Below are 56298 nucleotides of genomic sequence, written 5' to 3'. Positions count from 1 at the left end.
ATGCGCGCAAGATGTTCGCGAAGATGGCCGAGGCCGGGAAGGACGTGCGCTACTACGAGAACATCGAGGGCGGCCACGGCGGCGCGGCGAACAATGCGCAGGCCGCGCGCATGCAGGCGCTGTCCTTCACCTTCCTGTGGGAGACGCTCGCCCGCAGGTGAGCGGCCGCGCCGTGCCCATGAGGCCGCCTGCGGGCGGCCTCATGCGTTTGGGCCCGCCGGCCTTCCAGTGCTACCGCGACGCGACCCCTGCCGTCCGGCCCTTCCCTGCGTCGTCCTAACGCTCCACGATGCACCCTTGCGCCTCGGGCCCGGACCCCCACGATGCTGACTCGATCCCTCCTCCTCGCCGCGATCCTCATGACCTCGACCACACACGCCGCCGACCTCCCGCCGCCGCCCGACGCTGCCAGGAAACCGCACGCCGTGCGCGCCCCGCACGGCGCCGAGCGCCAGGACGAGTACTACTGGCTGCGCGACGACAAGCGCGAGAACCCGGAGATGCTCGCCTACCTGAAGGCCGAGAATGCCTATGCCGACGCGGTGATGGCGCGGCTGAAGCCCGTCGAGGACCGCCTGTACGACGAGATCGTCGGCCGGATCAAGCAGGACGACAGCTCGGTGCCGTACCGCGAGAAGGGCTGGTGGTACTACTCGCGCTTCGAGAGCGGCAAGGACTATCCGATCCACGCACGCCGCCGCGACGCATCGGGCCTGAGCGCCGAATCGATCCAGAAGGCGAACGACGCCGGCGACTTCGCCGGAGAGCAGGTGCTGCTCGACGTCAACCAGCTCGCGGCCGGCCGCGACTACTACAACGTCGGCACCTACGAGGTCAGCCAGGACGGGCGCATGCTCGCCTACGCCGACGACACCATCGGCCGCCGCCAGTACGTCATCCGCTTCAAGAACCTCGACACCGGCGAGGTCTACCCGGACGAGATCAAGGGCGTGTCGCCGAACCTCGTCTGGGCCGACGACGGCAAGACGGTCTTCTACGTCGAGAACGATCCCGAGACGCTGCTCACCGTGCGCGTGAAGAAGCACGTGCTCGGCACGCCGGTCGCGAGCGATCCGGTCGTCTACGAGGAGAAGGACGACTCGTTCTACATGGGCGTCGACCGCACGCGCGACGACCGCTTCATCGTGATCCACGTCAGCAGCACCGTCTCCGACGAGATGCGCTACGCGCCGGCCGCGAACCCGCAGGCGTTCACCGTGCTCGCCCCGCGCGCGCGCGACGTCGAGTACAGCGCCGATCACTTCGACGGCCGCTGGGTGATCCGCACGAACGCCGACGGCGCGAAGAACTTCAAGCTGGCCACCGCGCCGACGCAGTCGACCTCGCGCAAGGACTGGAAGGACTGGATCGCCGCGCGCGAGGACGTCTACATCGACGGCTTCGAGCTGTTCGACGGGTTCACCGCGATCGCCGAGCGCTCCGAGGGCCTGGAGCGCCTGCGACTGCTGAAGGGTGAGGGCGCGCAGGAGTTCGTCAAGGCCGACGAGCCGGCGTACTCGATGGGCCTGTCGGTGAATGCCGAGCCCGATACCGAGTGGCTGCGCTACAGCTACACCTCGCTCACCACGCCGTCGACGACCTACGAGCTCAACGTGAAGACGGGCGAGCGCCGCCTGCTCAAGCAGCAGCCGGTGATCGGCTACGACGCCTCGAAATACGTCACCGAGCGCGTCTGGGTGCCCGCGCGCGACGGCACGAAGATCCCGGTCTCGCTCGTCTACAAGAAGGGTTTCAGGAAGGACGGCACCGGCGCGCTGCTGCAGTACGGCTACGGCAGCTACGGCGCGACGATGGACCCGAACTTCAACCTGCCGGTGGTGAGCCTGCTCGACCGCGGCATGGTCTATGCGATCGCGCACATCCGGGGCGGCGAGGAGATGGGCCGCGCCTGGTACGAGCAGGGCAAGCTGTTCAATAAGAAGAACACCTTCACCGACTTCATCGACGTCACCGATCACCTGGTGAAAGAGGGTTACGCGGCGAAGGATCGCGTCGCAGCCTACGGCGGCAGCGCCGGCGGCCTGCTGATGGGCGCGATCTCGAACATGGCGCCGGAGAAGTACCGCCTGATCCTCTCGCAGGTGCCGTTCGTGGACGTGGTGACGACGATGCTCGATCCGAGCATCCCGCTCACCACCAACGAGTACGACGAGTGGGGCAATCCGGAGAAGAAGGAGTTCTACGACTACATGCTGTCGTACTCGCCCTACGACCAGCTGTCGAAGCAGGCATATCCGGCGATGTTCGTCGGCACCGGCCTGTGGGACTCGCAGGTGCAGTACTGGGAGCCGGCGAAGTACGTCGCCCGCCTGCGCGACCTCAACACGTCGAAGGCCCCGGTGCTGTTCCGCACCAACATGGACGCCGGCCACGGCGGCAAGTCGGGCCGCTTCCGCCGGTATCGCGAGCTCGCCGAGATGTACGCCTTCGCGCTCGATCAGCTCGGCGTGGCCGAGCCGGCGGCGAAGTAACGGCGGGCGATGGGCGCGACGCCGCCGGGGCGGCCTCCGGGCCGCTTCCGCTGGGCCTGGTGGCTGCTGGCCTACGTCGCGCTCGCGCTCGGGCTGGTCGGCATCGTCCTGCCGGGCCTGCCGACCGTCCCGTTCGTGCTGCTCTCGGCGTATGCGGCCGCGCGCGGCTCCAGCCGCCTGCACGCGCGGCTGCTGGCCGACCCGCGCTTCGGCCCGATGATCCGCGACTGGCAGGCGCAGGGCGCGGTCAGCCGCCGCGCCAAGCGCCTGGCCACGCTCATGATGTCGCTCGCGGCGGTGGTGATGTTCGCGACCGCGCCACGGCTCTGGATGGCGGCGACCGGCACCGCCTGCATGGTGCTCGTCGCGCTCTGGCTGTGGACGCGACCGGAGCCCTGCTGACGCGGCGCAGGCTACACTCGCGGCATGAAGCCCACGAACCTGCTCGCCCTCGCGGCGCTCGTCCTCGGCCTCGCCGGCTGCGGCAACAAGGGTCCGCTCGTGCTGCCGACGGCGCCCGCCGCCGACGCGCCGGCGCCGTCCCCGGACGCCGTCCCCGCCGAAGCGCCGCCGACGCCGGAAGCCCTCAACGAGTCCACGCGTCCCGCGCCCGTCGAGGGCGAGGCGACCGAGGGCGGCGAGGCCGCCACGCCGCCCGCGCCGCCCGAACCGGTTCCCTGAGCCCACTGATGCGCTTTTCCAAGATGCACGGCGCGGGCAACGACTTCGTCGTGCTCGACCTGCGCGACGGTGCGGTGCCCCCGACCCCGACGCAGTGCCGCCGCCTCGCGGACCGCCATTTCGGCGTGGGCTGCGACCAGATCCTCACGATCGAGGCCGCACGCGATGCCGGCGCCATCGCCGCGTACCGCATCTGGAACGCGGACGGCTCGGTCGCGAAGCAGTGCGGCAACGGCGCGCGGTGCGTCGCCGCATGGGTGCGCCGCGATGGCGAGGCGCGCGGCACGCCGCTGCCCGCACGCTTCGACGTCGACAGCCCGACCGGCCGCCATGCGGTCGAATGCTTCGACGGCGGACAGGTGCGGCTCGACATGGGCCGCCCGGCCTTCGCGCCCGTCGCGATCCCGCTCGAGGGCTTCGACGAGGCCGCGGAGTACCGGGTCGAGGTCGCCGGCCGCGAGCTTCGCTTCGGCGCGGTGTCGATGGGCAATCCGCATGCGGTGGTCGAGGTCGACGACCTCGACATGTATCCGGTCGCGACCGTCGGTGCCGCCCTGCAGCGGCATCCCGCGTTTCCCGATTCCGTCAACGTCGGCTTCGCGCGCGTGCTCGACCGCGGGCGCATCCGCTTGCGCGTGTTCGAGCGCGGCGTCGGCGAGACCCATGCCTGCGGCAGTGGCGCCTGCGCCGCGGCCGCCCATTTCATGCGGCGCGGGCGCGTCGATCGCGAGGTGACCGTCTCGCTGCTCGGCGGCGACCTGCGCATCGACTGGCCGAGCGACGAGGCGAGCCTCGGCATGCTCGGGCCCACCACATTCGTTTTCGAAGGGGACTGGCTCGATGACCGACGCGACTGACGCCCTTGGCGCGCACCAGGTCGCCGCCTGGCTGCGCAACCATCCGGCGTTCCTCAAGCAGTTCCCGGACCTCGCCGCCACGCTGGTGGTGCCCCGCGAGGCCGGCCCCGCCGCCTCGCTCGCGAGCTACCAGGTGGAAGTGCTGCGCGAGAAGAACCGCGAGCTCACGCGTCGCCTGCAGGAGCTGTTCGGCAATGCGCAGGAGAACGAGCGGCTGTCGGTGCGCATCCACCAGCTCACCCTCGCGCTGATGCGGCAGACCGACGCGGCGGGCACGCTGGCGGCGATGGCGGCGTCGCTGGAAGAGGACTTCCAGGGCGATCTCGTGCGCATCGTGCTGCTGCGCCCCGTGGCAGGCATGGGCGAGCACGACTGGCTGCAGGTGATTCCGGAAGGCGATGCGCGGCTCGAGCCGTTCCGTGACTTCCTCGCCGGCGACGAACCGCTCTGCGGCCGCCTGCAGCCCGCCAAGCAGGCGCTGCTCTACGGCGATCGCGCGGACGAGGTGCAGTCCACCGCCCTGTTCACCGCGCCCGGTGCCGCACTGATCGCGGTTGGCAGCCGGCATCCCAACCGCTTCTATCCGGGCATGGGCACGCTGTTCCTGCGCATGATGGGCGAGGCCTTCGCCGCCGCGCTGGCGAGGTATGCCGGCTGATACGCCCGTGCCGGCGCTGCCGCCGGCCGTCGACGCCTACCTCGCGCATCTCGCGGGCGAGCGCCAGGTGTCGCCGCATACGCTCGATGCGTATCGCCGCGACCTCGCCGCGCTCGCGGGCTGGGCCGATGCGCGTGCGGTCGTGATCGACGCGGTCGACGGCGAGGCACTGCGCGGCTTCGTCGCCGACGAGCATCGTCGCGGTTGCGCGCCGAAGACCCTGCAGCGGCGGCTGTCGGCCTGCCGCAGCTTCTACGGCTGGCTGCTGCGCCACGGCCGTATCGCGGCCAATCCCGCGGCGGGCGTCCGCGCGCCCAAGGCGCCGCGCAAGCTCCCGCAGGTGCTAGATCCGGACGAGGCGAAGCAGCTCGTCGAAACCGCCTCCGACGCGCCGCTGGGCCTGCGCGACCGCGCGCTGCTGGAGCTGTTCTATTCCTCGGGCCTGCGCCTGTCGGAGCTGTGCGGACTGCGCTGGGCGCAGCTCGACCTCGACGACGGCCTGGTGACGGTGCACGGCAAGGGCCGTCGCGAGCGGGTGGTGCCCGTCGGCACGCATGCCCGCGCCGCGCTCGCCGCCTGGCGCGCATCCACGGGTGCCAAGGTCGACGACCCGGTGTTTCCAGGCCGCGGCGGCGCACCGATCACCCCGCGCGCCGTGCAGCTGCGCGTGCGCCAGCTCGCGGCGCGGCAGGGTCTGTTCAAGCCCGTGCATCCGCACATGCTGCGGCACTCGTTCGCGAGCCACATCCTCGAATCCTCGGGCGACCTGCGCGGCGTGCAGGAACTGCTCGGCCATGCCGACCTCGCCACCACGCAGATCTACACGCACCTCGACTACCAGCACCTGGCGAAGGTCTACGACGCCGCGCATCCTCGCGCTCGACGCAAGCCGGCGGGTCGCGACGACGACGAACCCGCGTGAGCGCGCCGCGGTCGGACGCGTTGCTCTGTATTACCGCCCGCCGTCGCACGACTTGAACGCAGGTCCCGCGACCCTCACCTCCTTCGGACGCGCACCCGTGCCGCGCCCCCGGAGCCCCGATGGACCCCAGTCGTAATCCCCACGTCTTCCACGCGACCACGATCCTCTCGGTCCGTCGCGAGGGCCGCGTCGCCGTCGGTGGCGACGGCCAGGTCACGCTCGGCCACACCGTCATGAAGGCGAATGCGCGCAAGGTGCGCCGCCTCGGGCGGGAGGGCCAGGTGCTCGCGGGCTTCGCCGGCGCCGCGGCCGATGCGTTCACCCTGTTCGAGCTGTTCGAGTCGAAGCTCGAGAAGCACGGCCAGCTCACCCGTGCGGCGGTCGAGATGGCCAAGGACTGGCGCACCGAGCGCCGCCTCGGGAAGCTCGAAGCGCTGCTGTGCGTGGCCGATCGCGAGACCTCGCTGATCGTCTCCGGCACCGGCGACGTGATCGAGCCGGAGGACGGCATCGTCGCGATCGGCTCGGGCGGTGCCTACGCGCTGTCGGCGGCGCGTGCATTGATGGCGCATACCGCGCTGGACGCCCGCACCGTCGTCACCGAAGCGCTCAACATCGCCGGCGACGTCTGCATCTACACCAATCGCAACCTGGTGGTCGAAGAGCTGTCGTGATGCAGCGGCGGTGGCAGCGACGCGCTGCATGCGTCGCGCCGCCGCGCCGCATCGCGCGCCCCGATCCCGCCCACGAGCCCGGAACCATGCCGATCAAGCCCGACAACAGCAGTGCCACCATGACCCCGCGCGAGATCGTGCAGGAGCTCGACCGCCACATCGTCGGCCAGCAGGAAGCCAAGCGCGCGGTCGCCATCGCGCTGCGCAACCGCTGGCGGCGCATGCAGCTCGAGCCCGAGCTGCGCAACGAGGTGATGCCGAAGAACATCCTCATGATCGGGCCGACCGGCGTCGGCAAGACCGAGATCGCGCGGCGCCTGGCCACGCTCGCGAACGCGCCGTTCGTGAAGGTGGAGGCGACGCGCTTCACCGAGGTGGGGTACGTCGGCAAGGACGTCGAGCAGATCGTGCGCGATCTCGCCGACACCGCCGTCAAGATGTACCGCGAGCAGGCCAAGACGAAGGTGCGCACGCAGGCCGAGGAGCGCGCTGAGGAACGCATCCTCGACGCGCTGCTGCCGCGCCGCGAGAAGGGCCCGGTGTTCGGCTTCGAGGACACCCAGCCGCATGACGACGAGGCCGAGGAGGAGAAGAAGTACCAAGCCACGCGCGGCAAGCTGCGCAAGCAGCTGCGCAGCGGCAGCCTGGACGAGCGCGAGATCGAGATCGAGAGCGCGGTGAACGTCGGCGTCGACATCATGGCGCCGCCCGGCATGGAGGAAATGGGCCAGCAGCTGCGCCAGATGTTCTCGCAGGTCGCCGGCGCGAAGACGCACCGTCGCAGCATGACGATCCGCGCCGCGCGCTCGATGCTGATCGAGGAGGAGGCCGGTCGCCTCGTGAACGAGGACGACGTCCGCGAGGCCGCGATCGAGGCGTGCGAGCAGCACGGCATCGTCTTCATCGACGAGATCGACAAGGTCGCCAAGCGCGGCGAGTCCAATGCGACCGGCGGCGACGTCTCGCGCGAGGGCGTGCAGCGCGACCTGCTGCCCCTCGTCGAAGGCTCGACGGTGAGCACCAAGTACGGCTCGATCAAGACCGACCACATCCTGTTCATCGCCTCGGGCGCCTTCCACTTCGCCAAGCCGAGCGACCTGATCCCGGAACTGCAGGGCCGCTTCCCGATCCGCGTGGAGCTGTCGTCGCTGTCGAAGGACGACTTCGTTCGGATCCTCACCGAGCCGCGTGCCTCGCTCACCACGCAGTACGTCGAGCTGATGCGCACCGAGGGCCTGGAGCTCGCGTTCGCGCCGGATGCGGTGGAGCGCCTCGCGGAGCTGGCCGCGCAGATCAACGAGCGGCAGGAGAACATCGGCGCGCGGCGCCTGCACACGGTACTCGAGCGCCTGCTCGATGCGCTCAGCTACGAGGCGCCGGACCGTGGAGGCCAGGCGGTGACGATCGACCGCGACTACGTCGATGCGCACCTGGGTGCGCTGGTGAAGGATCCCGACCTGTCGCGCTACATCCTCTGACGATCTGCCGCGCCACGGGCCTCGTGATGCGGCACCCACTCACGCGTGCACGTCATCGCTGAACCGGACAGGCCCCTGTCGCCGATGTGAACGTTCATGTTCCTGCAGGTATTCGCGGCGACATGGGCGCGTCTTTCGATACGACGTGCACATCGGGCTTCCTAGATTCGACCCCAATGCGGCGGGTCGGATCGGTGCTCCGTGCCGAGGCCCCTGCGAGGAGATATCGATGGCGATCGTGATGATCCAGGGGCCGCAGCACGAGGGCGCCAACCGCATGCCGGACGGGCGCGTGCAGGAGATGCTCGCGCGCCGCGCACGGCAGGCCGGGCAGGTGCTCGAGCACTACCGCTGCGGCAGCGAGGCGCAGCTCGTCGAGCGACTCGCGCGCATCGACCGCGGGCAGGCGGACATCATCCTGCTCGACCCGGGCCGGCGCGCCGGCGACCGCCTGGAGTCGACGCTCGGCGCGCTCGACGTGCCCTACATCGAGGTGCATGCCGATTCGCACGACGCTCCCGAACCGGTTCTGCCCGACGGGGCCGGCCCACGCGTGGCGCTGGTGAACGGCTATGCCGCGCACAGCTACACGCTCGCGATGTCGCTCGCGCTCGAGCAGCTGGGCTGTGCCGAATCCGAGAACGACGTGGACGTGGGGACCTGAAGCCGCGCGCGACCGCCGGGTGCGATAATCGCCGCATGAGCGATCACGACCGGCACCCGGGCACCACCCACTTCGGCTACCGCGACGTCCCCGTCGGCGAGAAGCAGCGCCTCGTCGGCGAGGTGTTCTCGTCCGTCGCCGACAAGTACGACGTGATGAACGACCTCATGTCGTTCGGCATCCACCGGCTGTGGAAGCGTTACTTCGTCGCGACCGCGCAGGTGCGCCCGGGACACCGCGTGCTCGATCTCGCCGGTGGCACCGGCGACATCGCCCTGCTGCTGCGCGAGCGGGTGGGCGAGGCGGGCAGCGTGGTCGTCGGCGACATCAATGGCGACATGCTCCGCGTGGGGCGCGACCGCACCACCGATCGGGGCCGCGTGCGCGGCCTGTCGTGGGTGCAGTGCAATGCCCAGGCGCTGCCGTTTCCGGATGGCGCGTTCGACCTGGTCACGATCGCGTTCGGCCTTCGCAACGTGACCGACAAGGACGCCGCGCTGCGCGAGATGCATCGCGTGCTGCGCCCCGGCGGGCAGGCGCGCGTACTCGAGTTCTCGAAGGTCACGCAGGACTGGTTCCGTCCGCTCTACGACTTCCACTCGTTCAACGTGCTGCCCAAGCTCGGCGCGATGATCGCGGGCGACGAGGCGAGCTACCGGTATCTGGCCGAGAGCATCCGCAAGCACCCGCCGCAGGACGAGCTGCGCGGCATGATGGAGGCCGCCGGCTTCGCGCGTGCCGGGTATCGCAACCTGTCGGGCGGCATCGTCGCCGTGCACACCGGCTACCGCGCCTGAGCGACCTGCCGGGACCGCCACGCCGCGCACGGCGACGGTACCGGCCGCCGCAGTAAACTCGGGGGATCGTCCGACGGATCCCCTCCATGCGCGCCACGCTCCTGCCGTCCCTGCTCGCCCTCGGCCTCGCCGCCGCCCTCGCCACCGGTTGCCAGCGCGACGCCGCCCCTGCGGCCGGTGCGACGCCCGCCGCCGCGAACACGCCGCCCGTCGAGCAGGCCGCCGAGCGCCCCGACGAGCATTCCTATGCCGAGCCGACCAAGGTCCGCACCAAGGACCTCGCGCTCGAGCTCGCGGTCGACTTCGAGAAGAAGCAGCTCGCCGGCAGCGCGACCTACACGCTCGACTGGCTCGACCCCAAGTACGGCAAGTTCGTGCTCGACACGCGCGACCTCACCATCGAGAAGGTGGTCGGCGAGCGCGCCGACGGGCGTTGGGTCGACCTCGTCCACACGCTCGATCCCGGCGACAAGATCCTCGGCAGCCGCCTGACGATCGCCGCGCCCGAGCGCAACAAGCGCATCCGCATCACCTATCGCACCGCACCGACGGCCTCGGGCCTGCAGTGGCTCGAGCCGACGATGACGGCGGGCGGCAAGCCCTTCATGTTCAGCCAGTCGCAGCAGATCCACGCACGCTCGTGGGTGCCGATCCAGGACACGCCGATCGTGCGCTTCACCTACACGGCGCACGTGACCGCACCGAAGGACACGATGGTGCTGATGAGCGCGGACAACGATCCGAAGGCCGTGCGCGACGGCGACTACAGCTTCACCATGCCGCAGCCGATCCCGTCCTACCTGCTGGCGATCGCCGCGGGCGACATGGTCTTCCAGCCGATCACCGACCGCGCGGGCGTCTGGGCCGAGCCGTCGATGGCGCCCAAGGCCGCCGCCGAGTTCGCCGACACCGGCCGCATGATGCAGACCGCCGAGCGCCTGTACGGCCCGTATCGCTGGGGCCGCTACGACATCCTCGTGCTGCCGCCGTCGTTCCCGTACGGCGGCATGGAGAATCCGCGCCTCACGTTCGCCACGCCGACGGTGATCACCGGCGACAAGTCGCTCGTGGCGCTGATCGCGCATGAGCTCGCGCACAGCTGGTCGGGCAACCTCGTCACGTTCGCGACGTCGAAGGACGCCTGGCTCAACGAGGGGTTCACCTCGTACGTGGAGAACCGCATCATCGAGGAGCTGTTCGGCAAGGAACGCGCCGACATGGAGAACGTGATCGAGCGCAACGGCCTGCGCGAGGAGTTCACGGCCGAGAACGTGGCGCTGCAGTCGCTCGCGGTGAAGCCGGGCGTGCTGAAGGACCCGGACGAGAACCTGACGGGCACCGTCTACACCAAGGGCGCGTGGATGCTGCAGTTCCTCGAGCAGCGCTTCGGCCGTGCCGAGTTCGACGCTTTCCTGCGCAGCTACTTCGACACTTTCGCGTTCCAGTCGATCACCACGCAGCAGTTCGTCGACTTCGCGAAGAAGAACCTGCTCGACAAGTACCCGGGCAAGGTCACGCAGGCCGAGTTCGATGCCTGGCTGTACGCGCCGGGCGTGCCCGAGTTCGCACCCAAGACGGTGTCGGCGCGCTTCGACGCCGTCGACGCCGCGCGCAAGGCCTGGCTCGACGGCGGCGCGCTGCCGGACAAGGCGGCGACCGCGAAGTGGACCACGCAGGAGTGGGTGCACTTCATCGAGGGCATGCCCGAGACGCTCGAGCCGGCGCGCCTCGCGGCGCTGGATGCGGCGTTCAAGTTCACCGGCACGCCCAACGGCGAGATCGCGCAACGCTGGTACCCGCTCACCGTGCGCAGCGGCTACACCGCCGCACGCCCGGCGATGGGCGAGTTCCTGCAGCGCATCGGCCGTCGCAAGCTGATCATGCCGACGTACACCGAGCTGGCGAAGACGCCCGACGGCCTGAAGTTCGCGCAGGAGGTCTTCGCGAAGGCGCGGCCGGGCTACCACCCGATCACCACCGGCTCGGTCGAGCAGACGCTGTCGGCCGCGGGCCCCGCGCAGTAACCGAACGGCGCCCGCTCCGGCCGGAGCGGGCGCGCCGCGGAATCGGCCGTCGCGTGGGCTCGACGGCGGCTTCCTCGAGTTCGCGATGCACGTCGAGCCGCGCGGCACATGGCGCCATTGCTCGCAAGCTGCGGGAGTGGCGCGACCGACGCGTATTCGGGTCCTGTGCAGGCGCCATCGCCGACGATTCACGCCCGTCCGCGTCGCCGGCGTGACACCTGGTCGAGACCCTGATGACCCGCCTGATCGCCATCGCGCTCCTGTTCGCCCCGGTGCTCGCCGCCGCCGCACCGCCGCCCGCCGTGGAGCGCGAGATCGAGGGTCTGTTCACCGCGCTCGAGCGCTCGGGCTGCCGCTTCAGCCGCAACGGCACGTGGTACGAGGCGCCCCGTGCGCGCGAGCACCTGCGCCGCAAGTACGCCTACCTGCGCGACCGCGACGCGGTGCGCAGCACCGAGCAGTTCATCGAGCTCGCCGCGACGAAGAGCAGCATGACCGGCCGCCCCTACCAGGTGCGTTGCGGCACCGCACCGGCGCAGCCGAGCCGCGCCTGGTTCGAGCGCGAGCTGGCACGGCTGCGCGCGGGACGCTGACACCCGCCCTGCATCCGGCGTTCGCGCCGGGGGCTGCTAAGGTGGTGCTCCGACCCGCCGTCGCGATGCCTATGACCGCCCGCGTCCTGCTCGTGCCGTTTCTCGCCCTGGCCCTTGCCGCCTGCGGGCCGCGCCCCGATCCGAAGGCCGCCGAAGCCGCGAAGGCGTCGAGCGCGGCGGCCGAAGCGACGCAGATGGAGCGCGATTTCGAGACGCACTTCGCCGCCGGCCGCTGGGACCTCGCACGTGCGCAGGGTGACGTGCTCATCGCACGGCATCCGCAGAGCGAGGCCGCGCGCCGGATCGCCGACCGCCATGCCGAAGCGAAGGCCAAGGCCGAGGCGGCCCGTGAGGATGCGCGCCTGGCCGGCCTCTGGGACTACCAGCGCGTGCCCGCCGGAAAGGGCGAGCAGGTGACCGCCGCGATCTATGCGCGCGAGCCGATCGACGCGGGCCTCGCCAAGAGCCAGGTGCGCCTGATCTTCCGCGACCACCCCGAATGGGGCCGCAGCAGCTATCTCGTGATCGATTCCGGCGACTTCGACTGCTACGGCGGCTGCAGCCTGAAGATGCGCGTCGACGGCAAGGCGCGCTCGATGGCCGGCAGCCGGCCGAGGACCGACGAGGCGATCGCGATGTTCGTCGAGGACGAGCGCGCGCTGTGGCGCACCGTGCGCGGCGCGAAGGAGCTGGTGATCGCATTGCCGATCAAGGGGCGCGGTACGCGCGAGGCGGTCTTCGAGGTCGCCGGCCTCGACGCCGGGCGCATGCCGGGCTGGTGACCAAGGAGGCGGGACGCCCATGTACCTGAGCCGATTCTTCGCCGACGATGCCTCGATGCACGGCTGCCTGCGCTGCCGGGACACCGATGCCCCGTTCCCCATCGACCTGCGCATGGCGTTCCAGCCGATCGTCGACGTGGCGCACCGCGACGTCTTCGCCTACGAGGCGCTGGTGCGCGGGCCGCAGGGCGAGGGCGCCGGCTGGGTGCTCGGGCAGGTGCATCCCGACCAGCTCTACCGCTTCGACCAGACCTGCCGCGTACTCGCGATCGCGACCGCCGCCGAACTCGGCATGCGCACGCGGCTGTCGATCAACTTCATTCCGAACGCCGTCTACGAGCCGGCCAACTGCATCCGCCTGACGCTCGCCGCGGCGGATCGCGTGGGCTTCGATGCGGCACGCCTGATGTTCGAGCTCACCGAGGGCGAGCGCATCACCAATCCGAAGCACGCGCTCGGCGTGCTCGGCTACTACGCGCAGCGCGGCTTCACCACCGCGATCGACGACTTCGGCGCCGGCTTCTCGGGCCTCGCGCTGCTCGCGCAGTTCCAGCCGCACATCATCAAGCTCGACCTCGAGCTGGTGCGTGACATCGATTCGACGCCGGCGAAGCAGGCCATCGTCGAGGGCGTGGCGGCGATGGCCGCGCGCATGGGCACGCGACTGCTCGCGGAAGGCGTTGAGACGCGCGGCGAGCTCGACTGGCTGCGCGGCGTCGGCATCGAACTCTTCCAGGGCTACCTGTTCGCGCGTCCGCGGCTGGGCGAGCTGGTCGAGCCCGACTGGTCGGTGCTCGAGCGGGGCGGCGCATCCACGCCGCCCACGCATGCGCGGACTCAGCCCAACGCGTGACCGAACTGCTCGCGGTATTCCGCGGCGAATTCCTCGTAGGTGAAGCGCTGGTTCTGCGTGCCGGCGTGGCCGACCTTCAGCGCGCCCATCAGGGAGGCCATGCGGCCACACGTGGGCAGATCAAAGCCGCGCATCAGGCCGAGGATCAGGCCCGCGCGATAGGCATCGCCGCAGCCGGTCGGATCGACGACGTCGCGCTCGCGTGCCGGCGGGACCTCGTGCATGTCGCCATCGCAGAAGATCTGCGAGCCGCGCGGGCCGCGCGTGGTGATGTAGGCGCGCACCTTGGAGGCGATGGTCTGCTCGTCCCAACCCGTGCGCTCCTGCAGCAGGTTCGACTCGTAGTCGTTCACCACCACGTAGTCGGCCAGCTCGATGAAGTGGCGGAATTCGTCGCCATTGAACAGCGGCATCGCCTGGCCGGGGTCGAAGATGAAGGGGATCCCGCAGTCGTGGAATTCCTGCGCGTTCTGCAGCATGCCGTCGCGGCCGTCGGGGGCGACGATGCCGAAAGTGACGCCGTCGACGTCGCGCACGTGGTTGTCGTGCGAGCGGCTCATCGCGCCCGGATGGAAGGCGGTGAGCTGGTTGTTGTCCAGATCCGTGGTGATGAACGCCTGCGGCGTGAACATGTCCTCGATCACGCGGACCTGGTCGAGGCGGATGCCGCACTTCTCGAAGTGGTCGCGATAGGGGCCGAAGTCCTGCCCGACGGTGGCCATCGGGATCGGATCGCCGCCGATCAGCTTGAGGTTGTAGGCGATGTTGCCGGCGCAGCCGCCGAACTCGCGGCGCATCCGCGGGACCAGGAACGACACATTCAGGATGTGCACCTTGTCCGGCAGGATGTGGTTCTTGAACTGGTCCGGGAACACCATGATGGTGTCGTAGGCCAGCGACCCGCAGATCAGGGCAGACATTCGGAAGGATTCCCCAGGCACCGCGCCCAGCGCGGCGCGGCGCGTAGGGTAGCGGCTGGCCCATCCGTCGGCCAGCGGCGGATCACGCCCAATGTCGCCTGAACCGCGAGTCCGGCCGCTGTGTGACCCGAGGCGGCAGAAAGCGCCGTGAAGAGCCCGTGATTCCTTGCTCCCGAGGGGGGCGGGCGCTACGCTGGCGGCCCTCGCGCGGTCCTGCCCGCGCCGCGCTCGGCGTCACCCTTTCAGGGCCATTCCCCCGATGTTGAAGAAGTTTCGCGGCATTTTCTCGAATGACCTGTCCATCGACCTGGGCACGGCCAATACCCTGATCTATGTCCGCGGCCAGGGCATCGTCCTGAACGAGCCGTCGGTCGTGGCGGTCCGTCAGGACCGCATGGTGGGCAGCAACCGCACCGTGGCCGCCGTCGGTGCCGAGGCCAAGCAGATGCTCGGCCGCACCCCGGGGCACATCACCACGATCCGCCCGATGAAGGACGGCGTGATCGCCGACTTCACCTACACGGAGGAGATGCTCAAGCACTTCATCCGCAAGGTGCACAAGAGCCGCTTCCTGCGCCCGAGCCCGCGCGTGCTGGTCTGCGTGCCCTGCGGCTCGACCCAGGTCGAGCGCCGCGCGATCAAGGAATCCGCGGAAGAGGCGGGCGCGCGCGACGTCTACCTCATCGAGGAGCCCATGGCGGCCGCGATCGGCGCCGGCATGCCGGTCACCGAGGCGCGTGGCTCGATGGTCGTCGACATCGGCGGCGGCACCACCGAGGTCGCGGTCATCGCGCTCAACGGCGTCGTCTACTCGCAGTCGGTGCGCATCGGCGGCGACCGCTTCGACGAGTCGATCATCAACTACGTGCGCCGCCACTACGGCACGCTGATCGGCGAGGCCACGGCCGAGCGCATCAAGCTCACGATCGGCTGCGCGTATCCGCAGAGCGAGGTCCGCACGATGGAGGTCTCCGGTCGCAACCTCGCCGAGGGCGTGCCGAAGATGATCTCGATCAGCTCGAACGAGGTGCTCGACGCGCTGCGCGAGCCGCTCGCCGGCATCGTCGCGGCCATCCGCCTCGCGCTCGAACAGACCCCGCCGGAGCTCTGCGCGGACGTCGCCGAGCGCGGCATCGTGCTCACCGGCGGCGGCGCGCTGCTGCGCGACCTTGACCGCCTGATCAGCGAGGAGACCGGCCTGCACGTGCAGGTCGCCGACGATCCGCTGACCTGCGTCGCCCGCGGCGGTGGCCGCGCGCTCGAGCTGGTCGACATGCACGGCAACGAGTTCTTCGCCCCCGAGTAAAGCGGTCCGAGGGGCGGGTGCGTCGCGCGCCCGCCGCTCCGGCCGACCGGCGCCGACCGCGTCGGGACGATGCCGCCCGACGCGACGCACGCCTCGAATCCCGTCCCGACCCGCCTCCGTGCCGCCCTACGCCGGTCCACCGACTCCCCGCCTCGGCGACGCCGCCGGCAGCCTCAAGCTGCTGGCCTACCTCGCCGCGTCGATCGCGCTCGTCGTGCTCGACCATCGCGGCGGCTACGTGCACCTGGCGCGCCAGCACCTCACCGCCGTCACCGAGCCGCTGCGCGCCGTCGCGGGGGTGCCGGGTCAGCTGGCGAGCAGCACGGTGGAGAACGTCGGCACGGTGAGCCAGCTCGCCGAACGCAATGTCGAGCTCCGCCGCGAGCTGCTGCTCGCGCAGGCGCGCATCGCGCGGCTGTCGACGGTGATCGCCGACAACTCGCGCCTGCGCGCACTGCTCGACGCCGCACAGCGCGGCGGGCTCGACGCGCAGCTCGCGCCGATCCTCGACGTGGACCTCGACCCCACGCGCCAGCGCATCGTGCTCGATGCGGGCCACCGGCAGGCCGTGCGCGTGGGGCAGAGCGTGATCGACGCGCAGGGGCTCATCGGCCAGGTCACGCGCGTGGGGCCGCTGCAGTCCGACGTGCTGCTGATCACCGATCCCGACCACGCGGTGCCGGTCGCGATCGCGCGCAACGGCGTACGCCTCGTCGCCTACGGCACGGGACGTAACGACCTGCTGAGCCTGGCGAGCGTGCCGCTGTCGAGCGACGTCAAGGTCGGCGACATGGTGGTGACGTCGGGCCTGGGCGGGCGTTTCCCGGCCGGGTTCCCGGTCGGGCGCATCGTCGCCCTGCGGCCGGACGAGAGCCGCGCCTTCCTGACCGGTGACGTGCGCCCGGCGGCGCAGCTCGATCGTGGCCGCGAGGTGCTGCTGCTGCGCTCGGCGCCGCTGCGCGTACTGCCCCCGCCGGTGGTGGGGACGACGCCGATCGCCGGGGCGTCGCCCACCGTAGGCGCCGGCGCCGACCCTGCGGTGCAGGGCGCGACATCCCCCGCGAGCGGGACGACGACCGCGCCCGATGCGACGCCGCTGCGCACGTCGCCATCGACGTCGAGCGCGCCGGCGTCCGCCACCGGTGGCAGCGATGCGGCGCACGCCGCGCCGGCGCCGAGCGCAGGGCGCCCGGCCGGCACCGCGCCGCCCGCAGCACCGCCCGCAGCACCGGAGGGCCGTCGCTGATGCGCACCCATCCGCGCTGGATCGTCTACGCGAGCCTGCTGGTCGCATTGCTGCTCGGGCTGCTCCCGCTCGGCGACCTGCTGCAACCGGTGCGGCCCTACTGGATCGCGCTGGTGCTCACGTACTGGCTGATCGAGGACCCCGAGCGCGTGGGGCTCGGCGCGGCGTTCTCGCTCGGGATCATCGCCGACCTCGCGTATGGCGGCCTGCTCGGCGAGCAGGCACTGCGCCTGGTCGTGCTCGCCTTCATCGTGCAGCGCTTCCGTGCGCGGCTGCGCTTCTTCCCGCTCTACCAGCAGGCGCTCGCGCTCGGCGCGCTGCTGGTCAACGACCGCATCGTGAGCGCCGGCCTGCATGTCGCGCTCGGCGAACCGGTGCTGCCGTGGTCGTTCTGGGTCGCGCCCGTGGTGGGCATGCTGCTGTGGCCGCCCGCCTTCGTCCTGCTCGACGGCATCCGCCTCGGCTCGTGGCGGCGCCGATGAGCATCCTGCGGAGCCGCTGAGATGGTGTCCTCGCGCCGCCAGCGCATGCTCAAGAACGCCGGGGCCGAGGCCGCGCGCTTCCGCCAGCGCTCGGCCATCGCGTTCGCCTGCGTGGTGCTCGCCCTCGTGGGCCTGGCGATCTGGTACTTCCGGCTGCAGGTGATCCAGCACGAGGAGTTCGCCACGCGCTCGGAGGCGAACCGGATCAAGCTGCAGCCGGTGGTGCCCGGCCGCGGGCTGATCCTCGACCGCAAGGGCCGCATCCTCGCCGACAACGTGCCCGCGTTCCGTCTCGACGTGACGCCGAGCGAGGCGGGCGACCCCGCCACGTGGCTGCCGGCGCTGGCCGGCGTGGTGCAGCTCGCGCCGGAAGACGTCGCGCGCTTCCATGATGCGCGCCGCGCCTCGCGCGGTTTCAAGCCGATCACGCTGAAGATGCGGGTGAGCGAGGAGGAGGCCGCGCGCTTCGCGGTCGACCGCTGGCGCTTTCCGGGCGTGGAGCTCGTCTCCTACCTCAACAGGCGCTATCCCTACGGTGAGCTGACCGCGCACATCGTCGGCTACGTCGGCCGCATCGACGAAGCCGACAAGAAGAAGCTCGGCGAAGGCTTCGATGCGCTCACGCACACCGGCAAGACCGGTCTGGAGCGCGCCTACGACGAGCTGCTGCGCGGCGAGGTGGGCTACGAGAAGGTGGAGACCAACGTCGAAGGCCGCGCGCTCGGCATCGTCGGCCGCGTCCCGGCCAAGCCGGGCACCGACCTGCGCCTGTCGATCGACATCGACCTGCAGCAGGCGATGGTCACCGCCTTCGGCGACCGCGACGGCGCGGGCATCGCGATCGATCCGCAGACCGGCGAGGTGCTCGCGATGGTGAGCCTGCCGAGCTACGACGCGAACCTGTTCGTCAACGGCATCTCGAGCAAGCACTACAAGGCGCTGACGAAGAATCCGTCGCGCCCGCTGTTCAACCGCCCCGTGCTCGGCGGCGGCCCGCCGGGCTCGACGATCAAGCCGCTCGTGGCGCTGGCGGGCGTCGACGCGGGCCTGCACACGCCGGACTCGGCGGTGTACTCGACGGGCGAGTTCCACATCCCCGGGCAGCGACGCGGCTATCGCGACGCGCATGGCGGCGCGGGTCGCACGGACCTGCGCAAGTCGATCTCGCAGTCGGTGAACTACTACTACTACAAGCTCGCCTACGACATGGGCATCGACCGTTTCGCCGGCTACATGCAGCGCTACGGCTTCGGCGCGAAGACCGGCATCGACCTGCTCGGCGAGAACGCGGGCGTGGTGCCGCATCCGGCTTGGAAGGCCGAGCGCAGCAAGGATCCGTGGTACGCGGGCGAGACGGTCATCGCCGGCATCGGACAAGGTTATTGGATCGCGACCGTGCTGCAGCTCGTGCGCGGCACCGGCGCAATCGCGAACGGCGGCGAGCTGCATCCGTTGCGGATGGTCGCGGCCCGGCGCGACGGCTACAACACCGGCTGGAAACCGATGCCGCGCCCGCGCGGCCCGCGCATCACCAACAACCCCGACCACCTGCGCGCGGTGCAGGAGGGCATGGTCGCGACGATCCACGGCGGCGGCACCGCGACCATGATGGCGCGCGGCGCCACGTACATGATGGCCGGCAAGACCGGCACCGCGCAGAAGATCGGCCGCGAGCGCGCGCGCAGCACCGATCCGCGGTCACTGCCCTACCACCTGCGCCACCAGGCCCTGTTCGTCGGCTATGCGCCCGCCGACAACCCGCGCATCGCGATCGCGGTGTCGGTCGAGCATGGCGGCTACGGCGGCAGCACCGCCGCGCCGATCGCGCGCAAGGTCTTCGATGCCTGGCTGCTCGGCAAGATGCCCGAGCCGGAAGAGGGCGTCGTGCGTTCGCCGCAGGGCGGCGCATCGCTGGAGTGGCCGCTGCCGGGCATGGACGAGGACGGCAAGCCGCTGACGACGGCTGCGACCGCGGTCGCGTCGACGACCGCTGCATCGTCGACGCCGGCATGCACGGGCACGCCTGCGGCGCCGGGCTGCGCTGCAGCACGGGCGGCGACGTCCGGTGCGTCCGCGACCCCGGCCACGACGGGAACGGGCGCTGCAGTGCCGGGTCGCACGCCGCGTCCCGCGCCGACGGCGCCCGTCCCGGCCGCGGCTGCGCCGGCAGCGCCCGCACCCGCGCAGCCGCTCCCGCCGACGTCCACCGAACCTGCAGGCACCCGTCGATGAAGGTCCTGCTGCGCTGGCTGCTCGACCTCGTGCTGCGCCTCACGCGCACGCTCGACCTGCCGCTGCTGGGCGCACTGCTCGCGCTCATGGTGATCGGCGTCGCGGTGCTCTACAGCGCTTCCGACAAGTCGATGTCGATGGCCATCGCGCAGGGCGCGCGCTACGGCGTGGGGCTGGCGGCGATGTGGGCACTCTCGCGCATGCCGCCCGCGCAGCTGCGCAACTGGACGCCGCTCGTCTACGGCGTCTCGCTGGTGCCGCTGGTGGCCGTGCTGTTCGTCGGCGACGGCAAGCACGGCAACCACTGGATCGATCTCGGCGTCTTCTATTTCCAGCCGGCCGAGCTGCTCAAGCTCTCGCTGCCCATGATGGTGGCCTGGTACCTCAACCGTCGACCGTTGCCGCCGCGCCTGCCGGTGGTGCTCACCGCGGCGCTGATCATCGGCGCGCCGACGCTGCTGATCCTCAAGCAGCCCGACTTCGGTACCGGCATGCTGGTCGCGCTCTCGGGTGCGTTCGCGCTGTATCTCGCGGGCCTGTCGTGGTGGTACTTCATCGCCGCGGCGGGCGGCGTGGCGGCGATCGCGCCGGTCGCCTGGTTCTTCCTGCTGCGGCAGTACCAGAAGGACCGCATCCTCACGTTCCTCAATCCCGAATCCGATCCGCTCGGCACGGGCTGGAACATCATCCAGTCGAAGATCGCGATCGGCGCCGGTGGCTTTTCCGGCAAGGGCTGGCTCCAGGGTTCCCAGTCGCACCTCAACTACCTGCCCGAGCACACCACCGACTTCATCTTCGCCGTGCTCAGCGAGGAATTCGGCTGGATCGGCGTGCTGGTCGTGCTCGCGCTGTACCTGTTCGTGATCGGGCGCTGCCTGTGGATCGCGAGCGAGGCGCGCGACGGCTATTCGCGCCTGCTCGCCGGCGCGCTCGGCCTCGCGTTCTGCGTCTACGTGGTGGTAAACGGCGGCATGATCGCGGGCCTGCTGCCGGTGGTCGGCGTGCCGATGCCGCTGCTCAGCTTCGGCGGCACCTCGGCGGTCTCGCTGCTCGCGGGCCTGGGCGTGGTGATGGCGGTGCAGGCGCACCGGCCCGTGCACGGTCGCTGAGGACTACTGCCCCGCGGGCGGCTGCCAGAGCTCGACCTTGTTGCCCTCGGGATCGACCACCCAGCCGAAACGACCGAACTCCGAGTCCTCGACCTTCGCGTCGACCGCGCAGCCTTCCTCGCGCAGCACGGCGAGCAGCGCGTCGAGGTCCTCGACGCGGTAGTTCACCATGAACGATGCGCGGCCGGGCTCGAAGTAGGTCGTGTCGTCCGCGAACGGGCTCCAGATCGTGGTGCCCGACGGATTCTCCGGCGTGCCCCAGCGGAAGGCCGCGCCGCCCCAGTCCGCGACGTCGAGCCCCAGGTGCCGGCGGTACCAGTCGCCGAGGGCCTTGGGATCCTTCGCCTTGAAGAAGATGCCGCCGATGCCGGTCACACGCCGCATGTCGATTCCGTCGCTGGGGGAATGGCGCAGTGTGGCGCCGCGATCCGGTCGCGACGCCCCGCCCGTCGGCGGTCCGTGACCGGCGACCGTGACGCAGGCGCCCGGGCCCGGCAGGATGGACGCCTGACACCGGACGACCCCATGCGACGCATCCTCCGCACTGTGCTCGGTTACCTCGCCGCGACCTACCTCACGCTCGTGCTCTGCCTTGCGGTCTACGGCGTCGCCGTGCCGCGACCGGGCGACCGCGCCGCGCTCGCGGCACGTGGTCTCCACGGGACTCCGGTACTGGTGGGCATGCGCAGCGTGATGCGCGAGACGCCGCAGGGGCTGCAGGTCGACGACGCCTGCTACTACCTCGTGCCCGCGGACTCGCTGCGCCATGCGCGGCTGTGGCGTGTCGACCGTCCGGAAGCCGGGCCACTGCACGTCGAGGCGAGCGCCACCGCATTCTGGGGCGTGCTGAGCGCGTTCCTGGCCAGCGCACTGGCGACGTGGCGCTACTGGTTCCGTCGGCGCGCGCCGCGCGAACGCACGGCGGCGGAACCGCTGCGCGCCCGCTGACGCCGCTCAGCGCTTCTTGCCGGTCGCCGCCACGATCGCCGCGACGCGCGCCGCGCGCAGGGCCTCGCCGACGGCAGGCCCTTCGAGCCCCGGCGGCAGCGTATCCACGCGCACGGCACGGGCCGCATCGAGCGCGCGCAGCAGCCCGTCGCGCGGCGGGTAGGGCCGATCCTCGAGGCCGAGCCGCCCGCGCTTGTCGGCCTCGCAGACCAGCGCGATCTGCGCGATGCGCTCGGGGCGGCGGAAGCCGTCGCACCGCTGAAGCAGGTCGTGCACGGTGGACGCGCGCAGCTCCTCGAAGCGATGCACGTTGAGGTGCTCGCGGCAGACGGCCTGCGCGAGCTGGCGATGCGCGGTCGGCACCTTGAGGCGTTCGCAGAGCTCGCGCAGCGGCGCGAGCCCGGTCTGCTCGTGGCCGAGGTGCTTGGGCAGGACGTGCGCGGGCGTGTGCGCCTTGCCGAGGTCGTGGGTGAGCGCGGCGAAGCCGATCACGTCGTCGCCCGGTGCGAGCGCGGCCGCCATGTCGCAGACCATCTCCACGTGCACGCCGGTGTCGACTTCCGGATGGTATTCGGCGCGCTGCGGCACGCCGTAGAGCGCGTCGACTTCCGGCAGCACGACGGCGAGCGCGCCGCAGTCGTGCAGCGTGCGCAGGAACGCCGAGGGCCTGGCGCTCGCGATCGCGCGCCGCAGCTCCTGCCACACGCGCTCAGCGGTGAGGTCGGCGAGTTCGCCCGATGCCGCCATCTGGCGCATCAGGTCCATCGTCCCGGGCGCGACGGTGAAGCCCATCGGCGCCAGCCGCGCCATGAAGCGCGCCGCGCGCAGCACGCGCAGCGGATCCTCGACGAAGGCCGGGCCCACGTGGCGCAGCACGCGCGCCTCGAGGTCGCGCACGCCGCCGAGCGGATCGACGATATCGCCGAAGCCGCCGTCGCCGCGCACCTCGCGCGCGATCGCATTGATCGTGAAGTCGCGACGTCCGAGGTCCTCCTCGAGTGTCACCGACGGATCGGCGTCGACCACGAACCCGCGGTACCCCCGGCCCGACTTGCGCTCCGTGCGTGCGAGCGCGTACTCCTCGCCGCTCAAAGGATGCAGGAACACCGGGAAATCGCGGCCCACCGGCTTGTAGCCGGCCTCGAGCATCTGCTGCGGCGTGGCGCCGACGACGACGAAGTCGCGATCGCCCGGCGGCAGGCCCAGCAGCGGATCGCGCACCGCGCCGCCGACGAGGTAGACGCGCATGCTCAGCGCACGTGCTGCGCGATCACCGAGACGATGTCGCGCGCGCCGCTGCCGCGGCCGAGCGGGAACGTGAGCGGCGTCGGGCGGCCCGAAACCCAGATCGTCAGTTCGGCATCGAGGTCGAAGTGGCCGGCGGTCTCGAGCGAATACATGCTGATCGCGCGGTAGGGCACGCTGAGGTAGTCCACCTTCTTGCCGGTCGTGCCCTGCTTGTCGACGATCAGCATGCGCCGGTCGGTGAAGACGATCAGGTCGCGCACGAAGCCGAAGGCGCGGCGCAGCGGCTCGTCCGGCGCGAGCAGGGGAGCAAGCTCCTCCTGCACCTTGGAGACGTCCTTTTCGCCGGCGTGGCCGAGTAGCGTGTCGAGCAGTCCCATGGCGATCCTCCGTGTGGCGGGCGCCGGTACTTGAGCATGCTTCAGCGCCGGCGGGAAGAGCGCTTGGGCTTCTCGGCGGGCATCGGCGGGGGCGCGGGCGGGGTGATCGCGAGCGGGCAGCGGAACGCCTTGCGCGGACCGGTGGTCAGGCCGACCATGCGGTCGCTCAGGCGCAGCGCGTCGCCATTGAGGCGCCAGTCGTAGAGCACGCTGAAGGCGAGCACGCGGGCGACGTAGTCGCGCGTCTCCTTGTAGGTGATCGTCTCGATGAAGAAGTCGGGGTCGAAATGCCCGCGCGCGCTCTTCCAGCGATTGAGCGGCGCCGGGCCCGCGTTGTAGCCGGCGATCGTGTAGTAGCTGCGGCCTTCGCCGAAGGAGTCGTAGAGCTGGCGCAGGTAGGCCGTGCCGAGCGCGATGTTGGTGTCGGGATCGAGCAGGCTCGACTCGCCGTTCCACGGCAGGCCGATGCGGTTGGCCACCGACTGGCCGGTCGACGGCAGCACCTGCATCAGGCCGACGGCATTCGCGCCGGAGCGCGCCTTCGGATTGAAGATGCTCTCGGCGCGGATCTCGGCGGCGACGAACGCCGGGTCGAGCCGGTTGCGCGCGGCCTCGCGGCGGATCGTGCCTTCGTGATCGAGCGGGAAGCGCAGTGTGTAGAGGCGCAGCTCCTCGGGATCGTCCTTGCCGAGCGAGAACACGGCGCGATCCAGCCAACCGTTTTCCTGCGCGATCTTCACCGCGATCGCGCGCTGGTCCTTCTGCAGGCGCTTGAAGGCCTCGTTCCATTCTGCGGTCGCCCAACCGACGCGGTCGAGTCGCCACAGCGCCATCGAGCGGACGATCGCGGGATCGTTCTCGACCGGCGCGCGCGCGGTCGCCGAATCACCGGGAATCCACGGACACAGCGCGTAGGGCGCGTCGATCCGGTCGGCGGCCAGGAAGCCGTGGAATTCGGGCTTCGCCGCCGCCTGTGTATATGCGCGCCGCGCTGCGGCCGCATCGCCGAGCTTTTCGGCCAGGCGTCCTTCGAAGTAGACGTACTTCGAATCCTCGCGCTGCTTGCCGCTCATCCGCCGGATGCCGGCCAGGGCGCCGGCCCAGTCCGAGCGGGCCAGCGCCGTGCGCACGCGCCATTCGTGCAGGCGGTCGTCGAACGCGCTCTCGGGCACTGCGCTGATGTGCTGCCAGGCGTCGGGATCGAACTGGCCCGCGCTCTGCAGAGCGGCCTGGTAGAGCACACGGCCGCGGTCGGCCTCGGTGAAGCCGAGCGCCGGGCCGTACTTCGCGAGCTGCGCCTGCGCCTGCGACGGCAGCGACTTCGCGAAACGCGCCAGGCCGTAGGACGCGATGCGGCGGCTGCGCTCGGTTCGGGGCCAGCCGAGCGCGCGCTCGTGCACGGCATCGACGAAGGCGGCGTAGTCGTTCGCCAACGCCGCCTCGTCGGCCGGCAAGCCGCGTGCAGCGGCGCGCATGACCGCGGGCTGCCAGGCCTCGGCCGCCTTCTCGATGCGCTCCCAGCGCAGCGCGGGGGGCAGCCCGCCGCGGGCATCGAGCGCGGCGAAGGCGGCGTCGCAGGTGCCCGGCAGCGAGTTCGCCGATTCGCGCCACAGCGCCTGGGCCTCGCTCGTCCATGCGGCATCCGTGCGGCCGAGCGCGGCGCGGGCCTGCAGGTGCGCGCAGCGCAGGGCGACCTCGTCGGTGCCGGGCTGCCATGCGGCGTCGAAGGCGGACCAGTCCTGCCGACGGGCCGCCTCGGCGAGCCACTGCGCCCGGAAGGTGCTGGCGACCGCCTGGCGGTCGTAGCGGCGCAGGAAGGCCTCCGCGCGCGCGCGGTCGAGCGCTGACAGGTCACGGCGCAGGTCGGCGTACTCGATCCAGCCGTAGAGCGGATGCCCGGCGAGGTCGGCATAGGCCGCGGCATCGAAGCCACCGCGCTCGGCGGCGGCGAGGGCCTCGCGCACGCGCTCGAGCCGCAGGTCCGCGCGCGGCGCGGCGCGCGCGACGGTCACGGCCGCGGGCACGCTGGCGCGGGGCGGCGGCGCCACGGTCTGCGCGCAGGCGGTCTGGGAGGACGCCGCGGCGAGGGCGACGAGCAGGGGCAGGAGGCGGCGTCGGAGCATCGCGCGACTATAGCCAGCACGTCTGAACGTCCCGTGGTGATGCGCGCTGGCCCCGAGGCTGCCGTACGGGCAGGCTGGGCGCCCTCAACGGAGCCCACCATGCCGATCGAATGGCTCGCCTTTCCCGTCCTCGGACTCGTCGCCGGGGTGCTCGCCGGCCTGCTCGGCGTCGGCGGTGGGCTGGTGCTGGTCGCCGCGCTCGCCTGGCTGCTGCCCCTGGTCGGCGTCCCCGAAGCGGCGGCGATGCATGCGGCACTTGCCAGCTCGCTCGCGAGCATCGTGCTGACAGCGGCGGCCTCGGCCCGCGCGCACGCGCGGCGCGGCAGCGTGCTGTGGCCGAGCGTCGCGTGGATGGTGCCGGGGCTGCTGCTCGGCGGCTGGCTCGGCAGCGGTGCCGCGGTGCGCATCGACGGCGACGTGCTGCGCACGCTCGTGGCCGGCTACTGCCTGCTCGCGGCCGCGCAGCTCATGCTGTCGCGGCCCCGCGAGCGCGACGGCGGCGGGGTCCCGCGGGGACCGCTGATGACGGCCGCCGGCACCGCCATCGGGGCGGTCTCGGCGATCGTCGGCATCGGTGGCGGCAGCATGACCGTCCCGCTGCTTGTCGCGCGCGGCGTCGCGCCGGTGCGTGCGGTCGGCACGTCCTCGGCCTGCGGCATCGCGATCGGCCTCGGCAGTGCGCTCGACTACGCCCTGCAGGCGCCGGCTGGCGGCCTGCCCGCGCATGCGATCGGCTATGTCTACCTGCCGGCGGCGATCGGGGTCGCCCTGGCGTCCGTGCTTGCGGCGCCGTGGGGCACGCGGCTGGCGCACCGGCTGTCCGGGCCGCACCTCAAGCGGGTGTTCGCGGGGTTCCTGGTCGCCGTCGCCGCGTCGCTGCTGGCGGCGGGCTGAGGGCGTCACTTATCGGCCGGGACACCGAAACCTGTCGTTCGGCGCTTGTGGTGGATTCATGAAACATTTACAACCACTCGACGCCGTGGTCACAGGGGACGCGGCGCGCCTGCTTTGAATTCTTACGGAGAGAGAGTCGATGAAAGCGTTGCGCCGTCAGTCCCTGGCGAAAGCCATCCAGTTGTCCCTGCTCATCGCCGCGCCCGGCCTTGCTGCAGCCCAAGACCAGGCCACGGCCACGGGCAGCGACGCCCGCGCCCTCGACAGCGTCACCGTCACCGGCTCGCGCATCAAGCGCGCGGCCGTCGAAGGGCAGGTGCCGGTCCAGACGATCACCCGCGAGGACATCGAGCGCACCGGCCAGACCTCGGTCGGCGACGTGATCCAGCAGATCACCGCCGCGGGCTCGGGCTTCAACCGCACCCGCAACGCCTCCGGCAACGACGGCTTCCCGCCGGACGGCGGCGGCACCGGCGCCGGCGCGACCACCGTGAACCTCCGCCACCTGGGCACCAAGCGCACGCTCGTGCTGGTCGATGGCCAGCGCTGGGTGAACGAGTCCTCCGCCTCGGGCGTGGGCTCGGCGGTCGACCTCAACACGATTCCGCTCGCGGTCGTCGAGCGCATCGAGGTGCTGGAGGACGGCGCCTCCTCGCTGTACGGCTCCGACGCGATCGCCGGCGTGGTCAACATCATCACGCGGCGCAACTTCGACGGCGCACAGGTCTCGGTCAACTACGGCCAGTACACGCCGGGCGACGGCGAGACCAAGGGCGTCGACATCGCCTGGGGTGGCTCCGGCGACCGTTTCAACTGGTTCGTCGGCGCCAGCTATCAGGACCAGGACGCGATCGCGTCGATCGACCGCGAGCGCACGCGCGAGCCCGTGTTCGGCACCGGCCTCGCGCTGGGCAGCTCGCGCGTGCCGGGCGGGCGCTTCGTCTTCCGTGATCCGCGCTTCCCCGATCCGGCGGATCCCACGCGCGGCACGCCCTACGATCTCACGTCGGACCCGACCCTCAACAACCCGGCATTCACGCCCGGCCTTCCGGGCTGCACCGGCGCCAACGCGGGGCAGGACCGCCCCGACGGCTTCCGTTGCTGGTCCGGCGCACGCGATGCTTTCAACTACGCGCCCTTCAACCTGCTGCTCACGCCGAACGAGCGCGCCGGCATCTTCGGCCAGTTCCGCATGGACATCACGCCGGGCCTGACCTGGTATGCACGTGCACTCGTGAACCGCCGCGAGTCGGTCAACCAGGCCGCACCGGAGCCGATCGACCTCGGGCCGGGTGCCGGCACGGACTTCGCATCGAACATCGTCATCCCGGCGAACCATCCGTTCAACCCGTTCGGCATCACGCTCGACGGCCGCCCGGGCGGCAATGTGTCCACGATCCGTCGTCGTCCGATCGAGGGCGGCCCGCGCCGCTTCGAGCAGCAGGTCGACACGATGTACTTCGGCACGGGCCTGGAGAGCTCGTTCGAGATCGGCGAGCGCAGCTGGTTCTGGGACGTGAACATCGCGCATGGCCGCAACGAGGCCGAGCAGCAGAACTTCGGCAGCTACAACGCGCGCAACATCGCGATCGCGCTCGGCGATCCCGCGGTCTGCGCAGCGACGCCGGGCTGCACGCCGCTCGACATCTTCGGTTTCAACACCATCACCCCGGCGATGCTCGCCTACATCTCGCCGGTCTTCCGCGACCGCAGCGAGAACCGCCTGAGCGTGGCCTCGGCCAACCTCACCGGCGACCTGTTCGACCTGCCGGCCGGCCCGCTCTCGTTCGCGACCGGCTACGAGTACCGCAAGTACGAAGGCTCGTACGACCCCGATCCGCAGACGGTGCGCGGCGAGTACAACGGCGTGCCGTCGCTGCCGACGTCGGGCGAGTACGACGTCAACGAGGTCTTCCTCGAGCTCAACATCCCGCTGCTCGCCGACTCGAGCTGGGGCAAGAAGCTCGACCTGAACCTCGCCGGCCGTTACTCGGACTACTCGACGTTCGGTGGCGAGTTCGTGCCGAAGATCGGCCTGCGCTGGCAGGTCGTCGACGACCTGATGTTCCGCATGACCTACGCGGAAGGCTTTCGCGCGCCGACCATCGGCGAGCTGTACGGGCAGGGCACGCGCTTCGACGCGAACATCGTCGACCCGTGCCTGGGCGCGAACTTCGCCGCAAACGCGGCGAACTGCACGACGCTCGGCGTCGCTCCTGGCCTCACGCAGTTCGATCCGCAGATCGGCGTGGAGACCGGCGGCACGCCGACGCTCGAGCCCGAGCGGTCGCGCAGCTTCTCGGCAGGCTTCGTGTTCTCGCCAGCATTCCTCGAGAACACCTCGTTCTCGCGCCGCATCGACATCGAGGGCACGTTCTACCGCCACTCGATCGAAGGCGCGATCCAGGCGCCGGATCCGCAGACGCAGCTCGACCTCTGCGTGCAGACGCTTGATCCGCGCTACTGCACCGGCATCGTGCGCAATGCGACGACCGACCAGATCCAGGACTTCGACAACTACCTCGGCAACTTCGACTCGATCAAGACCGACGGCTTCGACCTCGACCTGTTCTGGCAGCTGCCGAAGTTCTCGTGGGGCGATGTGAGCGTGACGTGGCAGAACACGTTCGTCGGCCGCTACGAGGCCCGCGGAGCTGATGGCTCGGTGCAGCCGCTGGAACCGGGTCGCCTGGTGTCCGACCCGGTCACGCGTGCGATCCCGCGCTGGACGTCGAACGCGACGCTCGCCTGGCAGCGCAACAACTGGACGGCGTCGTGGACGGCGCGCCACATCAGCGAACTGGTCGAGGACTGCGGTGACGCCGCCGGCTTCGCGGTCTGCGGCAACAATCCCGGCCCGGACCAGAACCGCCTCGGCGCGATCACGTACCACGACGTCCAGGTGGGCTACAAGGTCGACTGGATGAAGGGGCTCTCGCTGCTGGCGGGCATGAACAACGTCTTCAGCAAGGACCCGCCGATCTGCGTCTCGTGCAACCTCAACAGCTTCGACGGCTCGACGTACGACCTGCCGGGCGGTGGCATGTGGTACATCCGCGCCGACCTGCGGTTCTGATCGACGCGGCATGAGGTACGGAACGGCCGGTGGCGTGAGCCACCGGCCGTTTTCATTCGAGGCGCCAGCGCTGCCCGTCTGGCGCGCCGGACATGCGGCGTGCGGTGGCCGTGCGAGCGTTACCTTGGCGGCGCGCGACGTCGCGACGCATCACCGCGGCCCCCGGTGGTCCCAATGCAGGAACCGGGGCGGCATCCTCACCCGCCGGCCGCATGCCGTATCGGATCCTGCGACCCGCACCGGCCAGACTGCAGGTCCGCGGCGGTGCCGCAGGCCGCGAGGATCCCGCCGTCGTGCCCGAAACCGGCAAGCTCACCAGCCACGACCTCTGCGTCGCCCTGAAGCTCGCGCACCCCGCCGACGAGTACGTGACCCTGTTCGAGGTGCGCGAGGCGGTCGGCAGCCTGTACGGCTCGCGCGCCGATGCGCTGGTGATGTCGCTCTACTCCTCGCGCGGTTTCGAGATCACCGGCTTCGAGTTCAAGTGCGCGCGCGGCGACTGGCTGGCCGAACTCAAGAACCCCGAGAAGGCCGATCGCATCGCACGCTACTGCGACCGCTGGTGCCTGTTCGCCGCGCCGGGCGTGGTCAAGGAGGCCGAGCTGCCGGCCGGCTGGGGCCTGTGGGAGCTGCAGGAGGGCGGCACGATCCGCCGCCGCGTCGCGCCCGCGCTGCGCGAGCCCGAGCCGGTCCCGCGCACGTTCCTGGCCTCGCTCATGCGCGCCCGCTCGCGCTTCGACGCCGACGACCTGGTCGCGCTCGCGTCTCACCATCGCCGTGACTTCGAGCGCCAGCAGCGCAACCGCGAGGCCGGCGCCGGCGAGCGTCTGGACGCCGAGACGCGCCATCGCCTCGCACGCCTCGATGCGGGCCTGCGCAAGCTGGAGGAAATCCGCACGGCGACCGGCATCGACCTGGCCGATTTCACGCCGACCGCGCGCTGGATCGAGCGTCTGCGTCTGGTCGACGATCCGCGCTTCGAGCACAAGCTGCGCCTGCTGCGCGACCTGTTCGCGGACGCCACGCTGCGCGAGCGTGTGGAGCGGGCCACCACGCCCGAGCCACGATCGACGGACGGCTGACGCACGCGCGCACGACGCACGCGGCGGCCGGAGTGCTCAGTCGAAGCAGTGCGCGGGCACCGCCACGTCCATCGAGAGCGCGAGGTGATCGGAGAACGCGGCGGGAAACGCCGAGCAGTCGCTCGCCTCGAGGCCATCGCCGATCAGGATGTGGTCGATCGCGCGCTGCGGGCTCCAGCTCGGGAACGTCGCGATGCGGTGCGCCGGTGGCTGCAGGCGCGTCTGCCGGAACAGCACGCCCATCTCGGGCTGGTCGGCGGTGCAGTTGAAGTCGCCCATCAGCACCGCATGCGGATCGTTCGCGAGCAGCTCGGCGATGAACGCGAGTTGCGAGAGGCGCGAGCCCGCGCCGAGGGAGAGATGCGCGACCGCGATGGTGAGCGGGCGGTCGGCGCAGCCGAAGCGCGCCATCAGGATGCCGCGCCCGGCGATGCGGCCGGGCAGCGGATGGTCGACCACCTCGACCGGCTCGATCTTGCTGAGCAGCCCGTTGGCGCTCGAGGCGACCCCGCCGACGCGGCGGTTCGGCTGGTGGCTCCAGTAGGCGAAGCCGCCGCGCTGGGCGAGGTAGTGCGTCTGGTTGGTGAAGCCCGAGCGCAGGCTGCCCGGATCGCTCTCGTTGAGGCCGACGATGTCGTACTGCCCGGCGAGCCGGGCGATCGCGTCGAGGCTGCCGCGCTTGTCGCCCATCGGCAGCACGTGCGACCAGCTGCGCGCGATGTAGTCGTGGTAGCCGCGCGTGCTGGAGCCGGCCTGGATGTTCGCGCTCAGCAGCCGCAGCCGGCGCGAACCGTCCTGGGGGGCGGCGGTATCAGCCACCCGTAGCCGGAGCTGCGGCCGGCGCGGGTGCGGGCGTCGTCGCCGGGGCCGGTGCGGCCGGTGCGGCTGGCGCGCCGGCGCCGCCGAGCGCCGCGCGCTCCCGGGCGATCAGGTGCTCGGCGATGCGCAGGCGGTCCTGGAAGCTCTCGCCGCCGGTCACGCGGTACTTGCCGTTGATCACGAGCGTCGGCGTGCCGGTCACGCCGGTGCGCTGCATGAACTGCTTGCCCTGGTTGACCTTCGTGGCGATCGCGAAGGAGTTCATGATCTCCAGGAACTGCTTCGGATCGGCCCCGTAGCGCGCGTAGAAGTTGGCGATCGCCTGCTCGTCGGGCTTATCGCCCTCGCCGGGCATGCTCTGCGAGACGTGGATCGCGTCGATCAGCGCATCATGCGCACGCTCGCGCAGGCCGAGCTGCTCGGCGGCGAACAGCGACTTCGCATACGGATCCCATTCCGGGCCGAACGGCGCGGGCACGTAGCGGAAGACGACATCCGCCGGCAGCGTGCGCTCCCAGGGGCCGACCACCGGCGCGAACGCGGCGCAGGCCGGGCAGACGTAGCCGAAGACCTCGACCACCTCGATCTTGCCCGGCGCCGGCTCGAACGGCTGGCCGTTGGGGATCTCCTCGAAGTCCTTGCCGCGTACCGGCTCCGGGCCCTGCGGCGGCACGATCGGCCCGGGCGTGCGGACGGGGGCGGGCGCATTGGCGAGGTCGGCGACAGGCGCGGTCGCGCTCGGCGTCGCGCCACTGGCGGGTGCGGCCGGGGCCTGCGTTTCAGGTGCGCGGTCGCAGGCCGACAGCAGCAGGCCGGCGGCGAGGGCGAGCGTGAAGCGCAGCGGGGTCGGACGGAACGGCATCGGGACGATCTCCTTGCGGGTCCACAGGGGAAGGCGGCGACCCCGGGGCGACAGGATAGCCGCCGGGTGCCGACGCGATGACAAGACGGCGTGCAGGCCTCAGCGGGCCGCGGCGTGCTCGCGGGCGACGAGGTGCTCGGTGATGCGCAGCGCATCCTCGGCGCTGCGGCCGAGCACGCGGTACTTGCCGTTGACGACGAGGGTGGGCGTGCCGTCGACCCCCGAACGCATGATGAAGGCCATCGCGCGCTTGAGCTTGGCCTGCATCGCGTAGCTGCCCATGCGTTCAGTGACGTCCTTCGGGTCGGCGCCGTGGCCGGCGTAGAACGCGGCGATCTGCGCGTCGGTGGGCACCGCGGGCGGGGCGGGCAGCGTGCCGCCGACGTGGATCGCGTCGAACATCGCCCGGTGCGTGGCGTCCTCCAGCCCGAGTTCCTGCGCGACGTAGTAGGCCTTCGCGTAGGGCACCCAGAAGCCGCCGAACGGCGCGGGAACGCGCACGAGGTTCACGTGCGCCGGCTGCCGCTTGGCCCAGGCCTCGAGCATCGGCTCGAACTGCGCGCAGTGCGGGCAGCTGTAGCCGAAGACCTCGACCACCTCGACCTTGCCCACCGCCGGCGCGAACGGCGCGCCGCCCCGGATCTCGACGTAGTCGGTCCCGGCGACCGGCGCCGGGCCCGGCAGCGCGGCATCGACGGGCGCGGCCTGCGCGGTCGGCGTGGCGGCCGGCGCCGGCGTGGGCTCGGGGGTCGGGGCCTTCTCGCAGCCGCCGAGGATCAGGGCGACGGCGAGGAGCAGGCTCGGAAACAGGCGGTTCGGGCGCATGGGCTCTCCAGTGATCAGCGGGCGCGGGCGAGTTCGCGGTCGACGAGCCAGCGCGCGGTCTTCAGCACGCCGTCCTGGGTGTCGCCGGTGACGCGGTATTTGCCGGCGACGACCAGCGTCGGCGTGCCCTCGATGCCGGCGCGCATGATCCAGTCGGTCGATGCCGCGATCTGCGCGTCGACGCTCTTCGCCTGGTAGGCCGCGGCGAAGCGGGCCGGGTCGACACCGTAGTCCTTGTAGAAGCCCGCGAGTTCGTCGACGGTGACGCCGGAGATCGGCAGCAGGTCGTCGAAATGCAGCGCGTCGAACATGTCGCGGTGGCTGCGCTCCGCGACGCCGAGGGCCTGCGCGGCGAAATAGGCGCGGGCATAGGGCGTCCAGTAACCGCCAAACGCCGCCGGCAGGCGAACGAGTCGCGCCTTCTTCGGCAACTTGCGGCTCCAGGCCTCGAGCGCGGGCTCGAAATGCGCGCAGTGCGGGCAGGTGTAGCCGAAGACCTCCACCACCTCGACGACGCCCGGCGCCGGGCGGTACGGGCGACCGTCGGCGATGACCTCGTAATCGCGGCCTTCGACCGGCGCGGCCGTGGGCTTCGGCGCGGCCGCGGCGGCAAAGGCCGATGCGGCGAGGACGAGGGCGAGCAGGGGGCGGAGCAGACGGTTCATGGCGGGCCTCGAAACGAAGACGCCGGGCGTGCGGGGCACGTCCGGCGTCGGGGAGCAGTGCGCGGGATGCGACCGCGTCGGCCGGGCGAAGTTCAGCCCTGCTTCGGCGCCGCCGGGGTCGCCTCGCCGGTCACCGGCGCGGTGGTCTGCGCAGGAACGGCAGTCGGCGCCACGGGCGTCGCCGGTGCCGCGGCCGGGCCGGCCGGCGTGGCGGTCGGGCCACCGGGCATCGTCGCCGGGGCGGCCGTGGCCGCGCTCGCACGGGCGGCGCCCGGCGCGGCGGCGGCCGAGGCGTCGACGCCGGTATCGTTCGAGCGGCGATGCAGGCCCTGCATGTAGCTGGCGAGCGAGCCGATCTCCTCGTCCGTCAGGCCCTTGGCGATCGTGGCCATGATGTGGAAGTTCTTGTAGTTCGGATTCACGCCGGCGCCGGCGCGGTATTCCTCGAGGCGGCGCTTGGCGTAGTCGGCCATCTGCCCGGCGACGGCCGGGTAGGCGGGACCCGGGTTGCCCTGGCCCGCGGGGCCGTGGCAGGCCATGCAGGCCGGGATGCCGCGCGCGCGGTCGCCGGCGCGGAACAGCTGCTCGCCGACCTCGTAATAGGCACGGCCGGCATTCGGGCCGGTCGCGATCTTCGTGTCGTCGGCGATGCCGGCGCCGGCCTTCTGGGTCTGGAACCAGGCACCGAGGTCGCGCATGTCCTGCGCGGTGAGCTGGTCGGCGAACGGGTACATCACCGCGGCCATGCCCGTGTTGCGCTCGCGGCTCTTGAACAGCGCGAGCTGCTGGGCGACGTAGCGCTCCGGCATGCCGGCCAGGCGCGGGTAGGCCGGCGTCGGCGAGTTGCCGTCGAGGCCGTGGCAGGCCGCGCAGGTGCCGGCCTTGGCCTGGCCCTTCTTGGCGTCGCCCCACGTGGCCTTCTCCGGCGCGCCGGCGAGCGGCTGGACCTGGACCGGCGCCTTGTCCGGGACCGGGGTCACGACCGTGTTCTGGGCGACGGCGGCGGCGGCGACCGCCAGGGCGGCGAGGCCGACGAGGCCGAAGGCGCGGGTAGGGCGCATGCGAGAGAGCTCCGGGAACTGCAGAAGAGGGGCGCCGCGAGACGGCGCCGGAACCGCGGAATTATCGGCGGCCGGTGCACATGCGGTCAACGCGGACGCACCCTGGCGGGCCGGTTCAGCGACGGCCGTGCGATCCTAGCGGCATGTCCAATCCCTTCCAGCGCGCCCGCTACCTGCTGTCCGCGCACAACATGGGCCAGCTGCCGCCCGACGGCGGCCATGAGGTCGCGTTTGCGGGCCGGTCGAATGCCGGCAAGTCCACCGCCCTGAATGCGATCTGCCAGCAGGGCTCCCTCGCCCGCGTCTCCAAGACGCCCGGCCGCACCCAGCAACTGGTCTTCTTCGACTTCACGCCGAAGCAGAACGAGGAGCCCGCCACCAAGTACCTCGTCGACCTCCCGGGCTACGGCTACGCGAAGGTGCCCAAGGACCTGCAGGCGCACTGGCAGACCTTCATCGACCGCTACTTCACCACCCGCGAGGCGCTGAAGGGGCTGGTGGTGATCATGGACATCCGCCACCCGCTCAAGGACTACGACCTGCAGATGCTCGGCTACGCGGTCAACCGCGGCCTGCCGGCGCATGCGCTGCTGACCAAGGCCGACAAGCTCGGCCGCGGCCAGCAGATGCAGGCGATGCATGCGGTCTCGCGCGAGCTGCAGTCCCGCTTCGGCGACAGCGTCGGCGTGCAGGTCTTCTCCGGCGAGTCGAAGCAGGGCGTCGACCAGGCGCGCGAGGTGGTGGCGCGCTGGCTGGAGCTGCCGGCATGAGCCGTGGCCGTGTGCTCCTGCTGAGCCTGCTGTTCGCCGCCGCCCCGGCGCTCGCGCAGGACCCCGCCGTCGGCGGCACGATGCGCGACGCTCCTGCACGGAACGAGGCGCCCGCCGACGCAGCGGCGACCGAGGCGCATCGCGTTGAAAGCCGTGCCTTCGAGCAGGCGCAGTTCGACCGCCTGCTCGCCGCGCGTCGCCGTATGGAACGCGCCGATGCCGAAGGCGCACTCGGCGAGTACGACACGGTGCTCGCCGCCTACCGCGCGCGCTACCCGGCCGACGGGCGTCGCCGCTACGACGTGCGCAGCCCCGAAGAGGCGCTGGCGGTGCTCGCGATGGCCGCAAACGACGGCGGGCCTGCCGATGCGCTCTATGTCCACTGGTCCGACGCGCATTACATGAAGGCCTATGCCCTGGTCGAGCTGGCGCGCCTCGACGAGGCCGCCGTCGAGCTGGGCCATGCGCTCGCGCTGGCGCCGATGAATTCGCAGTACCACGCCGAACTTGGCCACGTGTTCCAAGAGCGTCGCGACTGGAACGCCGCACTTCGCCATTACATCGCGGCGACCGACCATGCGGCGTTCTCGCCTGCGAACGACGAGGACGGTGATCGCGCACGCGGGCTGCGCGGGCAGGGCTTCGTGCTGATCGAACTCGGGCGGCTCGACGAGGCCGAGCGTCGCCTGCGCGAGGCCATGCGCTTCGACGCCGCGGACACGATCGCGCCGAACGAATTGCGCTATATCGAGCAGCTCCGCGCGAAGCGCGGGGACTAGCCCCCCGCGGCGACCAGCCGCGGATCCATACGTTCGCGAAGTGCGTCCACCAGCGCGTTGATCAGCACGATCAGCACGCCAATGACCAGCACCACGCCCAGCACGAGCGTGTAGTCGCGGTTGAGCGCGCCCTGCACGAAGTAGCGCCCCATCCCGGGGATGCCGAAGACCTGCTCGACCACGGCCGAGCCGGTGACGACGTTGATCAGCGCGGGCGACAACCAGGCGATCACTGGCAGCAACGCCGGCGGCAGTGCATGCGCGAGCAGCACGCGCCGCGACGACAGGCCGCGCGAGCGCGCGGCGCGCAGGTAGTCGGCCGACAGCGTCTCCAGCATCGAGGCGCGCACCAGCCGTGCGCAGTAGGCGATGTTCGGCAGCGCGAGCGCGATCACCGGGAGCACGACGTGCCGCGCCTCGCCCCAGCCGCCGGCGGGCAGCCAGTGCAGGGTCACGGCGAACAGCAGCACGAGCAGCGGTGCGGCGACGAACTTCGGGACCGCGAGCCCCAGCCCGGCGAGCAGCATCACGCTGCGGTCGATCGCACCGTTCGCGCGCAACGCGGCGGCGATGCCGAGCGGAATGCCGAGCGCGAGGGCGAGCAACAGGGCGAGCCCACCGTTGAGTGCCGACACCGGAAGCGCCTCGGCGATCAGCGGCCCGACGCGGTAGTCCGGATACTGGAACGACGGGCCGAGATCCCCGCGCGCGACATCGGCGAGCCATGCGCCGTACTGCGCGACGACCGGGCGATCGAGGCGGTACTGCGCCTCGAGCGCGGCCTGTACCTCGGGCGGCGCCGACTTCTCGCCATCGAAGGGGCCGCCCGGAGCCGCGCGGAGCAGCACGAAGCACAGCGTGGCGAGCAGCCACAGCGTGACGAGCGCCTCGAGGAGGTGGACCAGCAGGCGCTTCATGCGCTGTTCCGCGTGCAGGGCATGGCGCGATGCCGCTTCGCGGCGAGGGTGCCGAACGGTGATCCGTCGTACGCGCGTGATGCCCGCCGTGTCGTCATCGCGCCGGCTCCAGCCGCATCCAGCGGCTCGCGTGACGGTCGAGCGCGTTCGCCTCGAAGCCGCGCACCTGCGGCGCGACGAGGTGCTTGGACGTGTAGAAGTACAGCGGGATCACCGCATCGCTCTGCAGCAGGCGCGTCTCCGCGGCATGCAGCCATGCCGCGCGTGCCGCAGGGCTGCGCGCAGCATCGGCACGCGCCAGACGCTCGCGGAAGCCCGGATCCTGCAGGCCTGTCCAGTCGAGCGGCCCACCACTGCCGAAGGCGGCGAGGAAGTTGTGCGCATCCGGCACGTCGGCGATCCAGCCGCCGCGGAAGACCTGCGTGATCACGCGCTGCTTGCGGTTGCCGACGAACACCTTCCATTCCTCGTTGCGCAGCCGCACGCGCACGCCGAGTACGTCGCGCCACATCGCGGCCACCGCGAGCGCGAGGCGGCGATGCGGCGTGGACGTGTTGTAGCGAAGCTCGATCTCCAGCGGGCGTCGGGCGTCGTAGCCGGCGGCACGATAGAGCGTGCGGGCACGGGCATCGCGCTGCGACTGCGTGAGCCCGGCCCACGTCGTGCGTGCCGGGCGATAGCCGGTGATGCCCGGCGGCACCACCCCATAGGCCGGCGCCTCGCCGAAGCCGGTGACATGCCGCACGAGCACGTCGCGATCGACGGCGAGCGCGAGCGCACGGCGCAGCGCATGGCCGCGGTCGATGCAGGACGCACGATGCGGCGTGGGTGAATCCGGCGGTGCGCGCCGCGCGACGGCCACGCAGCCGCCGTCGCGGAGCGGCGGCTGCGTGGTGTTGAGCCCGAGCCAGAACGCGCCGAGGTACGGCGAAAGGCGGAGCTGCGTGCCGAAGCGGGCGCGCAGCCGGTCGAGCGGCTGCGGCGGCACGACTTCCGTGATGTGCAGGTCGCCGGCGGCGAAGCGCTGCAGCTCGGCGGCGGCGTCTTCGGTCACGTGGAAGCGGACGCGTTCGATCGCGACGCCGCGCGCGCCATGGAAAAGCGGATTGCGCTCGACGAGGAGGTTCGCCTGTGGCGTCCATGCGATCAGGCGGTAAGCGCCGTTGCCGACGAGTCGCCCCGGACGCGTGTGCTCGGCGCCGAAGCGCCGCACCGACGGCAGGTGCACCGGAAAGGCGATCGGCAGCGTGAGCAGGGCAGGCAGGTCGGCCGCGCGCGTCAGGCGGAAGACGACGGTGCGCGCATCCGGCGCGGCCACGCCGAGGCGCGCCGGCGGCGCCCGGCCCGCCTGCACGTCGGTCGCGCCGGCCAGCGCATCGAACAGCTCGCCGAAGGGCGCGGCCGTGGCGGGTGCGAACGCGCGTTGGAAGCTGGCTACGATCTGCGGCGCGTCGAGGGCCGTCCCGTCGCTCCAGCGCAGGCCCTCGCGCAGGTGGAACGTCCACGTGCGGCCGTCGGACGACATCGACCAGTGCGTCGCCATGCCCGGCACGATGCGGCCGCGCGCGTCCTCGGTGACGAGGCCCTCGTAGAGGTCGCGCAGCACGTTGCCGCAGGCGACCTCCTGGCACTTGTGCGCATCCAGCGTCGACGGCTCTGGCCCGTTGCCGCGCTCGAGCGTCGTCGCCTGCGCGAGCGGCGTGGACAGCAGCAGGGCCGCGGCCAGCAGGCGGGGCCGCAGGAACGGAAGGCACAGGGACATCGCCGCATTCTAGGGCGGGCCCGGCGGCGCGTGCCGCCGGCGCAACGCTGACGCCCGCCGCTGGCACGAGCGCGCCGCGGGCGGCCCGCTAGACTGGCGGCCCTCCCGCGCCCCGCGGGATCCGTGTCGAGGTGCGCGTGTCCGGTCCCAGCCAGGTGGTCGACGTCGAGATCGAGTCGCGCGCGCAGCTCGTCGAATACCTCGAGTCCGGGATCCGGCCGCGCGAGGACTGGCGCATCGGCACCGAGCACGAGAAGTTCGGCTACCGCACCGATGACCTCGCCGCCCCGACGTTCGACGGCGAACGTGGCATCGAGGCGCTGCTCAAGGGGCTCGTGCAGTTCGGCTGGGCGCCCGTCGAGGAGAAGGGCCGCGTCATCGCGCTGACCAAGGACGATGCGTCCGTATCGCTGGAGCCCGCGGGCCAGCTCGAGCTCTCCGGCGCGCCGCTCGCGACGCTCCACGAGACCTGCCGCGAGACCGGAACGCACCTGAAGGAAGTACGCGCCGTCGCCGAGCCGATGGGCCTGGGCTTCCTCGGCATGGGCTTCCAGCCGAAGTGGCGCCGCGACGAGATGCCGTGGATGCCCAAGGGGCGCTACAAGATCATGCGCGAGTACATGCCCAAGGTCGGATCCCTCGGCCTGGACATGATGACGCGCACCTGCACCGTGCAGGTCAACCTCGACGTCGGCTCCGAGGCCGACATGGTCAAGAAGTTCCGCGTCTCCCTCGCGCTGCAGCCGATCGCGACCGCGCTGTTCGCCGACTCGCCGTTCACGGAAGGCGCGCCGAACGGCTATCTCTCCTACCGCTCGCACATCTGGACGGACACCGACGGCGACCGCACCGGCCTGCTCGACTTCGTCTTCGAGGACGGCTTCGGCTACGAGCGCTATACCGACTACCTGCTCGACGTGCCGATGTACTTCGTCTACCGCGACGGTACGTATATCGATGCGAGCGGGCAGTCGTTCCGCGACTACATGGACGGAAAGCTGCCCGCGCGCCCGGGTTCCCGCCCGACGCTGAAGGACTGGGCCGACCATTCGACGACGGCCTTCCCGGAGGTGCGGCTCAAGAAGTACCTTGAGATGCGCGGCGCCGATTCCGGCCCGTGGAACCGCATCTGCGCACTGCCGGCCTACTGGGTCGGCCTGCTCTACGACGATGCGGCGCTCGACGCCGCATGGGACCTCGTGCGCGACTTCACTTTGGACGAGCGCCACGCGCTGCGCGATGGCGTGCCGAAGCACGCGCTCAAGCTGCCGTTCCGCGGCGGCTCGGTGCTCGACCTGGCGCGAGAGTCGCTGAAGATCGCCGCCGCGGGGCTGCAGCGTCGCGCGCGCCTCAATGCGAACGGCGTGGACGAATCGATTTTCCTCGCGCCGCTGATGGAGATCGTCGAGAGCGGCACCACGCCCGCCGAGCGCAAGCTCGAGCTGTTCCACAGTGCCTGGAATGGCCGCGTGGAGCCGGTGTTCCAGGAATTCGCGTACTAGCGGACTCGACGCAGCCCGCGGCGAGCCTGCGCGGATCAGGCGACGGCGGTCTCGCGGCGTGTCTCCGCGAGCAGCCGGCGCATGCTCGTCGCCGAGTCGCGGTAGAGACGGCGCTGGTAGGCGGGCAACTTCTTCAACCGCGCAAGCGCCTTCTCGCAGACCTCGCGAGCCTGCGCGGTATCGCCCCAGAGCACGAGCGTGCGCGCGTACTCGGCATGCACGTCGAGATCGCCGCTGTAGCCGGTGAGCGCATCGAACTCCAGCCGGGCCTTCTCGCGGTCGCCTTCCGCCGCGACGGCGCGTGCGTAGATCAGATGCCCGCGCGGCGAGCGGAACGTCGGATGCCGCGCGATCACATCGTCGAGCAGACGGCGTGCCTCGGACGCGCGACCGGTCGCGAGCCAGGCCTCGGCGAGGCGCACCTGGATGTCCGGCTCGTCGCCGTGCGGGCCGCGCACCGCGGCCTCGAAGTGCATCGCGGCCTCGGCGGGCCGGGTCTTCGCGAGCAGGGCGTCGCCCAGGCGCAGGCGGTGCGCGAGCGTCGGCGACTCGTCGAAGGCCTCCTGCGCCAGGCGCAGTTCGCGGTCGGGATCGAGGATGCGCTGCACGCCGCGCGCGGCCGCACGCACCTCGGGCGCGTGGCGCGCCTGCGGCAGCCAGATGGTCAAGGCATAGACCAGGCTTCCGAGCCCCGGAAAGGCGAACAGGATCATCAGCCAGTAGCGGTCCTGGCCGCTGCGGACGGCGTGCGTGGCGAAGTAGAGCGCGATCAGGACGTGCAGTCCCAGGCCGACGTACGGCATGGCGGTTCCCCGTGATTCCCCACCGCGGAGGATACGCCGGGCCCGCGGTGCGGTCAGCGAGGCGCTAGTCCCAGTGGTTCGCCGGTCCTCGCCCCGCGTCCTCGCGCATGCGCACCAAGCAGAAGCGCTGCCCGGTCGGTGCCTCCATCACCCACCAGCGCTGCACGAAGGCGATGCGGCGTGCGCCGAGCTTCTCGAGGCGATCGGCCTCAGCGTCGATGTCGTCGGCCTCGATGTCGAGGTGCACGCGCGAGGCGTGCTCGACCCTTTGCACCTCCACGTGCAGGTTCCCCGGCGCGCCGCCGAATTCGGCATAGCGGCCGGTCCCGCCGGAGTCCGGGTCCACGATCTCGAGCCCGAGCGCACCGCTCCAGAAGCGTGCGGCGGCATCGAGATCGGGCGTGTCGCAGTCGATGATGAAGCCGGCGAGGCGGCTGCGGTGGGCCATGACGGGCGCTCCATGCGAGGGAGCCCCGAGCGTAGCCGCCAGGGGGATGCCGGTGCGTCGTGGACCCCCGGGGCCCGTCCTCGACGACCGCAGGGTGCTCGCCGTCGCGAATCATGGAAGCCGAAACGACGACGGCGCAGGCCCGTGAGCCTGCGCCGTCGCGGTGGGGCGGGTCAGCGCGTTACTGCGGCAGCGCCATGTCGTCGAGCAGCGCCTTGAGGAAGCGCGCGGCCTCGCCGCCGGTGCAGGCGCGGTGGTCGAAGGTGAGCGAGATCGGCATGCGGCGGTGCACCTCGATGCCGCCCATCACGGCAACGACGTCGTGCGACAGCTTGCCCGCGCCGACGATCGCCACGCACGGCGGCACCACGACGGGCGTCGCATAGCGGCCGGCGAACATGCCGAAGTTCGACAGCGAGATCGTGTAGCCGGCGAGTTCGCCCGGCGGGATCGTGCGGTCCTCGACCTGCGCGCGCAGGCGCTGGATGGCCTGGCGGATGCCGCCGCCGTCGAGCATGTCGGCATTGCGCAGCGCAGGCACGAACAGGCCGTCGTCGGTGTCGACCGCGATGCCGATATCGACGTGCGGATGCATCGTGCGGGTCAGCGCGTCGCCATCGAACCAGGCATTGAGCGCCGGTACGGCCTTGCAGGCGGCGACGATCGCGCGCACCAGGCGTGCAGTGATGTCCTGCTTGCCGAGCCAGGCATGCAGGTCGGCATCGTCGACGAGCGTGGTCGGCACCACCTTCGAATGCGCATCGGCCATCACGCGCGCCATGTTGCGTCGCACGCCCTTGAGCTGCTCGGGCTGGCCGCTGGCCTGCACGCCCGGCGGCTGCGTGCGCATCGGCTTGCCGGACTGCGACATGGTGCTGCGCTGGGCCGGCTGCGGCGCCTGCGACGGCTGCCGGGGCTGCGGCGCGACGGCGGCCGTGCGATCGGCCGCACGCGGGGTGCCACCCCCCTGGCCGGCCTTCGCAGAGCCGTCGGCCGCCGCGTTCTTGACGTCCTGCATCGTCACCACGCCGTCGGCGCCGGTGGCGCGCACGCGGGTGATGTCGACGCCGAGCTTGCGCGCCATCGCACGCACCGCGGGCATCGCCTTGACGCCGCCGATGGCCGAGGCCTGCTCGCTGCGCACGGCGTCCGAGCTCTGCATCGCGCCGACCACGGTGCCGGCGTCGCTGCGCTCGGCCTTCGCCGGTGCCGTGCCGCCGGTCTCGAGTGCGCCGCCCTCGTCCGAGGCGATCACGCGGTCGTCCGGCGCCGGATCGTCCGCGCCCACCGAGTGGTCGCTGACCGGGCCGTGATGCGTCGTGCCACCGCCGCCGTGGTGGTGGCCGGTGTCCTGGCCTTCGGCGCGCTGCGGCATCGACGGATCCATCTCGAACACCGCCAGCATCGTGCCGGTAACCACGATGTCGCCCGGCCCGCCGGCGAGCTTCAGCACCTTGCCCGAGACCGGCGAAGGCACGTCGACCACCGCCTTGGCGGTCTCCATCGAGACGAGGTTGTCGTCCAGGCGGATCGTGTCGCCTTCCTTGACGTACCACTCGACGATGGTCGCGTCCGGCAGGCCCTCACCGAGGTCGGGAAGCAGGAAGGTCTTCTGGGTGCTCATGCGGTGTGCTCGTTCCTGTAGGGGATCAGACCCAGACGTCGTTCGCCGCCGTCAGGTCGGTGTGCGTGTCACCCGTGTTGACCACGCCACGGGGTTCGATGATCAGCGCGTGGCATTCGGCCGACGCGCGGGTGATGTGCTCGACGCCGCGCGGGACGACGATCATCTCGCCGGCCCGCACGGTGACGTCGCGATCGCGGTAGCCGACCTGCATCTCGCCGTGCACGACGAGGAAGACCTCGTCGGTGTCTTCGTGCGCATGCCAGACGAACTCGCCCTGCAGCTTCACCAGTTTGAACTGCACGTCGTTCATCTCGGCCACCACGTGGGGCGACCAAGGCGATGCGATCCCCCCGAGGTTGTCGGCCAGACGGATCGCTTCGCCCTTCGGCGTCGGCATCAGCCCGCGGCCATCGCGCGCTTGGCCGCGGCGACGATGCGGTCGACGCTCGGCAGGTACTTCATTTCCAGCCGGAACAGCGGGATGTGCGTGTCGTAGCCGGTGACGCGCTCGACCGGCGCGACCAGGTCGAACATCGATTCCTCCGCCAGGCGCGCGGCGATCTCGGCGCCGAAGCCCGCGGTCTTCGGGGCCTCGTGCACGATCACGCAGCGGCCGGTGCGGGCGACCGACTCGGCGATCGTCGCGAAGTCGAGCGGGCGCAGGGTGGCGACGTCGATGACCTCGGCGCTGATGCCTTCGCCGGCGAGCTTCTCGGCGGCCTCGAGCGTCTCCTTGACCTGCGCGCCCCACGTCACCAGCGTGATGTCGGTGCCGTCGCGCAGCACGTAGCAGACGTCGAGCGGCAGCGCCTCGCCGTCATCTAGAACCACTTCCTTGTACTGACGGTAGATGCGCTTGGGCTCGAAGAAGATCACCGGGTCCGGATCGCGGATCGCCGACAGCAGCATGCCGTAGGCACGTTGCGGCGAGCTCGGCATCACCACGCGCAGGCCGGGGACGTTGGTGAAGATCGCCTCGTTGGCCTCGGAGTGGTGCTCCGGCGCGCGGATGCCACCGCCCCACGGCACGCGCAGCACCATCGGGCAGGTCAGGCGACCGCGCGTGCGGTAGCGCATGCGCGCGGCGTGGCAGACGATGAAGTCGACCATCGGGTACATGAAGCCGTCGAACTGCGCCTCGGCGACGGGCTTCATGCCCTGCGAGGCGAGGCCGACGGTGAGGCCGGCGATCGTCGTCTCGTCAAGCGGCGTGTCGATCACGCGCTCGGAGCCGAACTGCGCATGCAGGCCGGCGGTGGCGCGGAACACGCCGCCGTTGACGCCGACGTCCTCGCCCAGCACCAGCACGGTGGGGTCGTTGCGCATCTCGTAGGCGAGCGCCTGGGTGATCGCCTCGATGAGGGTGATCGCGTTCTCGGTGGGCTTGACCTGGGCGTTCATCGACGGCCCTCCTGCGCGATGGCGAAATCGCGTTGTGCGCGGAGGTCCTCCGGCAACTCGGCGTAGAGGTAGTCGAACATCGCTTCCACCGGCTGCACGGGCGTCTCGAGGTAGGCGTTGATCTCGACGTCGACCTGCTTGCCGCATTCCTCGATCCAGGCCTTCTCCTGCGCCTCGTCCCAGAGCTTCTGGTCGACGAGGTACTTGCGCAGGCGGATGAACGGCTCGCGCGTCCAGGCGTCCTTGACCTCCTGCTCGCCGCGGTAGCGGCGGGCGTCGTCGGCGGTGGTGTGGTCGTGCAGGCGGTAGGTCATGAACTCGATGACGGAGCCGCCCTGGCCGCTGCGCGCACGCTCGGTGGCGCGGCGCATGGCCTCGAGCACGGCGATGAGGTCGTTGCCGTCCACCTGCAGGCAGTACAGGCCGCCGGCGAGGCCCTTCTGGGCGAGCGTCTTGGCACCGGTCTGCGCGCCGCGCGGCACGGAGATCGCCCAGCCGTTGTTGATCACGCACAGCACGAGCGGCGAGGTGAAGGCACCGGAGGCGTTGAGGCCGGCGTAGAAGTCGGTCTTCGACGAGCCGCCGTCGCCACAGCAGGCCACCGCCACGCGCGGCTCCTTGCGCAGCTTGAACGCGAGCGCGGCGCCCGAGGCCATCAGGCACTGCGTGGAGATCGGCACGCACCAGGGGTAGTCGTTGCGCGCCTCGGGGAAGTCGTTGCCGCGCTCGTCGCCGCCCCAGTACATCAGCACGTCGCGCGGGCGCACGCCGCGCATGAACTGCGCGCCGTATTCGCGGTAGCTGGGGGCGAAGACGTCCTCGGGGCGCATCGAGGCGCCGATGCCGACGTGCGTGGCCTCGTGGCCGAGGCAGGCGGCATAGGTGCCGAGCTTGCCGGTGCGCTGCAGCGCGATCGCCTTCGCGTCGAAGGTGCGCACGTAGAGCATCTGCTTGAACAGCGGCAGCAACGCGGAGGCGTCGCGGAAGGCTTCGGGGATCTCGGCAACGGGCGTGCCGTCCGGGCCGAGGTACTGCAGGTATTCGATCTCGAAACTCGCGGCGAGCGTCATCGCGTGAGGCATCCGGATGCGGCGTAAGAACCCGCGATTCTAGCCGTGCGGTTGTTAAGCGGCATTGCGCGGTGCGGCATCGCACCAACGAAAAGGCGCGGCCGGAGCCGCGCCTGTCCCGCGTTACCGCATTGCAAGTGCTTGAAGCGACAGGGCGCCGGCAAGGCCGGCGCCCGTGTCCGTCACTTCACGGGGCCGGTCAGCACCACGTGGTGCGTCGCCGCGTCGTTGCCGGCGACCGCGTCGGTACTGCGCGAGGCCACGGCGGCCCGCACCGTGAAGTGCGGCTGGCCGCGGCGCAGCGGCGCGGTGACGCGCAGGTCGAACGCCTGTGTCGTGCCCGCGGCGAGCGAGGCGCCGACGCAGGTCCCGCGGAAGCCGCCATCGGCGGTCACGACCGTGCACGTCCAGCCCGCCGGCGCGACGAACGCGACGCCCGCGGCAGGCGCCTCGCCCGTCACCTCGAGCATCGGCTCGACCGCGAGGTCGGGCCCGGCATTGGTGATGCTCGCGCGGTAGCTGCCGGTCGCGCCGCGGCGCAGTTGCTTGTCCGGACCGGTGAGGCCGGCGGCGAGGTCCGCCTGCGAGACGACCGTGGCCTGTGCCGTGGCGGCATTGTTCGCAGGCTGCGGATCGATTGACTCGGCCTCGGCGGCGCTGGTCAGCAGGATCGTGCGATCGAGCAGGCCGCCAGCCACGGGGGTCGACAGGCTGAATGCCGCCGTTGCGTCATCCGCGAGCCGGGTCGTCGAGCAGGTCGCCACGGTGCGGCCGCCTGCGGCCTGCGGCACATCGCAGCCCCAGCCGGCCGGCGCGGCGATCGTCAGCTCCGGCAGTTCGGCGTCGAGGTCGAAGCCGATCGCCGGGCGATCGGCCTGCTCCGCGCCGAGGTTGCGCAGCGCGACGTCGAAGCGCAGCGTGCCGCCGGTGCGGGCCTCGGTCGCCTGCGCGTCGACGGCGAGGTCGGCGATGCGGCGCGGCACGAAGTAGGCCACCACCGGATCGTGGTCGGCCAGGCGCGACGGGCTGTCGCCGAGGCTGCGGTTCGTCTCCGGGAAGTCCGCATTGATGCGCGCATGGTCGAGCGAGGCATGGCGCGTGGCGACGACCATGTTCTCGTTGACCAGCACGTGGTCGAGGGTCTGCGCATTGCCGCCGAAGACGAACGAATAGCGTTCGGCCTGCGGCTCGAGCGAGCCGAGGTTGACGAGGTTCGGCTCGACGAGGTCGGCACCGTCGCCCGCGACGGCGGTCGCCTCGTTGGCCGCGGGCTCGCCGGTGATCGTGCCCATGGTGTGCGCGAGGCCGTCGTTGAACTCGAAGGCATTGAAGTCGCCCAGTACGACGAGTCGCACGTCCGGCGCCGACTTCTGGCGCGCATCGAGGAAGGCCGCGAGGAACTCGGCCTGGCGCTGGCGCTTGGCGCGCACGCGCTCACCGCCCGCGCCCGTCTCGTCGGAGCCATTGAGCGAACGCTGGTGCACGATCACGACGTTGAGCGGGAACGCGCGGCCATCGGCGTAGTGCACGACCGCATCGAGCAGCAGCGGCGGTCGGTCGTTGAGCAGCTCGACGTCACCGCCCGGGCTCGTCCACGTGGTGTCCTTGCCGATCTGCTGGACGCTGCGGACCTCCACGCGCGGCGTGCCGGCCCCGGTGTCGGCGGTCTTGACCAGGAAGCCGACGTCGATGCCGCCGACGTCGTTGCCCTCGACGAGGAAGGCGGCGTAGCGCGGATCGTCCTGGCCGGCAGCGACGGCATCGTTGCCCACGCGTGCCGCGAGGCGCTGCAGCACGTCGAGGTTCTCCATTTCCACGATGCCGAGGATGTCCGGCATGCGCAGCGAGTCGCGGATGCCCATCGACGCCTTGGCGAGGCGGCGCTCGAACGCCGCGGCGGTGAGCACGGGCTCGCCGACCGAAGGATCGTTGGACTCGTCGAAGAAGCGCTCGAGGTTGTAGGCCGCGACGGTGAACGCGTCGTCCGGCAGCGACTTCGCCGCGTGCGGCGTCATGCCGGGCGTGACCGTGCCGGTACTGTCGGGAAGGATCGTGTAGCGGCGGAACGCGTAGTCGAGCGGACCGGTGAGGTCGGCGATGCGTGTGCCGGTCGGGACATCCAGACGCGGCGCGCCGAGCGCATCGCTGTCGACGCTGATCAGCTCGGGATTGAAGTCCCAGCGCGGGATCGGAGGCATCGCGCCGGCGGGCGGCGCATCCGGTGCCTGGATGCCCGGCTCGCGGAACGGGCGTGCGACGCCGGCCACGGTGCCGTGGAAGACGCCGTTGCTGCCCCCCGTGGCATTGCGCTCGTCGGTGAAGCCGCCGGTGGGCGCGGTGACCACGAAGTCCGGCACGGTCACGCGCATGCCCTCGACGCGCTCGAGCTGGTCGAGCGGGCCGGTGGGGTCGGGGAAGGTCGGCGTGAGCACAACGGGTGCGGGCAGGGGATACGTTGCCTCGTCGACCGGCGCGACGAGCACGTCGCCGCCGAGTTCGGTGAGCGGCGCCTGGCCGGGGTCGGTCGAAGGCACGTATTCGACGACCGAGCCCCGCGCGACCACCCAGCGACCAGGCTGCACGAATGCAGGCGGCGCGGTTCGCGTGAAGACGAACAGGCCTTCGGACGTCTCGTCCGTCGTGTCGGCCTCGATGTCGCGGCTCTGGATGTAGAAGCCGTTCGCGCGGCGGGCGGTCACGACCCCGCGGGTCGCGACGACCGCACCCTCCCAGGGCGAGCGTGCGTCGCCGCCTTGGACCTGCCCGATGCCGACGAGCTCGAAGTCGTCATTGATGATGATGGCGGTGGCGACGCCGTCCTCGACGCGCGCGCCGGTCACGTCGGCCAGGCGCACCTCGAACGTTTCGTCAGGCTCGGGATTGAGGTCGCCGCGCACGAGCACGCGCACCTCGGCTTCATCGGCACCGGCCGGGATCAGCCCTTCCACGCCCGCGAGCGGGATATAGTCGCCGTCGGCGGCGGTCGCGGTGCCGTCGGCCGTGCTGATGCGGAAGCGCACGCCGCCGGGGCCCGCAGGGCGCGAGAGCGTGACCCGCAGCGGCAGGCCCATCTCGCCCGCATCCTCCTCGCTCATGCCTTCGTCGGCGATGCGCAGCACGACTTCGGTCGAGCCGCAGATGCGCGGTGCCGTGCGGCTGCTGCGCGGCGCGGGTGCGACGATCTCGAAGTCCGTGGCATTGATCCCGGTGTCCTGGCAGCCGTCCTGCAGGCGGCGCGCGGCGAGGGTGTTGGAGAGATTCCCCGTGGGGCGCGTCTCGGCGCAGCCCGTCGTGCCGGTGCCGAAACCGACGATGTCGACGGCGATCGCGGGCGAGGGGCAGGCGGTGCCCGCCGTCAGCGCCGTCGTGGCGCGCACGAGGGCGATCTTGCCGGCCGCGCCGGCGAGGTTGAGCCCACCACTGGCATCGAAATCGGTGATCGGTGCAGCCGGGGAGCTTGCGTTGCCCGCCAGTCGGACGAGGTAGTAGCCGCCCGCGGGAATCGAGCCGCCCAGCGCGAACGCGCTCCAGTTGGTGCCTGTGGTCGCGGCGTACTGCAGCGACAGGCCGGCGAGCGCGACGGGCGTGTCGCCGGTATTGTGCAACTCGACGAAGTCGTGCTGGAACGCGGCGCCCTGGTTGCCACCGCCGCCATACACCTGGCTGATGACGACCTGGGCCTGTGCGGTGCCGGCGAGGCTGGCGGCGATCGCGAGGCTGAGCGCCGCGACCCGCTGCGAAGTGCGATTCATGCTGGGTTCCCCGGAAGATGGCCGGTGCCCGCAAGGCATCCGGACGACCGGGCGACCCCGGCGCCGACCCCCGTCGGCCCGCGCCTCCGCCCCCGTGGCGGCCGTACGCGGCGGCCGGGATTGTGCCGCGATTGCGTTTCCGAAGTGTGACGCCGGTCGCCGTGGGCTAGCCTATGCGGCCGGTCAGCAGGACGAGCCATGAGCGTCGAGAACAACCAGCGCCCGCTGGAGAGCGGTATCCATGCCGATCTGTCCGGCCGGCTCACGTACGGCGGTTATCTCCAGCTCGACACGCTGCTCTCGGCCCAGCGCCCGCTCTCGGATCCGCCGCAACACGACGAACTGCTGTTCGTGATCCAGCACCAGGTCAGCGAGCTGTGGATGAAGCTGATGATCCACGAGCTGCGCGCGGGCGTCGGCTTCCTGCATGCGGACGACATCGGGGCCTGCCAGAAGGTCTTCGCCCGGGTGAAGGCGATCCTGCGCCAGCTCACCGAGATGTGGAGCGTGCTGGAGACGCTCACCCCGGCCGACTACATGAAGTTCCGCGACATCCTCGGGCCGTCGTCGGGGTTCCAGTCGCTGCAGTACCGCACGATCGAATTCCTGCTGGGCAACAAGAACGCGGCCATGCTGCGCGTCTTCGAGCACGATCCTGCCGGCCACGCCGAGCTCGAGGCCGCGCTGCGCGGGCCGAGCCTGTACGACGAGGCGCTGCGCTTCCTCGCCCGCCATGGCCATGCGGTGCCACCGGCGCACCTCGAGCGCGACTGGTCGGTGGCGCACGTCTCCGATCCGGCGTTGCTGCCCGTCTTCGAACGGATCTACGAGGACCCGTCGACGCACTGGGCCGCCTACCAGCTCTGCGAGGACCTCGTCGACCTCGAGACGCAGTTCCAGCTCTGGCGATTCCGGCACATGCGGACCGTCATGCGGATCATCGGCTTCAAGCGCGGCACCGGCGGCTCGTCGGGCGTGGGCTTCCTCAAGCAGGCGCTGGAGCTGACGTTCTTCCCCGAGCTGTTCGAGGTGCGGACGCGGGTCGGGCTGGAGCCGTCGTCGGGCTGAGCGAGCCGGGACCATGGCTGCACCGAAGCGGGTGCGCAGGTGCACGGTTCCTGTCTGTTGCTGCATTGCAGCACGCCGCTTCTGTTTGACGCCGTGCGCGGCGTTCGGACATTCTCGGGCGGCTGTACGCCGACCCGTCCCGCCGTATGGACGCGGCGACATTCCCACGCAAGACATCCAGGAACCACCGAATGAGTGCGCAAGTACCCAACGCCGCCGAGCCCATGGGCCCGCCGCTGCACGGCCCGGGCGGAACGCCGCCCCAGCCGCCCGACTTCCCGCAGGTGATGGGCCATCCGCGCCCGCTGTGGATGCTCTTCATGTCGGAGTTCTGGGAGCGCTTCGCGTTCTACGGCATCCGCTGGGCACTCGTGCTGTACATCGTCGCGCAGTTCCATGGCGGCGATCCGTCGGGTGAGCAGCCGGCCGGTTTCATCTACGGTGCCTACCTCGCACTGGTCTACGCGACGGCGATCTTCGGCGGCTACATCGCCGACAAGGTGATCGGTTACCAGCGATCGATCCTGCTGGGTGCGGTGTTCATGGCCGCCGGCCTGTTCATGATCGCCATGCCGGACGAGAACATCTTCAAGCTCGGCCTGGCGACGATCGTGGTGGGCAACGGCCTGTTCAAGCCGAACATCTCGACGATGGTCGGCAAGCTCTATTCGGTCGGCGACGAGCGCCGCGACTCGGGCTTCACGATCTTCTACATGGGCATCAACCTCGGTGCGATGCTCGCACCGCTGCTCACGCAGTTCCTCGCGCAGCAGGTGTTCGGTACCGAGACGATGCCGGCCTACAAGGTCGTGTTCATCGCCGCCGGTATCGGCATGCTCATCAGCCTGGTCTGGTTCTACGTCGGCCGCGCGCAGCTCAAGGGCATCGGCCTGCCGCCCGCGGGCGCGGAGGGCATGGGCCGCGTCTGGATGACGGCTGTCGGTGGCGCGCTCGCGATCCCGCTGGTGTTCTTCCTGCTGACGCTGGGCGCGCAGACGCTGCAGTGGATTCTGATGGCGCTGTTCGCCGGCCTCGCGTTCATGCTGATCGCCGAGGGCCTGCGCAACGGTGCCGTGGCACGCGACAAGGTGATCGCCATGCTGATCATCTTCGCCTTCAATATCCTGTTCTGGATGTTCTTCGAGCAGGCGGGCAGCTCCTTCACCTTCCTCGCCGAGAAGATCGTCGACCGCACGTTCGGTGACTGGACGTGGCCGGTGGCTTGGTTCCAGTCGGTCAACTCGGTCGCGATCATCGTGTTTGCGCCGATCATGGCCTGGCTGTGGGTGCGCCTGGGCCGCGCGAATCCGTCGATCCCGCGCAAGTTCGGCCTGGGCCTCGTGTTCAACGGCCTCGCCTTCCTGCTGCTCATGTTCGCGCTCGGCAGCCTCATCGACGACGCCGGCAAGATCCCGTTCTGGACGCTTTTCATGGTCTACGTGATCCAGTCGGTGGGCGAGCTCTGCCTGTCGCCGATCGGCCTGTCGATGGTGACCAAGCTCGCGCCGGTGCGCCTGGTCGGCCTCGGGATGGGCGGCTGGTTCCTCTCGACCGCGATCGGCAACAACCTCTCGGGCATCTTCGCCGGCCACGTCAGTGGCGAGGGCGGCATGACCACGCAGTCGGCGCTGTCGGGCTACACCTTCGGCTTCTGGGCCCTGGTGATCCCGGGCGTGCTGCTGTTCCTGATCGCGCCGCTCATCCAGCGCCTGATGCACGGCGTGAAATAAGCGCGTCGACGTGATGCGAAGAAGGCGGCCTGCGGGCCGCCTTCTTTTTTGGTCGCGTGCATGGCGGGGGTGACGCGCGTGCGCGGGTGTGCCCGTCGACGTGGACGGCTTACGCCACGGCATGCGGGCGCACTGGTGTCAGCTGCCCGCGAGATCCGCCTCGGCCTGCAGCTCGAGCTCGTCGAGCCGGTCCAGCAGACGGAACAGCACCTCGCGCTCGTCGGCCGCCATCCCCTCCAGCAGGCGACGCTCGAAGGCGAGCGCGAGCGGGGCGACGGCGTCGTGGATCGCATGGCCGTCCGCGGTCAGGCGCAGCACCGAGCGGCGCCGGTCGTCGCCGTGCGTCTCGCGCTCCACGCGTCCCGCATCGACGAGGCCCGACACCGCGCGGCTCACGGCCACCTTGTCCATCGCCGTGCGCTGTGCGACCTCTCCGGCCGAGAGGTCCGGGTAGCGACCGAGCACCGCCATCACGCGCCATTCGGTCACGCCCAGTCCGAAGCGCTCGGAATACACCCGCGCGATCGCGCCGCTCACCCGGTTGCTCAGCACCGACAGCCGGTAGGGCAGGAAATGCTCGAGGTCGAGCGACGGGGACGCCTGCGGATCGGGGCTCATGCTGCGGCGCGCCTTGCAAGTAGTTTCATCTGAAACTATAAAGCCTCGGCGACGCGCCGCAAGCCCGGCGCCCTCCCCAATGCCTTCCGCGAGAGCCCCCATGAACGCCCAGCCCAACCTCGGCATGCAGGTCACCACGTTCGAGAACCCGATGGGGATCAACGGCTTCGAGTTCGTCGAATTCGCCGCTCCCGAGGGCCAGGGCCCGATGATGCGCGACTACCTCGAGCGCCTGGGCTTCACCGCCGTGGCGAAGCATCGCGAGCGTGCCGTCACCCTGTTCCGCCAGGGCGGCATCAACTTCCTGCTCAACGAGCAGCCCGACTCGTTCGGCTCGGACTTCGCCGCCAAGCACGGCCCGTCGGCGTCGGGTTTCGCGATCCGCTTCGGCAAGCCGGCGAACGAGGTGCTCGAGCACGTGCTCGGCAACGGCGGCGCGAAGGCCGACTTCAGGCCCGAGACCGGTGTCGTGAACGCACCGGCGATCAAGGGCATCGGCGACTGCATGCTCTACCTGATCGAGGACGGCAGCGACCCGTACGGCGACTACGCCTTCTTCGACGGCGTGGACCGCCACCCGGTCGGCTTCGGCCTGACCTTCATCGACCACCTCACGCACAACGTGTTCCAGGGGAACATGCAGACGTGGTCGGACTACTACGAGCGCCTGTTCAACTTCCGTGAGATCCGCTACTTCGACATCAAGGGCGCCAAGACCGGCCTGCTGTCGAAGGCGATGACCGCGCCGGACGGCATCGTGCGCATTCCGCTCAACGAGTCGTCTGACGAGAAGAGCCAGATCAACGAGTACCTGCGCGCCTACAACGGCGAGGGCATCCAGCACATCGCGCTGTTCACCGACGACATCTATTCGACGATCGAAGCGATGCGCGCGCGCGACATCCAGTTCCTCGACACGCCCGACACCTATTTCGACGTGATCGACCAGCGCGTGCCGAACCACGGCGAGGACGTCGAGCGCCTGCGCCGCAACGCGATCCTGATCGATGCCGACCCGGAGACCAAGCAGCGCAAGCTGCTGCAGATCTTCACGCAGAACGCGTTCGGCCCGATCTTCTTCGAGATCATCCAGCGCAAGGGGAATGAAGGTTTCGGCGAGGGCAACTTCCAGGCGCTGTTCGAATCGATCGAGCGCGACCAGATGAAGCGCGGCGTGCTGTAAGCCGATACGCGATCCACCGGCCCCTGCATGCAGGGGCCTTTCGCATCAGGACACACCGATGACGATCCAGAGCACCGGCTACCAGTCCGGCTTCGGCAACGAGTTCGCCACCGAGGCGCTGCCCGGAACGCTGCCGATCGGCCGCAATTCGCCGCAGCGCGTGGCGCACGGCCTGTACGCGGAACAGATTTCCGGCACGGCCTTCACCGCGCCGCGTGCGGAGAACCGCCGCAGCTGGTTCTACCGGATCCGGCCGGCGGCGATGCACGGCCCCTTCGCGCGCTACGAAGGTCGCGCCGCGACGACGTTCCACAACGACTTCGACACCGGCCCCGTGAGCCCCGACCAGATGCGCTGGAGCCCGCTGCCGATGCCGGGCGAAGGCGCGCGCGTCGACTTCCTCGATGGGTTGTTCACGATGGCCGGCAACGGGGGCGCCTGCCACGGCGCGGGCATCGGCGTGCACCTCTATGCGGCGAACGCCGACATGGACGGCCGCTGGTTCTACGACGCCGACGGCGAGCTGCTGATCGTGCCGCAGCAGGGCCGGCTGCACATCGAGACCGAATGCGGCGTGCTGGAGGTCGAGCCACAGGAGATCGCGCTGATCCCGCGCGGGATCCGCTTCGCGGTGAAGTTGCCCGACGGCGCCGCACGGGGCTACGTCTGCGAGAACTTCGGCGCGCACCTGCGCCTGCCCGACCTCGGCCCGATCGGCTCCAACGGCCTGGCCAATCCGCGCGACTTCGAAGCGCCCAATGCCGCGTTCGAGGACGTCGAAGGCGACTTCGAGCTCGTCGCCAAGTTCCAGGGGCACCTGTGGCGCGCCTCCATCGGCCACTCGCCGATCGACGTCGTCGGCTGGCATGGCTCGCATGCGCCGTACAGGTACGACCTGCGCCGCTTCAACACGATCGGCTCGATCTCCTTCGACCATCCCGACCCGTCGATCTTCCTGGTGCTCACCAGCCCGTCCGACACGCCGGGGGTGGGCAACATGGATTTCGTGATCTTCCCGCCGCGCTGGCTCGTCGCCCAGGACACGTTCCGCCCGCCGTGGTTCCACCGCAACGTCGCGAGCGAGTTCATGGGCCTGATCCATGGCGTCTACGACGCCAAGGCCGAAGGCTTCGCGCCGGGCGGCGCATCGCTGCACAACTGCATGACCGGCCACGGGCCGGATGCCGCGACGTTCGACAAGGCGTCGGGCGCGGACCTGTCCCAGCCCGACGTCATCACCGGGACGATGGCCTTCATGTTCGAGGCGCGCCACGTGATCCGCCCCACGCGGCAGGCCGTCGACGCGGCGCATCGCCAGCGCGACTACCAGGCCTGCTGGGCGGGCTTGCGCAAGCACTTCCCGGGCAACTGACGCTTCGCGACGGGTTCACGACCACCCGGTAGGCTGCGGCTCCACTGCCGCCACGGACGATGCGATGCGACCTGCCGCCCTGCTGATCCCGCTCCTCGCGCTCGCTGCGTGCACGAAGAGCCCAGAGCCCGACGCCGCGGCCACGCCGGTGCCCGCAGCGCCGACGACATCGGCACCCGAGGCGTCGCCCGCACCGGCGACGGCCGCACCGCAGGCCCCCGTCGCCACGCCCCCGGCGACCGGACCGAACGCGCTCGCCCGCGTCGACGGCTACGGCGACCTTCGCTTCGGCATGGATGCGGCCGAGGCGCGCGCCGCCTGGGGCGGCGAGCTGATCGGCGACGAGCCCGGGCCGGAGAACTGCGCCTACCTGCGCCCCAAGTGGGCCGACGGCACGGGCCGGTTCGGCCTGATGTTCGAGGGCGGCAAGTTCGTGCGCTACGACGTCGGCACCGACCGCGAGGCCGCGCCAGGCGGCGGCAAGGTCGGCATGACGCGCGCGCAGATCGAAGCGCTGTATCCCGGCCGCGTCGCGGTCGAGCCGCACAAGTACGTGGAGGGCGCCGTCGAGCTGCGCATCGCCGATCCGGCCGCGAAGGGCCGTGCGATCCTTTTCGAGACGGACGCGCAGGGCCGCGTCACGCACTGGCGTGCCGGCGTGGAGCCGCAGGTCGACTACGTGGAAGGCTGTGCCTGAGGAGGCGCGATGACGATCGTCTGGTTCCTGCTGGGACTCGTGCTGCTCG

Annotated in this window: 50 protein-coding genes and 3 pseudogenes (2 of these 53 running past the window's edge); 33 read left to right on the top strand and 20 right to left on the bottom strand. The window is 70.9% G+C overall.

The window, feature by feature from the left end; genetic code table 11:
- The 15 genes and pseudogenes from ACYVJJ_RS01790 to ACYVJJ_RS01720 all read left to right on the top strand — a co-directional run.
- Positions 1-161: pseudogene (locus tag ACYVJJ_RS01790) on the top strand (prolyl oligopeptidase family serine peptidase) (its annotated part extends 1855 nt beyond the left edge of the window); the annotation flags it as partial.
- Between the two features lie 162 nt (positions 162-323).
- Entirely contained in the window at positions 324-2492 is a 2169-nt protein-coding gene (locus tag ACYVJJ_RS01785; protein WP_460830612.1) for a S9 family peptidase, read from the top strand.
- A gap of 9 nt (positions 2493-2501) precedes the next feature.
- Positions 2502-2894 carry a YbaN family protein gene (locus ACYVJJ_RS01780; RefSeq protein WP_460830611.1) on the top strand — a complete coding sequence of 131 codons (393 nt, stop codon included), beginning with the start codon at positions 2502-2504 and terminating at the stop codon, positions 2892-2894.
- A gap of 24 nt (positions 2895-2918) precedes the next feature.
- Positions 2919-3173 (top strand): LPS translocon maturation chaperone LptM, encoded by a 255-nt coding sequence (gene lptM / locus ACYVJJ_RS01775; protein WP_460830610.1) that lies wholly within the window; start codon positions 2919-2921, stop codon positions 3171-3173.
- Positions 3174-3181: 8 nt separating this feature from the next.
- Positions 3182-4030: a diaminopimelate epimerase gene (dapF, locus tag ACYVJJ_RS01770; protein ID WP_460830608.1), complete on the top strand. Its 849-nt coding sequence runs from the start codon at positions 3182-3184 to the stop codon at positions 4028-4030.
- The gene (locus ACYVJJ_RS01765; RefSeq protein ID WP_460830606.1) at positions 4014-4688 is read left to right on the top strand and encodes a DUF484 family protein; all 675 of its coding nucleotides are present in this window, start codon (positions 4014-4016) and stop codon (positions 4686-4688) included. The genes dapF and ACYVJJ_RS01765 overlap by 17 nt, the downstream gene beginning before the upstream one ends.
- Entirely contained in the window at positions 4678-5610 is a 933-nt protein-coding gene (xerC, locus tag ACYVJJ_RS01760) for a tyrosine recombinase XerC (protein WP_460830604.1), read from the top strand. The genes ACYVJJ_RS01765 and xerC overlap by 11 nt, the downstream gene beginning before the upstream one ends.
- A gap of 119 nt (positions 5611-5729) precedes the next feature.
- Complete coding sequence (hslV, locus tag ACYVJJ_RS01755; RefSeq protein ID WP_460830602.1) at positions 5730-6284, top strand: ATP-dependent protease subunit HslV; 555 nt, start codon at positions 5730-5732, stop codon at positions 6282-6284.
- Positions 6285-6370: 86 nt separating this feature from the next.
- Positions 6371-7762, top strand: coding sequence for an ATP-dependent protease ATPase subunit HslU (gene hslU, locus ACYVJJ_RS01750; protein WP_460830600.1), 1392 nt, complete (start codon positions 6371-6373; stop codon positions 7760-7762).
- Positions 7763-7991: 229 nt separating this feature from the next.
- Entirely contained in the window at positions 7992-8426 is a 435-nt protein-coding gene (locus tag ACYVJJ_RS01745; protein WP_460830598.1) for a type 2 periplasmic-binding domain-containing protein, read from the top strand.
- Between the two features lie 35 nt (positions 8427-8461).
- Positions 8462-9223, top strand: a complete 762-nt coding sequence (gene ubiE, locus ACYVJJ_RS01740; RefSeq protein WP_460830596.1) for a bifunctional demethylmenaquinone methyltransferase/2-methoxy-6-polyprenyl-1,4-benzoquinol methylase UbiE — start codon at positions 8462-8464, stop codon at positions 9221-9223.
- A gap of 86 nt (positions 9224-9309) precedes the next feature.
- Complete coding sequence (locus ACYVJJ_RS01735) at positions 9310-11247, top strand: M1 family metallopeptidase (RefSeq protein ID WP_460830594.1); 1938 nt, start codon at positions 9310-9312, stop codon at positions 11245-11247.
- Between the two features lie 233 nt (positions 11248-11480).
- Positions 11481-11840 carry a YfeK family protein gene (locus ACYVJJ_RS01730; RefSeq protein WP_460830592.1) on the top strand — a complete coding sequence of 120 codons (360 nt, stop codon included), beginning with the start codon at positions 11481-11483 and terminating at the stop codon, positions 11838-11840.
- 71 nt (positions 11841-11911) lie between these two features.
- Positions 11912-12622: a hypothetical protein gene (locus ACYVJJ_RS01725; protein ID WP_460830591.1), complete on the top strand. Its 711-nt coding sequence runs from the start codon at positions 11912-11914 to the stop codon at positions 12620-12622.
- Positions 12623-12641: 19 nt separating this feature from the next.
- A complete protein-coding gene (locus tag ACYVJJ_RS01720) occupies positions 12642-13475 on the top strand; it encodes an EAL domain-containing protein (protein ID WP_460830589.1) in 834 nt (277 codons plus the stop codon).
- Here the strand turns inward: ACYVJJ_RS01720 and ACYVJJ_RS01715 are convergent.
- Entirely contained in the window at positions 13460-14395 is a 936-nt protein-coding gene (locus ACYVJJ_RS01715; RefSeq protein WP_460830587.1) for a carbohydrate kinase family protein, read from the bottom strand. The genes ACYVJJ_RS01720 and ACYVJJ_RS01715 overlap by 16 nt on opposite strands.
- A gap of 259 nt (positions 14396-14654) precedes the next feature.
- Here ACYVJJ_RS01715 and ACYVJJ_RS01710 point away from each other — a divergent pair, with 259 nt between their 5' ends.
- The 5 genes from ACYVJJ_RS01710 (at position 14655) to rodA (ending at position 20770) form a co-directional block, all read left to right on the top strand.
- A complete protein-coding gene (locus tag ACYVJJ_RS01710) occupies positions 14655-15701 on the top strand; it encodes a rod shape-determining protein (protein WP_460830586.1) in 1047 nt (348 codons plus the stop codon).
- A gap of 118 nt (positions 15702-15819) precedes the next feature.
- Positions 15820-16947: a rod shape-determining protein MreC gene (mreC, locus tag ACYVJJ_RS01705; protein ID WP_460830585.1), complete on the top strand. Its 1128-nt coding sequence runs from the start codon at positions 15820-15822 to the stop codon at positions 16945-16947.
- Positions 16944-17429 carry a rod shape-determining protein MreD gene (mreD, locus tag ACYVJJ_RS01700; RefSeq protein WP_460830873.1) on the top strand — a complete coding sequence of 162 codons (486 nt, stop codon included), beginning with the start codon at positions 16944-16946 and terminating at the stop codon, positions 17427-17429. Before mreC ends, mreD begins: the two co-directional genes overlap by 4 nt.
- 21 nt (positions 17430-17450) lie before the next feature.
- On the top strand, positions 17451-19661 hold the full coding sequence (gene mrdA / locus ACYVJJ_RS01695) for a penicillin-binding protein 2 (protein ID WP_460830583.1): 2211 nt from the start codon (positions 17451-17453) through the stop codon (positions 19659-19661).
- On the top strand, positions 19658-20770 hold the full coding sequence (gene rodA, locus ACYVJJ_RS01690) for a rod shape-determining protein RodA (protein WP_460830582.1): 1113 nt from the start codon (positions 19658-19660) through the stop codon (positions 20768-20770). Before mrdA ends, rodA begins: the two co-directional genes overlap by 4 nt.
- Before the next feature lie 3 nt (positions 20771-20773).
- On the opposite strand, the gene ACYVJJ_RS01685 is transcribed toward rodA, so the two are convergent.
- Entirely contained in the window at positions 20774-21154 is a 381-nt protein-coding gene (locus ACYVJJ_RS01685) for a VOC family protein (protein ID WP_460830580.1), read from the bottom strand.
- Positions 21155-21295: 141 nt separating this feature from the next.
- On the opposite strand from ACYVJJ_RS01685, the gene ACYVJJ_RS01680 reads away from it, so the two are divergent.
- Entirely contained in the window at positions 21296-21718 is a 423-nt protein-coding gene (locus ACYVJJ_RS01680) for a hypothetical protein (RefSeq protein WP_460830579.1), read from the top strand.
- A gap of 6 nt (positions 21719-21724) precedes the next feature.
- On the opposite strand, the gene ACYVJJ_RS01675 is transcribed toward ACYVJJ_RS01680, so the two are convergent.
- From ACYVJJ_RS01675 to ACYVJJ_RS01665, 3 genes are read right to left on the bottom strand one after another with little or no spacing between them, the layout of a single operon-like run.
- On the bottom strand, positions 21725-22966 hold the full coding sequence (locus ACYVJJ_RS01675; protein WP_460830577.1) for a multifunctional CCA addition/repair protein: 1242 nt from the start codon (positions 22964-22966) through the stop codon (positions 21725-21727).
- Between the two features lie 2 nt (positions 22967-22968).
- Positions 22969-23343, bottom strand: coding sequence for a PH domain-containing protein (locus ACYVJJ_RS01670; RefSeq protein ID WP_460830575.1), 375 nt, complete (start codon positions 23341-23343; stop codon positions 22969-22971).
- Between the two features lie 41 nt (positions 23344-23384).
- Entirely contained in the window at positions 23385-25466 is a 2082-nt protein-coding gene (locus ACYVJJ_RS01665) for a transglycosylase SLT domain-containing protein (protein WP_460830573.1), read from the bottom strand.
- 99 nt (positions 25467-25565) lie between these two features.
- On the opposite strand from ACYVJJ_RS01665, the gene ACYVJJ_RS01660 reads away from it, so the two are divergent.
- The 3 genes from ACYVJJ_RS01660 (at position 25566) to ACYVJJ_RS01650 (ending at position 30518) form a co-directional block, all read left to right on the top strand.
- The gene (locus ACYVJJ_RS01660; protein WP_460830572.1) at positions 25566-26360 is read left to right on the top strand and encodes a sulfite exporter TauE/SafE family protein; all 795 of its coding nucleotides are present in this window, start codon (positions 25566-25568) and stop codon (positions 26358-26360) included.
- 139 nt (positions 26361-26499) lie between these two features.
- Complete coding sequence (locus ACYVJJ_RS01655) at positions 26500-29436, top strand: TonB-dependent receptor plug domain-containing protein (RefSeq protein WP_460830570.1); 2937 nt, start codon at positions 26500-26502, stop codon at positions 29434-29436.
- 212 nt (positions 29437-29648) lie between these two features.
- Positions 29649-30518, top strand: a complete 870-nt coding sequence (locus ACYVJJ_RS01650) for a hypothetical protein (protein ID WP_460830569.1) — start codon at positions 29649-29651, stop codon at positions 30516-30518.
- Positions 30519-30554: 36 nt separating this feature from the next.
- Here the strand turns inward: ACYVJJ_RS01650 and ACYVJJ_RS01645 are convergent, their stop codons facing one another.
- The 5 genes and pseudogenes from ACYVJJ_RS01645 to ACYVJJ_RS01625 form a co-directional block, all read right to left on the bottom strand.
- Positions 30555-31292, bottom strand: coding sequence for an endonuclease/exonuclease/phosphatase family protein (locus ACYVJJ_RS01645; RefSeq protein ID WP_460830872.1), 738 nt, complete (start codon positions 31290-31292; stop codon positions 30555-30557).
- A gap of 130 nt (positions 31293-31422) precedes the next feature.
- Positions 31423-32199: pseudogene (locus tag ACYVJJ_RS01640) on the bottom strand (thiol:disulfide interchange protein DsbA/DsbL); the annotation flags it as partial.
- Between the two features lie 99 nt (positions 32200-32298).
- Entirely contained in the window at positions 32299-33024 is a 726-nt protein-coding gene (locus ACYVJJ_RS01635; RefSeq protein ID WP_460830567.1) for a thiol:disulfide interchange protein DsbA/DsbL, read from the bottom strand.
- A 14-nt stretch (positions 33025-33038) separates the two neighbouring features.
- A complete protein-coding gene (locus ACYVJJ_RS01630) occupies positions 33039-33689 on the bottom strand; it encodes a thiol:disulfide interchange protein DsbA/DsbL (RefSeq protein WP_460830566.1) in 651 nt (216 codons plus the stop codon).
- 257 nt (positions 33690-33946) lie between these two features.
- A pseudogene (locus ACYVJJ_RS01625) lies at positions 33947-34750 on the bottom strand (c-type cytochrome); the annotation flags it as partial.
- 143 nt (positions 34751-34893) lie between these two features.
- Between ACYVJJ_RS01625 and yihA the strand changes: the two are divergent.
- Together yihA and ACYVJJ_RS01615 are read left to right on the top strand one after the other, a co-directional pair.
- On the top strand, positions 34894-35520 hold the full coding sequence (gene yihA / locus ACYVJJ_RS01620) for a ribosome biogenesis GTP-binding protein YihA/YsxC (protein ID WP_460830565.1): 627 nt from the start codon (positions 34894-34896) through the stop codon (positions 35518-35520).
- Positions 35517-36299, top strand: coding sequence for a hypothetical protein (locus ACYVJJ_RS01615; protein ID WP_460830563.1), 783 nt, complete (start codon positions 35517-35519; stop codon positions 36297-36299). The genes yihA and ACYVJJ_RS01615 overlap by 4 nt, the downstream gene beginning before the upstream one ends.
- Here the strand turns inward: ACYVJJ_RS01615 and ACYVJJ_RS01610 are convergent.
- Positions 36296-37216: an ABC transporter permease subunit gene (locus tag ACYVJJ_RS01610; protein WP_460830562.1), complete on the bottom strand. Its 921-nt coding sequence runs from the start codon at positions 37214-37216 to the stop codon at positions 36296-36298. The genes ACYVJJ_RS01615 and ACYVJJ_RS01610 overlap by 4 nt on opposite strands.
- 94 nt (positions 37217-37310) lie before the next feature.
- Positions 37311-38978 carry a peptide ABC transporter substrate-binding protein gene (locus tag ACYVJJ_RS01605; RefSeq protein WP_460830560.1) on the bottom strand — a complete coding sequence of 556 codons (1668 nt, stop codon included), beginning with the start codon at positions 38976-38978 and terminating at the stop codon, positions 37311-37313.
- A 137-nt stretch (positions 38979-39115) separates the two neighbouring features.
- On the opposite strand from ACYVJJ_RS01605, the gene ACYVJJ_RS01600 reads away from it, so the two are divergent.
- Positions 39116-40480 carry a glutamate--cysteine ligase gene (locus ACYVJJ_RS01600; protein WP_460830559.1) on the top strand — a complete coding sequence of 455 codons (1365 nt, stop codon included), beginning with the start codon at positions 39116-39118 and terminating at the stop codon, positions 40478-40480.
- 35 nt (positions 40481-40515) lie between these two features.
- Here ACYVJJ_RS01600 and ACYVJJ_RS01595 read toward each other — a convergent pair whose 3' ends face one another.
- The 7 genes from ACYVJJ_RS01595 to ACYVJJ_RS01565 form a co-directional block, all read right to left on the bottom strand.
- Positions 40516-41283, bottom strand: a complete 768-nt coding sequence (locus ACYVJJ_RS01595) for a tetratricopeptide repeat protein (RefSeq protein WP_460830558.1) — start codon at positions 41281-41283, stop codon at positions 40516-40518.
- 64 nt (positions 41284-41347) lie between these two features.
- Entirely contained in the window at positions 41348-41731 is a 384-nt protein-coding gene (locus tag ACYVJJ_RS01590) for a VOC family protein (protein ID WP_460830556.1), read from the bottom strand.
- 181 nt (positions 41732-41912) lie between these two features.
- A complete protein-coding gene (locus ACYVJJ_RS01585) occupies positions 41913-43355 on the bottom strand; it encodes a dihydrolipoamide acetyltransferase family protein (protein ID WP_460830554.1) in 1443 nt (480 codons plus the stop codon).
- 25 nt (positions 43356-43380) lie between these two features.
- On the bottom strand, positions 43381-43755 hold the full coding sequence (locus ACYVJJ_RS01580) for a cupin domain-containing protein (RefSeq protein WP_460830552.1): 375 nt from the start codon (positions 43753-43755) through the stop codon (positions 43381-43383).
- Positions 43755-44759, bottom strand: a complete 1005-nt coding sequence (locus ACYVJJ_RS01575) for an alpha-ketoacid dehydrogenase subunit beta (RefSeq protein ID WP_460830551.1) — start codon at positions 44757-44759, stop codon at positions 43755-43757. The genes ACYVJJ_RS01580 and ACYVJJ_RS01575 overlap by 1 nt, the downstream gene beginning before the upstream one ends.
- Positions 44756-45829, bottom strand: coding sequence for a pyruvate dehydrogenase (acetyl-transferring) E1 component subunit alpha (gene pdhA, locus ACYVJJ_RS01570; protein ID WP_460830549.1), 1074 nt, complete (start codon positions 45827-45829; stop codon positions 44756-44758). Before pdhA ends, ACYVJJ_RS01575 begins: the two co-directional genes overlap by 4 nt.
- Before the next feature lie 182 nt (positions 45830-46011).
- A complete protein-coding gene (locus ACYVJJ_RS01565) occupies positions 46012-49581 on the bottom strand; it encodes a lamin tail domain-containing protein (RefSeq protein ID WP_460830547.1) in 3570 nt (1189 codons plus the stop codon).
- Between the two features lie 198 nt (positions 49582-49779).
- On the opposite strand from ACYVJJ_RS01565, the gene ACYVJJ_RS01560 reads away from it, so the two are divergent.
- Positions 49780-50649 (top strand): tryptophan 2,3-dioxygenase, encoded by an 870-nt coding sequence (locus ACYVJJ_RS01560; protein WP_460830546.1) that lies wholly within the window; start codon positions 49780-49782, stop codon positions 50647-50649.
- 224 nt (positions 50650-50873) lie between these two features.
- Positions 50874-52379: a peptide MFS transporter gene (locus ACYVJJ_RS01555; RefSeq protein WP_460830870.1), complete on the top strand. Its 1506-nt coding sequence runs from the start codon at positions 50874-50876 to the stop codon at positions 52377-52379.
- 138 nt (positions 52380-52517) lie between these two features.
- Here the strand turns inward: ACYVJJ_RS01555 and ACYVJJ_RS01550 are convergent, their stop codons facing one another.
- Entirely contained in the window at positions 52518-52997 is a 480-nt protein-coding gene (locus tag ACYVJJ_RS01550; protein ID WP_460830544.1) for a MarR family winged helix-turn-helix transcriptional regulator, read from the bottom strand.
- Between the two features lie 100 nt (positions 52998-53097).
- Here ACYVJJ_RS01550 and hppD point away from each other — a divergent pair, with 100 nt between their 5' ends.
- The 4 genes from hppD to ACYVJJ_RS01530 all read left to right on the top strand — a co-directional run.
- Positions 53098-54180, top strand: a complete 1083-nt coding sequence (gene hppD, locus ACYVJJ_RS01545) for a 4-hydroxyphenylpyruvate dioxygenase (RefSeq protein ID WP_460830543.1) — start codon at positions 53098-53100, stop codon at positions 54178-54180.
- Positions 54181-54238: 58 nt separating this feature from the next.
- Positions 54239-55552 carry a homogentisate 1,2-dioxygenase gene (gene hmgA, locus ACYVJJ_RS01540; RefSeq protein ID WP_460830542.1) on the top strand — a complete coding sequence of 438 codons (1314 nt, stop codon included), beginning with the start codon at positions 54239-54241 and terminating at the stop codon, positions 55550-55552.
- A gap of 82 nt (positions 55553-55634) precedes the next feature.
- Positions 55635-56249, top strand: coding sequence for a lectin (locus tag ACYVJJ_RS01535; protein WP_460830869.1), 615 nt, complete (start codon positions 55635-55637; stop codon positions 56247-56249).
- A gap of 9 nt (positions 56250-56258) precedes the next feature.
- Positions 56259-56298, top strand: partial view of a sodium:calcium antiporter gene (locus ACYVJJ_RS01530; RefSeq protein WP_460830540.1) — the 5' portion only. The gene runs 911 nt beyond the window's last position; only the first 40 of its 951 coding nucleotides appear in the window; its start codon is at positions 56259-56261; its stop codon lies beyond the right edge, outside the window.

Source organism: Lysobacter humi (ex Lee et al. 2017), from assembly GCF_054781815.1.
The sequence above is the reverse complement of the archived record's forward strand: the minus strand, read 5'-3'. Positions and strand labels throughout refer to the sequence as shown.

Bases quoted from the DNA above. Each gene is read 5' to 3' on its own strand.
- ACYVJJ_RS01785 (WP_460830612.1), top strand. From the start codon at position 324: ATGCTGACTCGATCCCTCCTCCTCGCCGCGATCCTCATGACCTCGACC.
- ACYVJJ_RS01780 (WP_460830611.1), top strand. From the start codon at position 2,502: ATGGGCGCGACGCCGCCGGGGCGGCCTCCGGGCCGCTTCCGCTGGGCC.
- lptM (WP_460830610.1), top strand. From the start codon at position 2,919: ATGAAGCCCACGAACCTGCTCGCCCTCGCGGCGCTCGTCCTCGGCCTC.
- dapF (WP_460830608.1), top strand. From the start codon at position 3,182: ATGCGCTTTTCCAAGATGCACGGCGCGGGCAACGACTTCGTCGTGCTC.
- ACYVJJ_RS01765 (WP_460830606.1), top strand. From the start codon at position 4,014: ATGACCGACGCGACTGACGCCCTTGGCGCGCACCAGGTCGCCGCCTGG.
- xerC (WP_460830604.1), top strand. From the start codon at position 4,678: ATGCCGGCTGATACGCCCGTGCCGGCGCTGCCGCCGGCCGTCGACGCC.
- hslV (WP_460830602.1), top strand. From the start codon at position 5,730: ATGGACCCCAGTCGTAATCCCCACGTCTTCCACGCGACCACGATCCTC.
- hslU (WP_460830600.1), top strand. From the start codon at position 6,371: ATGCCGATCAAGCCCGACAACAGCAGTGCCACCATGACCCCGCGCGAG.
- ACYVJJ_RS01745 (WP_460830598.1), top strand. From the start codon at position 7,992: ATGGCGATCGTGATGATCCAGGGGCCGCAGCACGAGGGCGCCAACCGC.
- ubiE (WP_460830596.1), top strand. From the start codon at position 8,462: ATGAGCGATCACGACCGGCACCCGGGCACCACCCACTTCGGCTACCGC.
- ACYVJJ_RS01735 (WP_460830594.1), top strand. From the start codon at position 9,310: ATGCGCGCCACGCTCCTGCCGTCCCTGCTCGCCCTCGGCCTCGCCGCC.
- ACYVJJ_RS01730 (WP_460830592.1), top strand. From the start codon at position 11,481: ATGACCCGCCTGATCGCCATCGCGCTCCTGTTCGCCCCGGTGCTCGCC.
- ACYVJJ_RS01725 (WP_460830591.1), top strand. From the start codon at position 11,912: ATGACCGCCCGCGTCCTGCTCGTGCCGTTTCTCGCCCTGGCCCTTGCC.
- ACYVJJ_RS01720 (WP_460830589.1), top strand. From the start codon at position 12,642: ATGTACCTGAGCCGATTCTTCGCCGACGATGCCTCGATGCACGGCTGC.
- ACYVJJ_RS01715 (WP_460830587.1), bottom strand. From the start codon at position 14,395: ATGTCTGCCCTGATCTGCGGGTCGCTGGCCTACGACACCATCATGGTG.
- ACYVJJ_RS01710 (WP_460830586.1), top strand. From the start codon at position 14,655: ATGTTGAAGAAGTTTCGCGGCATTTTCTCGAATGACCTGTCCATCGAC.
- mrdA (WP_460830583.1), top strand. From the start codon at position 17,451: ATGGTGTCCTCGCGCCGCCAGCGCATGCTCAAGAACGCCGGGGCCGAG.
- rodA (WP_460830582.1), top strand. From the start codon at position 19,658: ATGAAGGTCCTGCTGCGCTGGCTGCTCGACCTCGTGCTGCGCCTCACG.
- ACYVJJ_RS01685 (WP_460830580.1), bottom strand. From the start codon at position 21,154: ATGCGGCGTGTGACCGGCATCGGCGGCATCTTCTTCAAGGCGAAGGAT.
- ACYVJJ_RS01680 (WP_460830579.1), top strand. From the start codon at position 21,296: ATGCGACGCATCCTCCGCACTGTGCTCGGTTACCTCGCCGCGACCTAC.
- ACYVJJ_RS01675 (WP_460830577.1), bottom strand. From the start codon at position 22,966: ATGCGCGTCTACCTCGTCGGCGGCGCGGTGCGCGATCCGCTGCTGGGC.
- ACYVJJ_RS01670 (WP_460830575.1), bottom strand. From the start codon at position 23,343: ATGGGACTGCTCGACACGCTACTCGGCCACGCCGGCGAAAAGGACGTC.
- ACYVJJ_RS01665 (WP_460830573.1), bottom strand. From the start codon at position 25,466: ATGCTCCGACGCCGCCTCCTGCCCCTGCTCGTCGCCCTCGCCGCGGCG.
- ACYVJJ_RS01660 (WP_460830572.1), top strand. From the start codon at position 25,566: ATGCCGATCGAATGGCTCGCCTTTCCCGTCCTCGGACTCGTCGCCGGG.
- ACYVJJ_RS01655 (WP_460830570.1), top strand. From the start codon at position 26,500: ATGAAAGCGTTGCGCCGTCAGTCCCTGGCGAAAGCCATCCAGTTGTCC.
- ACYVJJ_RS01650 (WP_460830569.1), top strand. From the start codon at position 29,649: ATGCCGTATCGGATCCTGCGACCCGCACCGGCCAGACTGCAGGTCCGC.
- ACYVJJ_RS01635 (WP_460830567.1), bottom strand. From the start codon at position 33,024: ATGCGCCCGAACCGCCTGTTTCCGAGCCTGCTCCTCGCCGTCGCCCTG.
- ACYVJJ_RS01630 (WP_460830566.1), bottom strand. From the start codon at position 33,689: ATGAACCGTCTGCTCCGCCCCCTGCTCGCCCTCGTCCTCGCCGCATCG.
- yihA (WP_460830565.1), top strand. From the start codon at position 34,894: ATGTCCAATCCCTTCCAGCGCGCCCGCTACCTGCTGTCCGCGCACAAC.
- ACYVJJ_RS01615 (WP_460830563.1), top strand. From the start codon at position 35,517: ATGAGCCGTGGCCGTGTGCTCCTGCTGAGCCTGCTGTTCGCCGCCGCC.
- ACYVJJ_RS01610 (WP_460830562.1), bottom strand. From the start codon at position 37,216: ATGAAGCGCCTGCTGGTCCACCTCCTCGAGGCGCTCGTCACGCTGTGG.
- ACYVJJ_RS01605 (WP_460830560.1), bottom strand. From the start codon at position 38,978: ATGTCCCTGTGCCTTCCGTTCCTGCGGCCCCGCCTGCTGGCCGCGGCC.
- ACYVJJ_RS01595 (WP_460830558.1), bottom strand. From the start codon at position 41,283: ATGCCGTACGTCGGCCTGGGACTGCACGTCCTGATCGCGCTCTACTTC.
- ACYVJJ_RS01590 (WP_460830556.1), bottom strand. From the start codon at position 41,731: ATGGCCCACCGCAGCCGCCTCGCCGGCTTCATCATCGACTGCGACACG.
- ACYVJJ_RS01585 (WP_460830554.1), bottom strand. From the start codon at position 43,355: ATGAGCACCCAGAAGACCTTCCTGCTTCCCGACCTCGGTGAGGGCCTG.
- ACYVJJ_RS01580 (WP_460830552.1), bottom strand. From the start codon at position 43,755: ATGCCGACGCCGAAGGGCGAAGCGATCCGTCTGGCCGACAACCTCGGG.
- ACYVJJ_RS01575 (WP_460830551.1), bottom strand. From the start codon at position 44,759: ATGAACGCCCAGGTCAAGCCCACCGAGAACGCGATCACCCTCATCGAG.
- pdhA (WP_460830549.1), bottom strand. From the start codon at position 45,829: ATGACGCTCGCCGCGAGTTTCGAGATCGAATACCTGCAGTACCTCGGC.
- ACYVJJ_RS01565 (WP_460830547.1), bottom strand. From the start codon at position 49,581: ATGAATCGCACTTCGCAGCGGGTCGCGGCGCTCAGCCTCGCGATCGCC.
- ACYVJJ_RS01560 (WP_460830546.1), top strand. From the start codon at position 49,780: ATGAGCGTCGAGAACAACCAGCGCCCGCTGGAGAGCGGTATCCATGCC.
- ACYVJJ_RS01555 (WP_460830870.1), top strand. From the start codon at position 50,874: ATGGGCCCGCCGCTGCACGGCCCGGGCGGAACGCCGCCCCAGCCGCCC.
- ACYVJJ_RS01550 (WP_460830544.1), bottom strand. From the start codon at position 52,997: ATGAGCCCCGATCCGCAGGCGTCCCCGTCGCTCGACCTCGAGCATTTC.
- hppD (WP_460830543.1), top strand. From the start codon at position 53,098: ATGAACGCCCAGCCCAACCTCGGCATGCAGGTCACCACGTTCGAGAAC.
- hmgA (WP_460830542.1), top strand. From the start codon at position 54,239: ATGACGATCCAGAGCACCGGCTACCAGTCCGGCTTCGGCAACGAGTTC.